A 57,671-nucleotide genomic window follows, 5' to 3' on the forward strand; every position below is an offset into this window, starting at 1 on the left:
TGTGTAAACCAGCAACTGAACTGCGGCCAGGAAATCCGCATTCATAAGCACATAGAGCACTGCAACACCCGAAAAGGAAAGTGCCAAATAGAATGCACTATGCACAATGTTCTTCGATGTGACAACACCCCAAGCCGCGGCAATGGCCATGATGGCGAAGATAAAGAAAACGATAGTGCCCACCTTTACCCCTCCTTTCCTTTCCGCTCAGCCCGTGCGATCATATCCCATTTCATGTCGTTAGGTTCAAACACTGCATTTTCGTAATCTTGTGTGACTGTCAAAGCTTTCGTTGGGCAGGCCTCTGTGCACATACCACAGAATAAGCAGCGTCCAAGGTCCATCTGATAAGTTTTCAGGACTTTTTTGTTGTTTTCATCCTTTTCGCTGGTTAATTTAATAACTCCGTTGGGACAAGCCATAGCACACATATTACAGGAAATGCATTTTTCCTTCTGCAAAGCCATAGAACTTCTGACTTTAAGAGGAAGCTCAGGTTTTTGCTCGGGATAAAACTCAGTGATATTGGGACCGACCATGCGTTTGAACGTGATGCCTAACCCTTGAAAAAGACCTTTACCAAACACTCCGTCACCCTCCTATCACGAGCCGGTAAATATAAATTCCCAGACCCGTTAAGAAAATATTCAAAACCGAAAGCGGCAATAATACCTTCCACGCTAAATGCATCAGATGATCGACTCTGATTCTGGGGAACGTCCAGCGCACCCACATCATAAAGAAGATAATAATTCCGACCTTCGTCCAAAACCAAACATAGCCAGGCAAAAAGCCCGGGCCCTGCCAGCCGCCAAGAAATACTGTCGCGGCCAGGGCCGATACAGCCGTCATATTTCCGTATTCACCCAGGAAAAATAAGCCCCAGCGGAGCCCGGTATACTCCGTAAACGGTCCGGCAACAACCTCTTGATCCGCTTCAACTAAGTCAAAAGGCGCGCGATTGACCTCGGCGATTCCAGCAATAATATAAATAACAAAGGCCAAGGGCTGAAGGACGATAAACGGTACCGTGTGTTGAGCTTTAACTATGTCACCCAAGTTGAAAGACTGAGTGATCATAATTACACCCAAAAGTGAGAATAATAACGGAATTTCATAACTGATCATTTGAGCGACTGCACGCATACCCCCTAATAAGGAGTATTTATTGTTGGAACCCCACCCGGCCATTAAAAAAGCCAGGGTTGAAACGGCAGAAACCGCCAGGAAATAAAATATACCCAAATCAAGATCAATGGGCGCCATACGATTTCCGTAAGGAATCACCGCCAAGGTCATCATTGGCAACGAGAAAATAATCATCGGTGCAATTTTAAAAAGGAATCTGTCGGCACCGGCGGGAGTAACATCTTCTTTTCCCATTAATTTCAAAGCATCGGCAATTGTCTGAAACCACCCGCGCGGACCGAGACGATTGGGCCCTGTTCTTTGTGAGGTCCAGCCTGCAATTTTACGTTCAAGTAAAATCAGAACTAAAGCGGCCAGCACAATAATGACAACCACGATGATAAAATCAATGACATCCATGGTTAAGTCAGCCCAAACTGAGTGGGGGTCCGCAAAAAGATTACGGATAAAAGCCGCAATAATCAAAAACAGATTATTTAAAGTCTGCATCTTATTCTCCCCTCATTGGATTTTCTACTTGTCCACTTCACCCAGTACTGCATCCAAGGTCGCAAAAATAGCGACAACGTCTTGGATTTTCCATCCCTTGGCAACTATAGGAAGCATTTGCAGATTTATGAACGTGCCTGGACGAATACGAACTCGTGACGGTTTTGTCGATCCATCACTGACGATGTAGAATCCTAATTCTCCTTTAGGGTTCTCCACGCGGTGATAAACTTCGCCAACCGGAGGCTTAATAACTTTAGGCACCTTGGCCATGATAGGACCCTGAGGGATATCACGTACAGCCTGCTTGATGATCTTTACACTTTCCTTAATCTCATCGAGCCGGATTATGGTTCGATCATAGCTGTCACAACCCGTTCGAACAGGAATGTCAAAGTCAAAACGATCGTAAATGCTATACGGCTCCGCTTTACGTAAATCATATTTAACTCCGGATGCCCGCAAAACCGGACCTGTAATCGAGAGGTTTTCCGCCAGTTCCTTAGTCAAGATCCCTACGTTTTTCAAGCGGCCTTGAGCAATTTCATTGCCAAAAAAGAGTCCGTAGTATTCTTCCAACATTTCAGGCGTATCATCCAGGAAGGATTGCAAGGCAGGCCAGAATTCAGCAGGAGGCTCGGAAGCCATTCCGCCGATACGCATAATGTTGACCGTTAAACGGCTTCCCGCGGTCATTTCATACATATCCAAAATGCGCTCGCGATCTCGGAAAGCATAGGACCAAGCTGTCCATCCCGCCATATCCAAAGCGGTACTGGCGATCATAACTTGATGGCTGGCAATCCGGGCAAGTTCGCCGAAGATGACGCGAAGGTATTCGGCTCTTTCCGGAATTTCAACCCCCATCAGCTTCTCAACCGTCTGAACATACCCCCAGTTATTATGTGGAGAAGCCAAATAATCTAACCGGTCTGTGTACGGAATAAATTGCGAGTAGGTTCGGCTTTCTGCTAGTTTCTCAATTCCTCGATGCAAATATCCAAGTTTAGGATCAATGTTCGTAACTGTTTCGCCTTCTAAATGGACCACCATCCGGAATAAGCCGTGCATACTCGGGTGCTGGGGGCCCATGTTTAAAATAAGTTCTTCGGTTTGTTCAATACTCATGGTTTTTCCCCCTATTCCCCTTCTTGACGCTGGCGGACCAGATTGCGAATCTCAACAGGTTCGGTCACATAGTCCTTGCGCAACGGATAGCCTTCAAAGTCATCCCACATGTAAATTCGTTTAAGGTTGGGATGCCCTTTGAATTGAATGCCAAACATATCATAAGCTTCACGTTCTAAAAAGTCTGCTCCTTGCCAGATTCGCGTTACAGAATCAAGCACCGGCTTTTCCCTTTCAACGACAGCTTTCACCCGCAGACGCTGTGGACCGCGCAAACTTGTCAATTGATAAACGACTTCCAAATGATCCACTAAATCTAACCCACACAGATCGTGGAGAAAGTCACATGGAACATCGGAGAAGCTTTTGGCGGCAGTAAGAGTTTCCAAAATATAAGGGGCTTGAACTTTGAGAATAAGTGCTCCTAAGCTCTCTTCTACCTCACCATTAACCCTGCCGGCAAGCTCTTCCACTCGTTGTTTTAATACTTCTTTATTTTCCATGTCGCATTAACCTCACCTTAGCGGGATTTGAAACTTTAAATTGAAGTTGCAAAAGCCCATAGATCAAGGATTCCGGCCGCGGAGGGCAACCTGGGATGTAGACGTCTACAGGAACAATCTTATCGACACCTGCCAACATCGAATAAGAATCCACAAAAGGTCCTCCGGCATTGGCACAGCTCCCCATGGCGATTACCCATTTGGGCTCAGGCATTTGGTCGTAAATGCGGCGTAAAAGCGGAGCCATTTTGCGCGTGCAGGTTCCCGCCACAATCATAACATCCGCTTGACGCGGTGACGCCCGAAACACCTCGTAGCCAAAGCGGGAAATATCATAGCGCGGTCCGCCCGTCGCCATCATCTCAATAGCACAACAAGCTAAGCCAAGAGTAACCGGCCAAAAAGAATGCCCTCGGGCCCAGTTAAGAAGCTTATCAATATTGGTTACTAAAATGTTCTTTTCCAGCAGCGTTTCTTCCTCACGCAGCCGTTTTTCTAAAGTTACATCCACTCTAAAGCACCTTCTTTCCAAGCATACCAGAAACCAACCAAAAGAATCACGATAAAGATGAACATTTCCACGAAAGCGAATGTTCCCAGCTTCTGGAATGTGAGCGCCCAAGGATATAAGAAGACAGTTTCAACATCAAAGGCAGTAAACACAAGAGCATACATAAAATAATTACTCTTAAATCCGAGCCAGGTCCGTCCAATCGTTTCGTTTCCACACTCATAGGTTGTCAGCTTTTCCTTATGTGGTTTGTTGGGAGCCAACAACTTGGGCATGAGCATCATAATGATGGATACGGCAATAGCTCCAACCAGAAACACCCCTACAGCAGCAAAATTGTAGTTTGACATCTTCCTAACCTCCTTCCTCAAGAAATTAGATTATTTATAGCCGATTTATTCCCTACCCATGGGTATTCGAATAAATCCGGCCTAAAGCGGCGCCATAACCTCAATCAATTATTAAAGAGCGGACGACCCTTGTTTTACCGGGGCAAAACTCCTTCGATGAAGAGGACATGGCCCTAAACGCCGCAAAACTTTCATATGTTCATTGGTCCCATACCCTTTATTCTTGGAAAAAGTGTATTCAGGATAAAGTCTGTCAAGCTCAACCATTAAGCGATCACGAGTTACCTTAGCTAAAATCGAAGCTGCGGCAATCGAAGCACTGAGCCGATCTCCTCCCACTAGGGGAAGCTGAGGCAAATTCACTGCCGGTAAGGTGAGTGCATCAATCAATAAGTAATGGGGACGGGCCGTCAAGCCTTCAACCGCTCGCTTCATAGCTAATTTCGTGGCTTGCAATATGTTCAGGGCATCAATCTCGGCAGGTTCAGCGCTGCCAACCGCATAATCGATTGCCTGGGACTGGATTTGAAAAAATAGCTTTTCCCGCTTGCTTTCTGTTAACATTTTTGAATCATTAAGTCCAGGCAGCTCAAAGCGCGTCGGAAGAATACAGGCGGCGGCAACGACAGGTCCGGCCAAAGGGCCCCGGCCTGCTTCATCGATACCGGCCAAGAGCAGATAGCCTTTCTGCCATAATTTCTTTTCTTCCAAAAGCAGTTCCTGAACACGTGCTTCTTCCAGTGCTTGGGCTTGCTGTTGCCTAATCAGACGCTCGGCAAGCCGACGAACTCCCTGCCGCGAATCATTCTGACAGGCGGCAAGCATTCGCGGAGAAGGGTCCTTATATAAGGCAATTTCAACTTCCCGCACATTCATCTGAGATAACGGTTCCACCCTATTCTCCTCTTTCTCAGTTCGACATCAAAAGTCTATTTCCTTTATTAGAGGTATCCGAAATAATTCCAAATTTTGGAGTTTAATCAAGATTATAATCCATCGTTATGGGTCCAAGTTGCCCCATCCTAAGTTCGCGCAGGAAGATCTGCGCCGCTTTCAACGTATCCACCCGTCCGCCATGAATCAAGCAGCCCCGCTTGCGGCCCAAGGTCTCCAACGTCACATCCTCTTCTGAATCCTGATAACGGCTTAAAGACTTGGGAGAATTTGTTTTGAGCCAGTCAATAATCCAAATTGCCAAATCTTCGGGATCAAAGACCTCATCTTTAATGGCCCCCAAAGCTGCAAGCTTGCGGCCGACTTCCGGATCTTCAAACTTAGGCCACAACATTCCCGGTGTGTCCAGGAGTTCCACCCGTTCGTGAATTCGCACCCATTGGTTTCCCCGGGTCACGCCGGGCTTATTGCCAACTTTAGCCTGAGAACCACCTGTCAACTGATTAATTAACGAAGATTTGCCGATATTGGGTATCCCAACAATCATAACTTTGATCATCTGAGGGCGAATTCCTTTTTCCGCAAGCCTCGCTTGCTTCGGCTTCACTATCGCCTCCAGGGCCGGTACAATTTGCTTAATTCCCGCTCCGGTGACCGCACTAAGGGCATAGGCCGGACTCGCGGCTCTCAGTCTTTCCAGCCATTTTGCCGTCCAGACAGGGTCCGCTAAATCCGCCTTATTCAACAAGACAAGCCTTGGTTTAGCGCCAAGCAACTGATGCAGCATTGGGTTACGGCTGCTAACCGGAATTCTGGCATCGGCAAGCTCTATGACAACGTCAACCCATTTCAACTGATCCGTCAGAAGACGTCTGGCTTTGGCCATATGGCCGGGAAACCACTGTATACTCATCAAAATCCATCCTTACTAACTCGAACCCGGACCAATCCGATTAAAAAAGTTTTATCCGTTGAAAAGGGTAATAAACCAACCACGCTTTTCCCAGGAGATAGGTTTTAGGAAGCAATCCCCATTCTCGTGAATCTTCGCTTTCACGGCGATTGTCCCCCAATACAAACACTTTGTCCGCAGGGACAATCTCCGGTCCATAAGGAGGATAAGCTCCCGGTTTGACATAAGGCTCCTGAATAGCTTTCCCATTGACAAAGACTTGATTGTCACGCAATTCAACCTTTTCACCTTCTACAGCAATAACCCGTTTTACAAAGGTGCGCTTGGTGTCTTTCGGAAAGGCAAAAACAATGATATCCCCGCGGGTAGGAGCCCAAAGCCTATAGGCCAGCCGGTTGACAAGAATACGATCACCAGGGACTATACCCGGTTCCATGGATGGCGATGGTATTAAGTAAGGTTGTAATACTCCCCAACGTAAAATTCCGCCACACACTAAAATGACGGCAAAAAAAACAATGACCCATTTTTTCTTCGACTTTAATTGTTCCATTGTCTAGCTCCCCTCTTGCACTACTCTTAGTATGGGCAAGATTCTTGGGAGCATACGTCAAATTAATAATTTATGGATATAACCAATTCAAATCTGATAACTCAAAATATTTATAATTGGTTGGTAAAAAAAAAGAGCCAGATCGCTCCAGCCCATTTTTAACCTTAGATCGAACGGCGATCGCGAATCCGCGCTGCCTTTCCTGAAAGAGACCGCAAATAATAGAGTTTAGCCCGGCGCACAACGCCCCGGCGCACCACCTCGATTTTATCTAAACGAGGGGAATGCAAAGGAAATGTACGTTCTACTCCTACACCGGCAAAAACACGTCGAACTGTAAAGGTCTCTCTGATACCGCCACCTTTCATGGCGATAACAAGTCCTTCAAAAATCTGAACACGTTCACGAGTACCCTCGACAATACGCACATGTACGCGTACTGTATCACCAGGGCGGAAGTGAGGAAGATCTTTTTTCATTTGCTCTTCTTCAATCATTCGAATATAATCCATTATTAAATTACCCCCCTTCCTTGCCTAGATGTTCATACACTGTTTTCAGCGAGCGGACCATCCCTTATAAGACCAACTTATATTATCATAACCTGAATGGTTATGCAACTTCCATTATAAAATGTAATTATTCGGTTTTTTTCCTATGATTAAATAATTAAATGTCAATGTCCTCTTAAACGGTCTAGGATAATTGCCACTGCCGAACGCACGGAGAGGTGATTATACTCCGTGGGGCCATAAATAGGTTCAAGAATTTGATCCATAGTTTCCATATCTTCTTTCAGTAATCCCCACCCCGTACCAAACAACAACAAAATTGGCGTGTCCGAAGTCTCTATGTCCTGGCGGAGCTGGGCGTAGGAAACTGTATTGGGATATTTCCGGGCATCAGTGGCTACTCGCAGCGGAGTCCTGCCCTGCTCGGCTTGGATTTCAGAATATACTTCAGCCAAATTCTCGGCAATCCTTACTCGGGAAAAGGCTTCCTGCCGATCGGGATTATATTCCGCCCCGTATCCTTCCTGCCAAAACCTCATAATTCGTTTTGCCAACTGACGCTGAGCTTCGGCAGGATGTACCACATAGTAGCGTTTTATTCCATAAGTTGTCGAACTGCGCGCGATGTCATGCAAGTCTAAATTGGTGATTGAGGTCGCTACCGTTTCCATATTTTTATTGTAAACCGGTGCGTGGATTAAAGCCAGGTATATATCCGCCACGACGTTTCCTCCTGATTTCGTATGTACTCATTAATAAATTAAGCTTTGCGGGAACTCCTCCGACGCTTCGGCGGAGGACAGAGATGCTCCCATTTTAGGCGCCAAGCTGCCATTTCAGGATATTCAAGAATAAGCTCTTCCAATATGGCATAATCATCAGATTCAAAACTAACCGTCGCAAATAAATCCGGCCGCCGCAAAAATGTACGGCAAATCGATTCCTTTCTGCGCCACCGCTTAATCATAGCATGATGACCGGAAAGCAACACTTCGGGAACCTGTCTTCCTTCAAAATCTGCCGGACGGGTATATTGAGGATACTCTAACAGCGTCGCGCTATGGGATTCCTCGGCAACGGAAGTCTCTTCCCCAAGCACCCCGGGGACCAAGCGGGCCACGGCATCCATCATAACCATCGCTGCCAGCTCACCTCCGGTCAGGACATAATCTCCCAGTGAAGCCTCTTCGTCAACCAGCTCGCGAATCCGTTCATCAAAGCCCTCATAATGCCCGCAAAGAAATATTAATTCATCATATTCCGACCACAGCTTTGCCGTTTCCTGACGAAAAACCCGCCCCTGAGGGGACATAAGAATTACCCGCCTTCGGCCCTGAGCTGGGGGTAAATTCCGCATAGCCGCATAGATTGGTTCCGGCTTCAAGACCATGCCGGCCCCGCCGCCATAGGGAACATCATCCACGTTTTTATGCTTGCTGGTGGCGTAGTCCCTGAAATCCACGAAATCAATTTTCAGAAGCCCCGCTTCTTGAGCGCGCTTAAGAATACTTTCGCGGACAGGCGCAAACATCTCCGGAAATAAGGTTAAAACGGTCATTTTCATAGACATGTCAATCCTCCAACAGCCCTGGAGGAAGAATAACATCCATGCGCTTAGCTTGGACATCTACCTTCTTTACAACACTTTTCAGTGCCGGTATGCATACTTCCCCTTTACTCCCTTTGACAATATAAACATCGTTAGCACCCGTCTCCAAAACTTCAGTTAAAACACCCAAACAGACCTCTCCTTCGTAAACATTCATCCCCTCAAGCTCGAAATAATACCAGCCGTCTTCCAGAGGCGGAACTTCCGAACGATCAATCCTGACTTCCCAGCCGCGAAACTTCTCTGCCAATTCAATGCTCTCAATTCCTTCCAGAGAGAGTAAGACTTGATCCGTCTGAACCCGGGCGGCAGAGATAACTTTAAAGCGTTGATCTATCTCACCTTTGTGCAAGATTACTTCCTGAAGCTTAGAAAACCGCTCCGGGTCAGCAGTAAGCGGGTAAACTTTCAGCGTTCCGCCAACCCCGTGAGGCCGCAAAACTTCTCCAATCAGCACTTCATTCATTCTCTTTGCCCCTTTCAATAGAGTTTAAAACGTTAAGAAGGGCACTAAGCCCTTCTTATCATCATTGATCAATGTCCATATGAACTCGGCGACCATCTTTGACGGCAGCAGCTTTTACCAGCGTACGAATAGCATTGGCGATCTTTCCCTGTTTGCCGATCACCTTTCCCATGTCCTCGGGAGCGACAGTGAGCTGCAAATGCACGGTTTTATCTGTCTCAGACTGGGCAACAAAAACCTGGTCAGAATGATCGACCAACGCTTTCGCGAGGATTTCAACAAGTTCCTTCACAGGAACCACCCCCTACACACTACTCTTAGTTCTTGGACTCGTGGAATTTCGTCAGGATACCTGCTTGGCTTAACAAAGACTTAGCAGTATTTGAAGGCTGTGCCCCTGTTGAGAGCCATTTCAAAGCCTTATCCTCGTCGATGTTTAAAATAACTGGGCTTTTCGTCGGATCGTAATAACCGATTTGTTCAATAAATCGTCCATCACGAGGAGCTTTAGCCTCAGCAATTACCATGCGATAGAAAGGATTCTTTTTTGCACCGATACGGCACAAACGAATTTTCGTAGCCATCTTTTCACCTCCTTTACAGAATACCCAAATTTACGCAATAAAAGACCCTAACTTACACTTTTACTCCCGCAGCGCAGAGACGGTGCACATCTATGTGCCGTCCACCCCCATCACCGTCGCTAGCCCCCGTCGTTCCCCGTCCCAAGCTCGGGACGCAGCATGACGCAAGCGCGACGTCTTTACGCAAGCAGCTTAGCAAACTCCGTGAAAGCGACCCCAGACACGGGGCGGTGAACACGGATGTTCACCGCCGCCATTGCGCCAGGGACGGCGCATATGGCGGGAACCCCGCTCCCCAAAGAAAAAGCTTGAACGGTAGTTTGCTCTGCGAGCGTATGACAGAGCGCTGCGTCATGCAAGTCCCCTCATGCAAGTCCTCACCTAAATCCCGCTTTCTTACCCTTCTTGCCTTTTTTGCCCATCCCGAACATTCCCATACCGCCGGAGCTGAACTGCTTCACCATTTTTTGCATCTGTTCAAACTGCTTCAGCAGCCGCCCGACTTCCTGAACACTCGTTCCGCTCCCTTTGGCAATTCTCCTCTTCCGGGAGTCTTTGATGAGAGCAGGCTTTCGGCGCTCTTCAAAGGTCATAGAGCGGATAATCGCTTCAATATGATCTGTGTCTTTTTCATCAATTTTTACGTCTTTTAACTGTTTCCCAACTCCCGGAATCATTTCCAGGAGAGAAGATAGCGGGCCCATTTTCTTCATCTGCTGCATTTGCTCAAGAAAATCATCAAGGTTGAATTCCTGTTTGCGCAGCTTCTGTTCCATTTCCCTCGTTTTTTTCTGATCAAAGGACTCCTGCGCTTTTTCGATCAGAGTGAGGACATCCCCCATCCCCAGAATACGGGATGCCATACGGTCGGGATGGAAAGGTTCCAAGGCATCCATCTTCTCGCCGGTACCGGCGAACTTGATAGTGCAACCAGTCACCGCTTTAATTGATAAGGCCGCCCCACCGCGGGTATCCCCATCAAGCTTCGTCAGAATAACTCCGTCAAGTCCCAGTTCCTTATGAAATGACTCAGCCACGTTTACAGCGTCTTGACCTGTCATGGCATCTACAACTAAAAGGATCTCGTGGGGCTTGACAGCGGCTTTGATACTCTTCAGCTCATCCATCAATTCTTCATTAATATGCAGGCGGCCCGCAGTATCTATGATAACGACATCATGTCCATTTTGATAAGCGTGCTTGACACTGGCAACCGCAATGTCGGCCGGAGGCTCTTGTCCCATAGAAAACACCGGCACATTCAGCTGTTCGCCTAAAACCTGCAATTGCTTAATTGCCGCCGGGCGATAAATATCACACGCTACCATTAAGGGACGTTTCCCTTGCTTTTTAAGCATGTTGGCCAGCTTTGCCGCGTGGGTTGTTTTTCCGGCTCCTTGCAGCCCCAGCAGCAAAATAACCGTGGGGGGTTTGGAAGCAACCAGGATTTTTCCTGTTGCCCCTCCCATTAGTTCAATCATTTCTTCATGAACAATTTTTATAACCTGCTGCGCAGGAGAAAGAGATTCCAGAACATCTTGTCCGATACACCGTTCTTTGACTTTAGCGACAAAATCTTTGACGACTTTAAAGTTAACGTCGGCTTCGAGCAGGGCAACACGCACTTCTCTCATCGCTTCATTAACATCGGCTTCTTTCAATATACCTTTACCCTTGAGTCTCTTAAATGTTTCTTGGAGCTTGTCACTCAATCCTTGAAACATAGTCTTGACCACCTCCGTGCCGTCGCCTCGCAGATCTTTAGTTCTCTAGACAACTTATCCTCAAATATCAAAGACATCTTCAATCATGGCGCCTATGCGGCAATGCCGCTCCCAGGCAGCCTGACTGGAAAAATCCTGCTCATTTAACCCCTGCATTAAAGCTTTCACTTCAGTAAGCTTCTCCCGTTCCGTCCAGAATCTCTGGACAAGTCCCAGCTTATCTTCATATTCTTTAAGTATTCTTTCAGTCCGTTTCAGCAAATCATGAATGGCTTGGCGGCTGATATGCTCCAGCTCGGCAATCTCAGCAAGGGAAAGGTCCTGCTGGTAGTGCAAATCCCAGACATTTCGTTGCTTTTCAGTAAGCAGAGGACCATAGAAATCTGCGAAAAGAGCCATAGTGGCCAGTTTCTCCATATCAATCCTCCTGTAAAGCATTTTTACTTTACAACCGAATATTAGACTAAAACTTTTAGTTTGTCAAGAACCTAGATTATCCATTCAATTCAAAGGCAATCCGCTTAGCTCTGGTTTCCGCTTCCTGACATACTTTGTTTACATCTAACGTTAGAATTTTCCGTTCCTCCATAAGTATCTTGCCATCTACCATCACCGTTCGTACGTCTCCCGCGTGAGCGACATAAGCTAAATGGGCAGGTATGGAAAACCGGGGATAAAAATGAGGCTGATCAAGATCCACCGTAATCAAATCGGCTTTAAACCCGGGAGCCAGCATCCCCACGTCTTCGAAGCCCAAAGTTTGAGCGCCGCTAACAGTGGCCATTTCCAACACTTCATAAGCGCTGAGAGCCGTAGAATTAACCCGAAGCTTTTGTTGGAAGGCTGCCGAACGCATTTCTCCGAAGAGATCGAGATTATTATTACTTGAGGCCCCATCGGTTCCCAAGCCTACGACAATACCTTGAGCGCGCAGTTCGGTGATGGGGGCGGTTCCGCTGTTCAGCTTCATATTGCTTTCGGGGTTATGGGCAACACAGACATGCCTGCGAGCCAGAATTTCCATATCAGCGGGAGTCAAATGTACGCAATGTGCGGCTACCACATGTCCGCCAAAAAGTCCCAGTTCGTCCAGCCACTCCACCGGAGTTTTGCCATATTGCTTATTGATCATTGTAATCTCGTCGAGTGTTTCGGCCACATGAATATGAATTCCCACGCCTAAGCGGTCTGCCTCAGCCTTAACACGCCGCAGAAAGTCGCCTGAACAAGTGTACGGAGCGTGAGGGCCAAGCATAACCTTCAGTCTCCCCTCTCCGGCACCCTGATAGCGTTGAATCAGATCAATACCTTCCTGCAGGGCACGCTCACCATTTGGCGCATTTCCAATCATTCCCCGGGAAAGAACCGCACGTGTGCCTGCCTGCAGGACCGCTTCTGCGACCTGGTCCATGGAGGCATACATATCCAGCATCGTCGTAGTTCCGGAACGAATCATCTCGCAAAGCGCCAAAGCCGTCCCCCAGTAGATATCCTGATCCGTCATTTTATCTTCGAAGGGCCACACTTTATCCTGCAGCCAAGGCATAAGCGGAAGATCGTCGGCATAGCTCCTAAGCAGCGTCATAGCCGCATGAGTATGAGTATTAATTAAGCCTGGCATCACAACATCATTAGGCAAGTTGAGGATGCGGTCAGGCACAAAGTCTTGGGGGGCGGAGCCTTCTTCCCCTACGGATAAAATGCGCCCCTCTTCTATACAGATTTCTCCTCGCGAATAGAAGGCATCAGGTCCAGTCATCGGTAATACCATAGCCCGAATTAGTATCTTCGACAATTCTCTATCACTCCTTATAAATGCCAAGCGGCCTAGGAACGAACCATCAATTTAAGGAGGTTGACAGAATACGGTGCGGTGACAATCCCCTTCTCAGTGATGATGCCCGTAATATATTTTGCCGGGGTGACATCAAAAGCCGGATTATAGACATTAACGCCTTCCGGCGCCATCGGTACCCCGAAACACTCCCTCATTTCTTTAGCGGGCCGCTCTTCGATGGGAATTTCCTGTCCCGTCGGAACTTTTAAGTCAATTGTGGAAGTTGGAGCTGCGACATAAAAAGGAACCTCGTGGGCTTGAGCCAAGACCGCCAAAGAGTAGGTCCCAATTTTATTGGCCGTATCGCCGTTAGCGGCAATACGGTCCGCTCCGACGATCACCAGGTCGATCTTGCCTTGTTGCATTAAAAAACCCGCCATACTATCAGCAATCAGCGTCACCGGTATTTTATCATTCATCAGTTCTAAAGCCGTTAGCCTTGCCCCTTGCAACAGAGGCCTGGTTTCGTCAGCATAGACATGAACCGCTTTGCCGGATGTGTGAGCCACTCGTATCACACTTAGGGCTGTGCCATATTCCACCGTGGCGAGAGCACCGGCATTGCAGTGAGTCAGAATATTGACCTTTTCCGGAACAATTTCATTTCCCAGTTCACCAATCAGGCGATTCATGCGGCGGTCATCTTCCGCAATACGGTCCGCCTCTTCGATTAAGGCCTTGCGCACCGTGTCCAAATCCTCAATTTCCCAGCACTCACGCAAGCGGTCTTCCATGCGGCGCAGGGCCCAAAACAAGTTGACGGCTGTAGGGCGTGTTTGCGCCAGCCGGGCCTGCACCACTTCCATAAAACTCGTCAAACCCTCTCTATTGCCCTTGTACTCAAGTGCTCCGAGCGCATAGCCATAGGCCACCGCCGCTCCTATAGCAGGCGCGCCACGAACTTCCATAGTTTCAATAGCCTCCGCTACTTCCTCATAAGACACAGCATCTCGGTAGGCCGTTTCTTTAGGTAGCTTGGTCTGATCTAATATCCTCAAGACATTTCCCAGCCATTCAATTGATTTCATCATCCCACCGCCTTTCTAAAATTTACCAACTTCCTGATTTGCTGAAGGACACCAGCAATTCTGAGTTGGGGGTAAAACTTCAAAGGTTGCTTGAAGAAGGTGCGCTATTTTTAAATTTAAATCTTTTAAGCTCTCCAGTACTTCGGCATGGCTCAACAAATGAGCGGAGATTCCCGCCGCCTCATTCGTGACCATTCCAATAGAAGCATAACACATTCCAAGCTCCCGAGCCAAAACCACTTCCGGTACACTCGTCATGCCGACAAGATCCGCTCCAAGTTTTTGAAACATCCGTATCTCCGCGGGCGTTTCAAACCTGGGCCCTTCTGTACAAACATAACATGCTCCATCCTTAACCACAATCCCGATTTTCCGAGCTACATCTAAGATAACCTTTTGTACCGAAGTGCAATAAGGTTCCGTCATATCCACGTGGAGGACTCCCCGTTCCCCGCCTTCATAAAATGTTTGCGGACGGCTCTTGGTAAAATCCAGAAACTGATCTAAGAGGACCAGTTCACCTAAATGATACTCAGAGGAGAGGGAACCGACAGCCGCCGTCGCCAACACCTTGCGAACTCCCAGAGCGTGCAGAGCCCAAATATTCGCTCTGTAATTCACCAGATGCGGAGGAGTAGCATGATTACGGCCATGACGGCTTAAAAAAGCAATTTCCTGTCCGGAGAGTTTTCCAACCATCGGCTCGACCGTACCAAAAGGAGTATCCACCGTAAGCACACGTTGTTCCGCTAACTTAAAGTTCTCAACACCCGTACCGCCAATTAGAGCAAACTGAATCAGAAATCTCCCCCCTCTGCTCCGCCAAAGAGCGCCTCAGCAAAATCCTTAGGAACAAATGGGCGCAAATCTTCCATGCCTTCACCAATCCCAATCCATTTCACCGGAATCCGCGTTTCCCCTTGAATTCCCAGCACAACGCCTCCTTTAGCCGTCCCGTCTAACTTCGTCAGTACAATCCCCGTAACCCCGGCAACTTCCTGAAACAGCTTAGCCTGCTGCAGGGCATTTTGGCCTGTCGTGGCATCTAAGACCAGAAGCACTTCCTGGGGTGCTCCAGGGATTTCTCGTTCAATGACTCGCTTAACCTTACGCAATTCTTCCATAAGATTAACTTTATTGTGAAGACGACCCGCGGTATCCACAAGTACAACATCAACATTGCGGGACTTTGCCGCCTGAACGGCATCGTAGGCGACAGCCGCCGGATCGGCGCCCTCTCTCTGCTTAATCACTTCAACACCGGACCGCTCTCCCCAAATTTCCAGCTGATCAATCGCTGCCGCCCGAAAAGTATCTCCCGCGGCCAAAAGCACACGCTTTCCATCGTTGCGAAACCGCCGGGCAAGCTTGCCAATGGTAGTAGTCTTCCCGACTCCATTAACTCCCACTACCAGGATAATACTTGGCCCTCGTTCAGCAAAAGACATCGCCACTTCTTCTCCCAATAATTCCACAATTAACTCTTGCAGAACTTTAGTCAGCTCTTGAGGATCAGAAATCTTACGCTCTTTAACCTCTTTGCGCAAACGCTCAACCAATTCCATAGACGTGTTAACCCCAACGTCCGAGCGAATTAAGACCTCTTCCAATTCTTCAAATAAATCTTCATCAATTTTTTTGTAGCCGGTAAAGATCTGCTCAACCTTTTCCACAAAATTTTGACGTGTTTTTGTCAGGCCAGCTTTGAGCTGGGCAAAAAATCCTGCCATACTTTTCTTCTATCCCTCCGTTAATCTATGTGCGAAGTTTGGCTTCGAGATTTGAACCCAAGACTAGAATATCACACAAAGACCTTTTGTGTTGTATATTTTTTAGTCAAACCCAAACGAAGTATGACACATAAACTACATCTTTATGTAAATCAGCAAGGAAAACTCCGATATTGGCTGAGCTTTCAGACGCAAAAACGTTCTTTTACCTCTTTTAGATAAAGAACCGTCTCCCGCCTCTGAGCTATTCACGTCTTTCTCTTAAGTAAGTCCGGCACCCATTTTATGTATTCACACTCAGTTGATTAAATCCAGCGTTTGCTGCCTAATCTCATTTCGGTGCAGTTTGCCATTTTCATAGGTAATGGTTTGGTAATTCTCCGCAAGCAAACGACTCTATCCGATAACTATGTTTATCAAAAAACTCGCTTCTTACACTCCTACAAAGCAGACGGCGCACATTTATGTGCTGTCCCTGAACAATTTCCCAACTCTAATTGTCACCTTCCATTCCCTAATCCGAGCTTAGGATACAAACAAGACACAGGCGTGATGCCTTTCGTAAGCAGCCAGCAAAGTTCGGAAAACAACCAGTTCCATTCGACAGAAGGCTCTCTCAATTCACGCTCTATCATAAAAGTCGCTTCTTACACTCCTACAAAGCGGACGGCGCACATTTATGTGCCGTCTCCGAACAACTTCCCAACTCTAACTGTCACCTTCCGTTCCCTGATCCGAGCTTAAGATACAAACAGGAAACACGCGATGTCTCTAGGTAAGCAGCCAGCAAAGTTCGGAAAACAACCAGTTTCATTCGACAGAAGGGTCTCTCTCAACTCACGCTCTATCATAAAAGTCGTTCTTACACTCCTGCAGAACAGACGGCGCACATTTATGTGCCGTCTCCCTGACCTCTCCCCGACCCAAGCCCGGGACGCAGCATGACACAAGCGCGACGTCTATACGTAAGCAGCTAGCAAACTCCGTGAAAGCGACCCCAGATACGGGGCGGTGAACACGGATGTTCACCGCCGCCATTGCGCCAAGGACGGCGCATATGGCGGGAACCCCGCTCCCCAAAGAAAGAGCTTGAACGGCTAGTTTGCTCTGCGTCGTATGACTGAGCGCTGTGTCATGCAAGTCCCCTCATGCAAGTCCCTCTTCCCGCTCATGCAACCGCACCGAAAGCAGCTTGGAAACTCCGCTCTCCTCCATGGTAATGCCATATAAGACATCAGCGGATTCCATGGTCCCTTTGCGGTGGGAGATAACCACAAACTGAGTTGAACCTGATAAGCGGTGCAAATATTGAGCAAACCTCTGCACATTGGCGTCGTCCAAAGAAGCCTCAATCTCATCTAAAATGCAAAAGGGGCTTGGCTTAATACGTAAGAGGGCAAACAAGAGAGCAATAGCCGTAAGAGCCCGTTCTCCCCCGGACAAAAGCGAAAGGAGCTGAGGTTTTTTGCCCGGCGGCTGAGCAACAATTTCTACCCCGGTTTCCAACAACTGATCGGGTTCAACTAAAGACAGTTCCGCATTGCCGCCATTGAAAAGCTCTTTAAACACTTCCTTAAACGCCGCATTCACGGCATTAAAGCTTTCCAGGAACCGTTCACTCATGGTCTGGTCCAACTCGTCAATCAATTGCCGCAGAGTCTGGTCAGCCTCCACTAAATCTTTCTGCTGAGCCAGCATAAATTCATGCCTCTCACACAGTTTGGGATATTCTTCAATAGCCGCTTGATTTATAGGGCCAAAGGCCTCAATCTGGCGCTTTAAATCCTGAGCCCTTTTCCCGATGACGGATCGCTCCTCCTGGGTAAGATAAGTTAGAGCATCTCCCCATTCCAGAGAAAATTCCTCAGCCAGACGGACCAATCCTGTTTGAGATTCGGTTTCCCAGCGGACAATCCGCAGGTCGTTGGCATGAAGACGCTGCTCCAGACCATGCACTTTCTGAGTTTGTACCTGGATCTCCTGTTCCAGTTCCTGAATCTTAGCGGATAAATCCTCCCGCTCCTGCCTCCGCGTCATAAGAGAATACTGCGACGCTTCTTGAAGCTTGGTATGTTCCTCTAGGTTCTGCCTCAATTTTAGCTGTTCTTCATCAACAGTCTGACGATTTTTTTGGAGGTTCACTAAGTTTTGTCTTTTTTGTTTAAGGCTTAGCTCATAATCCCGGCGGACCGCCGTGTCCTGCTCCAGCTGTTCCGCACATTGCGTAAGCTCTTGCTCCCACTTGGCCAGACTTACCTTTTCTTTCGTCAGTTGCTCCCGGCACAGCTCTATTTCTTCTGCCGTCGTTTTGGCCTCTTGTTCTCTGCGATTGAACTCTTCGCGCAATTCACGGGATGTCTTTTCCGCCGCTTCAAATTGTTTCACGCTGTTTTTTAAAGCCAGAGTGATTTCGTCGATTTCTCCAACGGTACCTTGGTTTCGTTGCCCCAAGCCCCGCAAATCGCCTTCCAAGCGCCGAGTCTGATTTAAAGAGTTATCATAGGCTGCTTTAAGCATAACTTGGCGGTTTTTGGCCTCATGTTGCCTCTGCATCAGTATTTCCAGGTTTTGCCGAAGGTCACGTTCCAGCTTCTCCAATTCCAAAGCTTCCCGTTCTTGCTCCTGGAAATCCGTTTCCAAGCGGGCTAATTCTGAGCGCAGGGTTTCGATTTCGCGCGCCCTTGCCAGCAGATTTCCGCCTTTGCGCTGAATGCTCCCTCCGCTCAAAGACCCTCCCGGATGAACCTGATCTCCTTCCAGGGTAACAATCCGCAACTTGTACCCCGACGCACGGGCAATCCTCGTTGCGGCATCCATATCCGTGACAACCACAATCCGTCCCAAAAGAAATTCCATGGCCGCTTGGTATTGGCGTTCATATTCTACCAAATCGACGGCAATTCCCATAAATCCCGGATCGCTGGCCACAACCTTGGAAACGGTCATCTTGTTTCCCTGAATCACATCCAAGGGAAGAAATGTAACTCTGCCAAACTGGTGAGCTTTTAAATACGAAATTGCAGCTTTGGCTGAAAGTTCATTTTCAGCCACAACATTTTGCAGCCCGGCTCCCAAAGCAGTTTCTATAGCAATCTCATAGTTTTCCGGCACGGAAATCAGGTCCGCCACTGTCCCGCAAAGCCCTGAACCCTCACGAATTCCTTTTTTCTTCGCCAGCATCACTTCACGAACCCCACGCTGATATCCTTCCAGGGAGTCTTCCAGGGTTTGCAGCGCTTGCAGCCGTGCCCGGGTTTGATCTGTTTTTCTTCTCTGCTGCTGCAATTGTGCAGATTTTTCCTGGCGAAGTCCTTTGAGCTTGTCCAGTTCCGGACGGAGTCTATCCCCTTCATCTTGCAAAACTTGCGCCTGGTCCTGAAGCTCAGCTAAATCCCGTTCCTGTGTTTCCTGGGCTTCTCGCATCATTTGCAGCTCACGCTGTTTTTTTTCCTGCTCCTGCTGAACCTGAAGCAATTGCTGTTCCAATGAAGCTAAAGAATGACGCTTTCCCGTGAGCTCATTCGAACAATTCGCCTGTACCGACATAGCTTGGAAAAGATCAGCCTTTAAACGCTCAATATCTTCAGCTAACTTATTGTCGCGTGCGTCCGCTAATTTTAATTCCTGTTCGGCAACTTTTTGCCGGGATTCCTCCACAGTCAAAGTTAAAACCGCTTGTTTTGCCGCTAAAGTTTTCAGACGCTGCTCCAGTTGATGGAGCTTTTCTTCACCCTCGCTAATTTCCTGGACAAGACGCTCAATTTGCTCCTGAAAGTACTTAGAGCGTTCCAGACGAAGACTTTGTTCATGTTTTAGGGCATTGCAGGCTTGTTCGGCCTGAAAGGCCTCTCCCTGTTTGGATTGAATCTCTTCATCTAACGTTTTTAATTCAACTTTAAGCTTCTGGTCCCGGCTTTCTATTTGCCTCAAAATCGTTTGAGCCTCAATTAAATCCAATTGTGCAGTTTCCGATTCTTGAGTTGCCGCCGCCAGTTTCTGCTTGACCTCCGAGACATCCAGAACAATAGTCTGAATCTCCAAAGACTTTTGCTCAGCCATGAGAGCGAGACTTCGTTCGGCCGCTTGGGCTTGGGCAGCCAGAGGAACCAATTGTCCCTCGATCTCTTGGATAATATCTCCAAGACGTTGAAGATTCGTGTTCGTAGCATCAAGGCGCTTTAAAGCTTCGCGCTTCCTGTAGCGATATTTCGTGATCCCAGCCGTCTCTTCAATCAACGAACGACGTTCTTCCGATTTAAGATTTAAAATTTCCTCAACCCGCCCCTGCCCAATGATCGAAAATCCTTCCTTGCCGGCGCCGGTATCCATGAATAGTTCCTGAATATCCTTCAGGCGGCAAGAAGCTTTGTTAATCAAATATTGCCCTTCTCCATCGCGATAAACGCGCCGGGTTATGGTCACTTCACGGAAATCCAAAGGAAAGATTCCCGATTCGTTGTCAAAAATCAAAGAAACTTCAGCCATACCAACCTGTCGGCGCTGAGTACTTCCTGCGAAAATTACGTCTTCCATTTTCGAGCCCCGGAGACTTTTAGCGCTCTGCTCTCCTAAGACCCAACGCACAGCATCGGCAACATTGCTTTTTCCGCTTCCGTTGGGCCCCACGATAACGCTTAAACCATGACCTAATTCCAGCTTGACGCGATCGGCAAACGATTTAAATCCTTGAATCTGAATTTCCTTCAAGAACACGGGGAAATTCTCAGGACTCATCGTTTTCTCTCCCCCAGTTCTCCAGGACCTGCTGGGCGGCATGCTGTTCCGCTTCCTTTTTGGTGCGGCCTATCCCTTTGCCCATTAAATTTCCCTGCAGAAAAACTCCAGCTGTAAACGATTTATTGTGATCAGGTCCTTCTTCAACTAAAATCTGATAACTCACTTCAATTTCTTCACGTTGAGCTTTTTCCTGCAGCATTGTCTTATAGTCACCGTAATTACCCTGGGCAACCTCCTCAATAGATGACTTTAACATTTCCAGAATGACACGGCGCGCTTCCTGGAATCCATACTGTAAATAAATCGCCCCGATGACGGCCTCCCAAGCATCTGCTAAAATGGAAGGCCTTTCCCGCCCTCCGGAAACCTGTTCTCCTTTGCCCAGCAAAAGCTCCTGACCCAAGCTAATATCATGGGCCTTGTGGGCCAAGGTTGTTTCATTGACAACGGCGGCCCGCATCTTAGTGAGTTCTCCTTCCGGGCGATCCGGATAATTAAGATACAGATACTCCGCGATCACAAAATCCAAAATCGCATCACCTAAAAACTCCAGCCGCTGGTTATTTTCCCGGCCAAATTGAGGGTTTTCAAAAAGATAGGAAGGGTGCGTCAGGGCAGTAATAAAGAGTCGATTGGGAGGAGTATCCAGTCCCAATCGTTTTGCCAGATTAAGTCCTAATTCTTTCTTACTGGGAGAAAACCCATACTTTCTTCGTCCCGCTTTTCCCTCGGACTTCATAGAATTATGGTTCTTTTGCACCATTTATATAGATCTCCTTACCTTCTCATTAGGCAAATTTCTTTAGGACAATGGTAGCGTTATGTCCCCCGAACCCTAAGGAATTGGACAGCGACGCCTTAACCTCTTGTTGGCGTGAAGTATTGGGGACATAATCCAAATCACACTCCGGATCGGGTTCTGCGTAATTTATCGTGGGCGGAATTGCCCCGCGCTGAATGGCCAGAGCACAAATGATAGCTTCAATGGCTCCTGCAGCCCCCATTAAATGCCCGGTCATGGACTTCGTCGAACTTATGGCCAGCTTGGAAGCCGCGCCGCCGAAAACTGACTTAATAGCTGCTGTCTCAGCCGAATCGTTAGGGCCGGTTCCGGTCCCATGAGCATTGATATAATCAATCTCCCGGACATTCAGGCCGGCATCGTCGATCGCCATTTGCATTGCGCGAACTGCACCTGTGCCTCCCGGAGCCGGAGAAGTAATATGAAAGGCATCCGACGTACTGCCATACCCCGCCAGTTCGGCATAAACCCGGGCGCCCCGCGCCTCGGCGTGCTGCAAAGATTCTAAAACCAGAATACCCGCACCTTCGCCCATGACAAAACCGCTGCGCCGCTTGTCAAAGGGCCTGCAGGCCTGTTCCGGATTTTCCTTTTCTGTCGACATGGCCTTCATGGAGCAGAATCCGGCAAAGGCTAAGCTGGTGAGCGGGGCCTCGGTGCCTCCGCATAAGACAACGTCAGCCTCTCCCCGCTGAATAATCCGCAGCGCTTCTCCAATGGCATTGGTCGCTGAGGCGCAAGCTGTAACAATCGTCATGCTCGAGCCTTGCAGGCCAAACTCAATGGACAAATGACCGGCTGCCATATTGCTGATCAACATAGGAACAAAAAACGGGCTGACCCGACCGCTTCCCTTACTCATAAGGACCTCTTTTTGCTCCTCAAAGGTTATAACTCCTCCAATCCCGCACCCCAACACAGCTCCGGCCCGTTCCTTATTCACCTGCTCGAAATCAAGTCCGGCATCTTGAATAGCAAGTTTAGCGGCGGCAATGGCAAATTGGGCGAAGCGGTCCATATGCCGGCTCTCTTTTTTGTCGATCCAATCCGTGGGTTCGAAGTTTTTCACTTCTGCCGCCACTTTTGTCGATAAACTTGACGTATCAAAACGCGTTAACGGCCCGATTCCCGATTTGCCCTGTATTAGATTATCCCAAAATTCTTCAAGATTATTGCCCACGGGAGAGATAACCCCCATGCCCGTAATAACTGCGCGCTGTTTCATAGCCCTTCCTCCTTTATGCCTGCTCAATACCTTCTCTAATATCTTCAAAAATGTCGTGAACCGAACGAACATCCTTAATTTTGTGAATCTTAGCGCCGGAAAAAATCAGACCCTCTTGCACATCGCCCTCTTGGGCTTTGACTAAACGATTCATAATGCAAAAATTCCCTTCACAATGTTTGAGACAAAGATTGCATACTTTCGGCTTCAGATTCTCGTGAGCTTCAAGTGCTTTAGTAAAAGGATTTCTGATTCCTCTGCCCGGCAAACCCACCGGACTGTGAATGATGACAATGTCCTCTTCCGTTGCCTTCAGCATTTCCTCTTTCCATTCTTGGGCTGCGCCGCTCTCCTCACTGAGGGCGAAACGAGTTCCCATTTGCACACCATCAGCACCAAGTTTGAGCATTTCTGCCACTCCCCGGCCGTCAATGACTCCACCTGCGCCTATTACGGGGATATCCACAGCCGAAATAACTTCAGGCAGAATGTCGTGGATGGAACGATCCGTTCCCAGATGCCCGCCGGCTTCCGTTCCTTCCACAATCACGGCGGCCGCTCCAAGCTTTTCAGACAGCTTCGCGAGCTTAGCTGTGGAGACAATCGGAATGACGGGAATGCCCTTTTCCTTTCCCCACGTAAACATATCTCTGGAGAACCCCGCTCCTGAAACTAAAAGATCAATTTTTTCTTCAAAAGCGGCATGGACTAACTGAGCAAATTCACGAACTGCAAACATGATGTTGACTCCAATAATCCCTTTGGTTCGCCGTCGGGCTTCGCGAATTTCAGCGATCAATTCTTCCACCGACAAGCCGCTTCCGGCAATAAGACCAATTCCGCCCTCTTCAGCCACTGCCGCAGCAAGTGGAGCCATAGATATTCGAATAGCCATCCCGCCTTGAATGATCGGAAATTTGGCTACTAAATCGGCAATACGAAGTTCGGGTATTTTCACAACGTTTCCTCCCGTCAGGGTTATCCCCCTCTACCTTACATGAGCTAATCTATTTAAATTTTCTCCAAAGTTACGTTGCTTTGGGGAAAAGTGATTCCTTAATAGAAAGTCCCGCAACTGTGTACGGGACCTTTTGAGATTTAAGATTATTTGTTTTCTTTGATGTAGTTTACCGCATCCCCGACTGTCCGGATTTTTTCTGCTTCTTCATCCGGAATATCCATATCGAATGCCTCTTCCAGAGCCATAATCAATTCAACGATATCCAAAGAATCCGCATTCAGCTCTTCAAAGGAGGTCTCCTGGGTAACGGTTGCTTCGTCTACCCCAAGCTGTTCGACGACGATGGCTTTCACTTGCTCGAAAACTCCCATAGTGCTTCTTCACCTCCTCTCACAGATTAACTCATGACTTACATTTCCATACCACCATCAACACATACGACTTGCCCCGTTATGTAAGCTGATTCTGGAGATACTAAGAATCGGACAACTTTGGCGACATCTTCCGGTCTGCCTAACCGGCTTAAGGGAATTCTTTGAGAAATCTCATGTTGCACCCCTTCAGGTAATGTTTCCGTCATATCCGTACAAATATACCCCGGCGCGACGACATTGACTCGAATTCCCCGAGAGGCTAACTCTTTGGCTGTCGATTTAGAGAAGCCAATGATTCCGGCTTTGGCCGCCGCATAATTGGCTTGACCCGCATTGCCGGACAAACCCACGACGGAAGAGATGTTGACGATAGCTCCTGACCGTTGTTTGAGCATTCCCTTGCTGACCGCCTTGGTACAGAGAAAAACTCCTTTGAGATTGGTTGACAACACGGCATCCCAATCCGCTTCTTTCATGCGCAGCAGCAAGCCATCCCTGGTTATACCGGCATTATTGACGAGAATATCAATTTTCCCAAAATGATCAAGGGCAGTCTGCACTAAACGGTCCACTTCTGCCGCTTGACTGACATCAGCTTGAACGGCAATGCCTTCCCCTCCGGCTTCACGAATCATGGAAACGGTTTCCTCCGCTTTTTCGGAGCGGCCCGCATAATTGACAACGACCTTTACGCCCGCCGCAGCTAACTCCAAAGCGATAGCGCGCCCGATTCCTCGACCACTCCCCGTTACGATAGCCACGCTCTCATTCAGCACCATTTTAACGACTCTCCTTCAAATATGCAAGTGACTTTTCCAAGCTCTCCGCATTCTCGACACGAAGAAGATTGACATTCGGAGCAATTTTTTTCACTAGCCCCGTCAAAACTTTACCCGGGCCACATTCTACAAACGTATCGACACCCAAATCAAGCAGATGGCGAATAGACTGTTCCCAGCGCACAGGTCCGCTGACTTGTGCGACCAAGGACGGCACAATGCGCTCAGAAGCAACAACCTCACGAGCATCAACATTGGCAATCACCGGACAGCGCAGGGGGTTCCACCGCACATCCGCCAACACTTGAAGAAGCTCTTCTCCCGCCTTTTTCATGAGAGCCGAATGAAAGGGGCCACTTACGACAAGCGGCACGGCCCGTTTAGCTCCCAGTTCCTTAGCCGCCTCCATAGCTGCCGTCACTGCCGGCATTTCGCCCGAAATAACCACTTGACCGGGACAGTTAAAGTTTGCCGGAGCGACGACACCCAACTTTGAAGCGCGCTGACAAGCCTCCTCCACTTTTTCCGCGGAAAGACCTAAAATCGCCGCCATGCCGCCTCCTGTCGGAACCGCCTTCTGCATAAGCTCCCCGCGGCGTCTCACAATACGAAGCGCCTCAGCTAAGCTTAAGCTGCCCGCAGCAACATGGGCGGAATACTCTCCGAGACTATGTCCCACGACATAGTCGGGCTCAACACCGGCTTCCTGAAGTTGCAGCCAAGCTGTGACACTGACGAGCAATATCGCCGGCTGAGTATTTGCCGTCTGTTGAAGTTCTTCTTCAGGCCCATTCTCGATAAGTTCCAGGAAAGGCCTCCCGAGAACCTCGCCCGCCAGGTCAAAAGCCTTTTGGCCGCTGGAAGTCAGGAATAAGTCCTTGCCCATCCCCACATATTGAGAACCCTGTCCGGGAAACATCAAAGCCAGTTTACCCACTCAGCCTCACCTCTTTCCGAAGAAGGCCGTAAGACGGCAGTATTCTCTTTCTGCGGACTGCATGACATCCTGAACGATCTGAGCGGCGGGTTCAATCTTTTTAACCGCCCCGGCGATTTGCCCGGCCATAAGCGAACCGTTTTCCAAATCTCCGTCCACCATAGCTAAACGCAGTCTTCCCTGGCCCATTCTTTCGAGTTCCGCAGCATCCATGCCTTCTTTTTCATGTTGTTCGAATTCCCGGGTAAAATGGTTATCGATGCAGCGAACCGGGTGTCCTGTCGAGCGTCCCGTTATAACCGTAGAACGATCTTTGGCTTTAATAATCTTGTCCTTGACCAGAGGCGAAATCATACATTCTTCGGCACACATAAAGCGAGTACCCATTTGTACTCCTTCCGCGCCAAGAGCCAAAGCAGCGACCAGCCCCCGGCCATCCACAATCCCGCCGGCAGCAATCACCGGGATTTTCACGGCATCAACAACCTGAGGAATTAAGGGCATGGTGCTTATTTCCCCAATATGTCCGCCGGATTCCATCCCTTCGGCAATGAGCGCATCCACCCCCACCTTCTCGAGACGTTTAGCCAAAGCAACCGAAGCAACTACGGGAATTACTTTCGTGCCGATTTCTTTAAGACCCGGCACATATTTTCCAGGATTTCCCGCACCAGTGGTAATCACAGGAACCTGCTCCTCCAAGATTACCTGCATCACCTCGTCTACAAAAGGAGACATCAGCATAACATTTACACCAAAAGGCTTTTGCGTAGTTGCCTTTACTTTGCTGATTTCCCGGCGCAGCCAGTCCGCCGGAGCTTGCCCTGAACCAATAATCCCCAAAGCGCCGGCTTCTGAAACCGCGGCCGCTAATTCTCCGGTGGCCACCCAGGCCATCCCTCCTTGGAAAATAGGGTATTCAATTCCCAACAACTCACAAATTCTTGTTTTTTTAATCATGCATTTTTCCCACTTTCGTCCATTTCAAAACACAGGCTCCCCATGTCAGGCCTGCCCCGAAGCCAACCATGACAATAATGTCCCCTTCGCGAAGACGTCCTGCTCTAACGGCTTCATCCAAAGCCACAGGAATAGAAGCGGCGGACATATTCCCATACCTGTCCAGATTAACAACCACCCTCTCAGGGGAAATTCCTAAACGTTTAACCGAAGCTTCGACAATTCGGATATTTGCTTGATGGGGAATCAGCAAATCGACCTTCTCTTTGGTCAATCCCGCCTTTTCCAAAACATTTACGGATACGTCGCCCATAATCCGAACGGCAAATTTATAGACTTCTTTGCCTTCCATCTGAATGGTGTGCAGATTCTTCTCGACCGTTTCCCGGCTGGCCGGGTATCTGGACCCTCCGGCCGGTTGAGTTAACAGTTTTCCGCCTGAACCGTCGGAACCCAATTCAAAACTAAGAAAACCGTATCCTTCCTCCACGGGCCGCAAAACCGCCGCTCCCGCTCCATCACCGAAAAGAATACAAGTTGAGCGATCCTCCCAGTTGATAATTTTACTCAATGTTTCCCCGCCAATTACGAGAGCTGTTTTATATAGCCCTGTGGAGATAAACTGGCTTGCGGCCGTCACTCCGTAGATAAAGCCTGTACAACCCGCCTGCAAATCAAAAGCGGCGGCATTTTTAGCGCCCAGGCGGTCCGCAATGATACAGGATGTTGAGGGAAAAGCGTGATCTCCGGTAACGGTTGCGACAATCACAAGATCAAGCTCTTCAGGCTCGATTTTGGCATCTGCCAAAGCTTTTAACGCCGCTTGATAACACAATTCCGACACCGGCATGCCTTCGGGAGCGATATGCCGTTCTTTGATCCCTGTCCGAGTGACAATCCACTCATCGTTCGTGTCCACAAGTTTCTCCATATCGGCATTCGTTAATACTTTGTCAGGTACATACGACCCGGTCCCTACAATTCCTACACTTCTCATTGCCTCATGTCCCCTCTGTTTATTATTTAACCTTTTCTTCACTATGGCAAATTTCCTTGAATCTGTTCGATCAAGCGAATTTGCACACATTCCCGGGCTACTCGAATGGCATTAAAAATCGCTTTGTTTTTCGAGCTGCCATGACAGATAATGCTTATCCCGTTAACCCCCAGCAAGGGGGCGCCGCCATATTCGGCATAATCCATCATTTGGGCAATTTCCTTCAGACCCGGCTTTACGGCCAGAGCGCCCAGTTTGCGAACCGCTGTTGAAGTGATCTTCTCCTTAATCTGCTCGAACAAGACTCCGGCCAACCCTTCCGCCGTTTTGAGCAAAACATTGCCCACAAATCCTTCACAAACTACCACATCGGCGCGGCCATAAGGAACGTCCCGTCCTTCAACATTGCCCAAGAAATTGAGAGGGGCTTTTTTCAGCAGGTCGTAGGCCTTTTGGGTTAAGTCATTGCCCTTGCCTTCTTCACTGCCGATATTTAACAAACCCACCTTTGGCTTCGGAATCCCTAAGATTTTTTCTGCGTAAACACTGCCCATTAACCCATACTGGCAAAGTTGCTCCGGCGAGGCGTCCAGATTAGCTCCCACATCAAGAATTAACTTTCCGCCCCCGGCTGTGGGCAAAACCGTGGCGATAGCAGGCCGCTCTATCCCTTTAATCCTTCCCAGACCTAACAGGGCCGCGGCCATTTGCGCTCCGGTACTCCCGGCACTGACAACGGCGTCAGCCTCCCCCTGTCTGACTAAGCGGGTAGCCACCACGATCGACGAATCTTTCTTTTTTCGCACAGCATTGGCCGGATGTTCATCCATTTCCACGATTTCGGAAGCCTCAACCAACGACAGATTTGAGGGCAAAGAATTTGGCAGGAAGGGCTGAATCCGCGTTTTTTGCCCAACCAGCTTAAGGTCTACCTCAGGGCTTGCTGCCGCCGCCTTCAGAACCCCTTTAACGATTTCTTCAGGGGCATAATCCCCACCCATGGCATCCACGGCAATTCTCATCTACTCCATCTCCGTTTCCCGTACATCCTCTCGATCCTTGGCAAACAGGACCCAATTTCCTCGCAGTATAGCCTCGGTGTTAACCATCAACACGACATCAACCCAATATTTGTCTCCTTTTCGTTTGGCAACCCTGCCTTCGGCAACAACAAGCTCGCCTAACTGAACCGGCCGGATAAACTTAAGTTCCACACTCCCCGTCAAGGCCATGGGAGCATCCACTAAAGCGATGGCTAAAGAGTTGGCTTGCGCAAATAAATAATGCCCTCTGGCAACCCTTGCTTTGGACAAAACCATAGTCTCTTCGATAACCATTGTCGAACAGGCTCTCTCCCCGATCACCAGTTCCTGAAGTTCTCCGATCACTTCCTGATCATCCAAGGACTTCAAGGTGGAGTAGGCTTCCTGAGCAAAAACCTTCGTGCGTTCCCTCACTTCGGGAATTCCCAACACGCCGCGGTCCAAACGAATGGTCGAAACACTCACCTTAAATCGCCGGGCAAGTTCTTCATCCGTAAAAAAAGGATGCCTGGTTAATTCTTCCTCCAGAATTCTGCGCCGCTCATCTTTACCATATCGAACCATCTATAATCACCATATCTTTTTACCTCGAAATTATTGTCACCCGCTAAAAATCAGTTGAGGTTCGTCTATAGATTCTTAAACATCACTCAAATGAATTGTGACCTGGTCACAATTATAAACTATCTCTTGCTCTATTACAAGAAATTACCCTGTCGAAATAAAAAGCTTAACTCCTAAAAAATTAGCCGGCGCGGGCCGGAGCCTAAGAAAACAAAAAAACAAAGAATCCTAACTTAGAATTCTTTGTTTTCTGCTAAACCTTAAGCTTCTTGCGAGATCACGACTTTGGAATTATAATATCCGCAGTTCGGGCATATATAGTGAGGCATTTTCGGTTTATGGCATTGGGGGCATTCAATGTGGTTTGGTGCAGTGATTTTCCACATAGCCCGACGTTTACGTACTCTGGATTTTGATTGGCGATGTTGCGGAACACCCATAATTACACCCCCTTTAGGTTCTCGAAAATTGATTAGTCCTGAGAATGCCAATTAGCCAAGGCAGCAAATCGAGGATCAACGACATCCTCTTTGCACGAACACGAGGTTAAATTTAGATTTGCGCCGCAGGTCAGGCATAACCCCCGACAGTCATCCGAACAAACAAACTTCATTGGTAACGCTAACACAATTTGCTCAAAAATGCGCTGACTGATATCAACGTCATCCTTTTCTAAAAGAAGTGCAGACTCCAGCAATTCCTCCGTTGCTTGCGCCGGAAAAATCCATTCATCCTGGTAGGGCAACTTAAGAGGATATTTGAACGGTTCCAAGCACCGTCCGCATATTACGTTCAGTTCCGTCTCAATTGTTCCGCTGACCATTACCGCTTTATTGGTGTTGGTTACCTGAAGTTGTACGTGTACAGGCGCTGAGAAAGAGAGTGCTTCTGCTCCTAAATCAAACGAGGAAAAATCTTCCATTAAGTCAAAACGGACACTTTCACCAGATCTGTAACGGACCTGAGTGACATTCACTTTCATCTTAACCACCTCAATACACATACATCATTATAGTTGGCACATTTTTCTTTGTCAAGGAAAACTCTTTACAAGCAAAATCACTTCGCTGTCAGTTCCTGTGCCTCCAAAGCAATCATGAGTTCTTCATTGGTCGGAATAACTAAGACCCGGCAGCGGGCATCGGTTTTGGCAACGTCAACTTCTTCGCCGCGAACCTTGTTTTTCTCCAAATCAAGTTTAATTCCGAAATATTCCATATTGGCACAGATCGCAGCCCGCGTGCTGGCGGAATTTTCTCCTACCCCTGCTGTAAAGATAATCGCGTCGACCCCGCCTAACACTGCCGCATAAGCTCCAATAAATTCCTTGACATCATGGGCAAAAATATCCAAAGCTAATTTAGCGCGGAAATTTCCATGTCCTGCCGCAACTTCGATGTCTCTGAAATCACTGCTCACCCCTGATACTCCTAAAGCGCCGCATTTAGTGTTTAAAAAGTCATTCATTTGGTCGATAGTAAAATTCTCTTTACACATAATATAAGTAACAATAGCCGGATCTAAAGCGCCGGAGCGAGTTCCCATCAGCAAGCCATCAAGGGGAGTAAAACCCATGGAAGTTTGAATAGACTTTCCACCCTTAATCGCGGCAATCGACGCCCCGTTGCCTAAGTGGCAGCTAATCAATTTCAAATCCTTGAGAGGTTTTTGCAGAAGAATAGCCGCCCGCTGACTGACATATTTGTGGGACGTCCCATGAAAACCGTATTTCCGAATGCCGTATTTTTCATAAAATTCGTAAGGCAATCCATAAATATAACTATCTGGTTTCATCGATTGATGAAAAGCAGTATCGAAAACAGCTACTTGAGGAACTCCAGGCATTAGTTTCTGGCAAGCTTTGATACCTGCGATATTCGGCGGATTGTGTAAAGGCGCCAGTTCTATACATTCTTTAAGGGCCTTCATAACAGCCTCGTCAATAACTACCGAATTGGCAAACTTTTCTCCTCCATGAACGACCCGATGGCCGACAGCATAGATTTCACTTAAGTCTTTGAGAGCACCATATTCTGGTGATACTAATGCCTTAAGGACAAGTTCAATGGCTACCGTATGGTTCGGAATGCTCGCTTTGATAACTTCTTTTTTTCCAGAACCTGTATTATGCGTAAGGACTGATCCCTGCAGGCCGATTCGTTCAACAAGTCCTTTCGCAATGGGGTTTTTCGTATTCATATCAATAGCCTGATACTTTAGAGATGAGCTCCCACAGTTGATTACCAGAATTTTCATTTCTTATCCCCTTTGTGTTTTCCAGTCCCCTTGATTCTCTTTTTCAGATACTCATAGTTTGCCCAGAAAACTTTTATTTTTTTCTGAATTTATAACTCCATATCTTTCCACCCAACTAAAATTTGTTTTTCACTAAGTGAGTGTACACAGTTTTTTAGGAGATTTCAACCCCTATCTCCATTATTCTTCTAATTTCAGAAGATTGCGCTAAAGCTTCACTGCGGCCTAACTGAATCGCTTCTTCTGCTCGATCAAACTGAAAGCTTCCAATATGTCCAATATCCGGTTGAATTAATAAGTCGGAATCTGCGCAATGGAGGCGAAATACTTCATCTTCGAGAATCTCCACCGACTGAAGCAAGATATCCATAGCACTGGTCAGTTTCGAAGCAAATCCTCTTCTTACGTCAACTGCCAGAATTTTCTCCGCGCCCATGCTGCGGGCTATATGTACCGGTAAGCGGCTTTTTACGGCACCGTCAACCAGAAGCCGGCCCTGGTAATGATAAGGTTTAAAAAAGCCTGGGATGGAAATACTCGCCCGGACCGCCTGGGCAACACTTCCCTCGTTTAAAACAACCAGTTCTCCATTCTCAAGGTCTGTGGCTACGACCGCTAAAGGTATTTTTAAATCAACAAATTCCATATCCCTGGTTAGCAAGCGCAGAACTTCAAGTATCCTGTCTCCCTTGACCAATCCTTCTTTCGAGACTGTCGGATCCAGAAGCTTTTTCGAAAAGCCGGGATAGGTTAAAAGCCGTTCGATTCTGTAAAGATCTAACCCGGCGCACCACAAAGAGCCGAATATCGCACCGGCGCTGCATCCGACGACCATATCAATCTTCATTTTAAGCTCCTCAAGGACTTGCAGAAATCCCAAATGAGCAAATCCTCGCGCCCCGCCGGCCCCTAACACCAGCCCTCTCTTAGGACTCATTACATTTCCTCCCTATTTTAGACTTCTAGAGCCTGGCATTCTTCCATATAAATTATGAAAGAGGATGGAGGAAGGTGCTTGTATCATGTCCATTATCATCCGTGTCTTAGGCTTAAGTCTCCTTGCCTTCGGTATGTTTCTCTTTCCCCAGGAAGTGTTAAGTTCTGCCAGTGCCAGTCTAAGTTTATGGTGGCGTTTTGTCCTGCCTGCTTTACTTCCCTTTTTTATTCTTTCAGAACTTTTAATGGCTTCAGGATTTGTCCATTTCCTTGGAGTTTTTCTGGAATCCTTCATGCGACCGGTTTTTCGTCTTCCGGGTCAAGCGGCCTTTGTCGTCGCCATGGGCTACACCTCGGGATTTCCTATGGGAGCGGTACTTACCGCACGCCTGCGCAAATCCGGTGAAATAAGCCGAATCGAAGGAGAACGGCTCCTGACGTTTACGAATAACCCCAGCCCGGGATTTATGTTTGGAGCCGTTGCTTCCGGTATGTTGGGAAAACCGACCCTCGGAATCATTCTTGCCGGCTCGGTTTATCTGGCCAATCTTCTAGTCGGGTTCCTCTTCCGTTTTTACCGCATCACCGCATCCCCCGCCCAACCGATCAAGCTGCCTTCCTTTAAGCGCGCCTGGCAAGAGCTGAAAGCCGCCCAGCTTCAAGACAAACGAACAATCGGCCAAATCTTAACGGACTCCATCAAGCAAAGCTTTACAACCGTCATTATGGTGGGCGGCTTTATGGCCTTTTTTTCAGTAATCCTGCGGCTTTTGAATTTGTGGCACGTCACTTTATTGCTAGCGACCCTAAGCCATTCCCTAATAAGAATCGTTCCACTGACGATTCAACAAGCCTTTTTTAACGGCCTTCTGGAAATGACCATAGGCTGTCAGCAGACAATTCAAGCTGTTCCGGTTCTCAGCCAGCAGATCGCTTTGCTCACTCTCTTGATGGGATGGAGTGGTCTATCTGTATTTGCTCAGGTCATCGGTTTCATCAGTGGTACGGATTTGCGGCTGGCTCCTTTTGTTTTCGCGAGAATACTCCACGGAATTTTCGCTTTAGGGTTAAGCCAACTCTTTTTGACCTTTGCTAAAGTTCCGACAACATCTTTTCCCCTTCAAACTGCAAGCCCGTCTCTTCAGTTTTGGAATACCTGGCACCTTAGCTTGCTTATGTTCCTTGGACTTTCTGCCCTTCTTATTTTCCTGGCTTTAGGGCAACGTTTCCTCGCTAAAACCTAATCTCATGGCGGAGAAGAAGCCGGCACAAACGCCTCGTCGCCTTATGCTCAGAAAGCATATAACGTAAGTTTAAACTTTCTGGCAACACCAGAAAAAGGATGAGTATCATCCTACTCATCCCGGACTGTTGCCAAAAGCAAAAACCCCCCTAGCCAGTGGTATTAATATACTATACGGATAGGGGTATTTAATTACCTTTTGTGAATGTCAGGCCATCTGCCGGCCTTTTTGGCGTGCTGGAGCTCAATCTGTTTAAACAACCCGAACCTGACCCGTTTGCGGATTCATAACTAAACCGTGTACTTGAATTGTCTTCGGTAAAAGAGGAGACGTTTGAATCTGACGGCAAACCCATTTCACATTGTCTTCTATCGTCTTAAAATGACCAAGCCAGGCCCGCAGCTTATCTTCAATGCCTTTGACGGCATCAGGCGCAATCCCCCGGCTCTGCATTTTGCCGCAGAGCTCTTCTGTTTTAAGCTTCGCTATGCCGCAGTCATCATGACCAACAACCAATATTTCTTCAATTCCCATCTCAAAAACAGCAGCCACCAGGGAAAATATAACCGGGTCCTGAGTATTGTCCAGCAAGGAATTGCCGGCAGTCTTAATAACCTTGGCATCTCCCCGCTTTAAGCCTAAAGCAGGAAGAATGAACCCGGCCAGTCTTGTATCCATGCAAGTGAGCACCGCCGCTTTGCGTTGGGGTTTGCCATCTACCGGAAAGAATTCCTGCCACTGCTTATTCTGAACAAACTTTTGATTCGCCGAAATGATCTCGCTTAACAACTCTGTCACAAAACGGCCTCCCTCCGGAATACTTGTTTGTGATGTTCATCGGCAACTTTTTAACCGGGCTGCTTAAAAAGCTTGTTGGGGCCCAGATTTTCGAGCTTCTCAGCAATCCGGCCCACCAGTTCTCTCAAGTCCTGGCTATCTGCAGCGTCCGTCCACTTGATCTGGAGGCGTTCCTTCTCCATTCCCAGGTTTCCTATAAATTCTCTCATCAGCTCTAAACGAAGCTTGGCCTCTTGGTCACCGCCCGGGTAACGGCATTTACCGGGCGGACAGCCTGTCAATAAAACAGCATCGGCTCCTTGCTGAAAAGCTCTCAAAACGTATTGCGGATTTATTCTTCCGGCACAAGGGACCCGCAGAAAGCGAAAATCCGGATAAGCGGCTCCGTCCGCTTCAGCCGGAGACATTACAGACAATGGACTGTTTTCACAAACAATGCCGATGATTAAGGGCGACCAGCCGGATAAATTCTGCGCTTGAGGATTCATCTGTTCCACTCCAATCGTCATACAACTCCCCTGCCCAAGTCTATTCTTTCAAGGGATTAGGTCCTAAATTGCCTATTGTTCCGGCATAAGCGTTGATTTGCTGCTGGAAGAGGCTCTCTTCACCATCTTCCGGCGCCCGGACACCGCTTTGACCCGGTGACAAAGCGGACAAACCCGCCAGCACATCCTGCAGCCCTAGCTCTGCAGCCCTGTTGCGATCCGCAGGAGAAACCATGGCCTTCTCCCATAAGTCTGTACAAGACCATTGTTCAGGCTCCAAGCCAACATCGCGCTGGTACTTCTGCATACGCCAGCCAAAAAAGTCCTTGGCGCAGGCGGCGACAACTCCCCGGGAAGGATTGGCCTTTAACCCGGCTTTGACTTCCTGCCAGGCCTGTGCGCTGCAAAGCTGCGGCAAAACCAGCACCTGGCCGAAGCCCTGCCGGTACAGAGCCTTTTCTAATTCCTGAAAATCGATATATTGCTCAAGCTTACCGGCGCAGCTGCACAAGATCGCCGTATCCGAGGAAAACGTTACCGCCGTCTTTGAACACAGGGAATCGAGGGCAGCCAGGAACTGTGAATCATTAAAACGAACCGTCTGGCAGGCTCCCGACGGACAGTTGGCCGCACAGATTCCGCAAGAACGGCAGGCCGCTTCATCCCGCCCGGAAACCAGCCGCTCTTCACCTCTAACCGACTTTCTCTCGGGAACGACGGCATTAAAGGGGCACACTTTTTGGCAAATCAGGCAGCCGGTGCATAACTCGGGATTGACATATATCCCCGCTTTTTTCTTCTCCTGCCAGCCTAAATATTGGACGCGCTCCTTTTCGATCATCATTCTGGTCAAGGTTTCTTTCAGATTGTCCAAACGCTGCTTGGCCAGGATATTGCCTTGCCGGATTTTACAGGAGCCTTGCTCACAGCCCAAGAGCAGCACGCCGTCAATGCCTGAGGATAAAGCGTCATTGATTAAAGCCGCGTTTACCGCACCCATGCAAGGTACTTTAATAATTCGCATATTCGCAGGCAAAGCAGTGCCCCAGGCAATTTCTTTCAGCAAAGCCGGGTAAGTGAGGGGTTCACAGCAAAAGGCCAGCAGCGTAGGCTCTGCGCTGCCGTCCCCTTTGAGAGCACGGATTTCGGCGCTGAGTTCTTCAATCCGCAAATTAGGCAAGGAAATACACTGGATTGGGCAGCTGCCGACACAAATACCGCAGCGCTGGCACAAATCCTGATTAGCTTGCGGATAGCCCTCGGAATTCAAGGAGTAAGCCCCGACAGGACATTCTTCCATACAACGCTTGCATTTATCGCATTTCAGATAGTTAATTGCGGCGCCTCCAGCGTCCGCATTTCCCTTATCCGCACTTTTTCTAACTTTGCTGACCGCCATTTTTATTAAATCCCTGGCCGACTGGAGGGTATCCTGACCACAATAAGACCATAGGACCAGCTCGCGCAAAGGAACTGTAACCAGAGCCGTCTTCCCGCTGTCTGCTTTCTTAAGACAGGAAGAGAGACGCTGATACAGCGTTTCCGCGGCACAAGCGCCGACGACCAGGCCGCCGGGCCGGCTGCTTCGGACTAATTCGGCAAATTTCTCCGTTCCGGCAATAGAGCAGAGCTGTTCCACAATGTGAATCCGGGAAATTTTTTTGTTCTTGGCCAGCTTTTCGCTTAAGCGCTCCAGCTCCAATTGAGAGTACGGGTTTTCCGGACAGCGGCAAAGTACGACGTCAACGGAGTTTGGCATAAGTTCTCCTCCCGATTAAATATATAAATTAATAAAACCCCATTTGTTCAAATGTCAGCTGTACCGCGATAGCACAGCTGACATAAATTAAGCGTTTCCTTTTATTTTTTTATGCCGCTTTAGGCGTTCCCAAGCAATCCTGAGCTGACTTTGACACTAATCAGGCGCTGATCGGGCGCTGATTAATCGTCGTCATCCTCGTCATCGTCGTCATCGGCATCATTGTGATTTTTAACCACAAAGCGTTCGACATTGCCGTCAATATCAATGCAGGTCCAATTGACGCGGTTGGTACCCATCATAGGAATCAGTTTCGCTTCATGATAGCCGAGCTGATAAGGAATTCTCGTTTCGATGGCACTTTGCGGACAAATTTTGGTGCAGGACATGCAATCCCAGCAATCTCTGGGATCGCGGCAGATCGCTTTGCCGTTATCCCCTAAAGTCATGAGATCGCCCGGACAGATCTGTTCACAAAGAGGCTCTTTTTCGGCTTTACAGCCGTCGCATTTATTTAATAATACTTTTGGTGCCAACTTTAGGACTCTCCTTCCACATTACCTGAGCGGTAGTTTTATTTGCTAATGGCATCTGACTTTTACAGGGTGGGTTTGAAACGGTCGCCGGAAACAATTTGTTCGTAAGGTCTTGTGAAGAGCTCTACTTCCCCTGTTGCGCAGTTCAATTTGGAATTTACGAAGCAATCCAGATCGGGATTCTTTTCCGGATAGTCCATCCGGGTTTGCCAGCCGGGCCAGCGGGTTTCTTTGCGGTATTTCAGGTGATAAATAAGAACCTCCGCCACATCCAGACGGTCAACAACTTCATGAGCCAGCATCAGTTCGTGCAGGTCTTTGGCATAGAGAAATTTAACCTGGTCTTTCATCTTTCTGATGTGACGCAAAGCATTGTCCAGGCGTTCTTCGTTCATGCGGTAAAACTGATGCACTCCTCCGGCATATTCGTCCATAATGCGCTGCATTTTTTCTTCCATCCAGCGGGGAAGAACACCCTCGGCATCGGCAAAAAGCGGGTTGAAAACTCTGGCTTTTTCGGCGGCTATCTGAGCCGTTAAGTCAGAGTTAAGTTCACCGAGACTTGCAATGTAGTTGAGTGCACCGCGGGCGGACAGCAATCCTTCGGCGCCGCATCCTCCAACAAATTTATTGGGAACGCCGCCGGCCACATCTCCGCAGGCAAACAAACCGGGCAGCGTAGTCTGGAAGTTGTTGTCCAGCCAGTAACCGCTGGCCGTATGCCCGCCGACAATATAAGGATCGCTGCCGTAGACTTCAATCGGCTCTTTGCCGATATCGTGTCCGTTAGCAGCCAGATGCAGCACAAAAGAGGGACGCTCATTGAGGTAATCCGTCTTCAGTTCTTTAATTTGCTCGGGAGTCATTTCCCTGGTATCGACATAGATCGGTCCGCGCCCGGCCAATATTTCCTCCATAGGAGCGCTGGCCCGGATATAACGGGGCGCCTTATCCCCGCCGAACTCACTGTAGCGCTCGGCTAAAAACTTTTCGCCTTTGGCATTGATCATCGGCGTTTTATAACAAACGGAAATCGTGTCAATAGGACCATTGAAATCCTTGGTGCGTACTGCCGACCAGCGCATTTCAAAGGTCGTCATTTCCGCTCCGCCGCGAATCCCCATGGCATAGCCGGCGCCGGTATCAAAAGGACAGTACCAGATTTGATGGTGGGAGTCATTGCCGTCGTTTGTGTAAGGCTTATAAAGTCCGCCGGCCCCGCCGGTAGCTACGATGGTGGCTTTGGCTTTGATCGCGTAGAACTTGCCGTCTCTGACTCCGAAGCCCATGGCTCCGGCAACCTTTTCTCCGTCATAAAGAAGATTCGTGGCTACGACTCTGTTAACTACCTCAACGCCCATTTCCCGGGTTTTTTCCGCCAGAATGGGTTTCATTTCCGAACCTTGAATAGAGATATCCCATTGACCGCGATACTTGGCATCTCCTTCGTCATTCTTTTTAATCGGAAGTCCCCAGCGCTCCCATTCTTCGATGGGCTCATTCAGACATTTGGAAATTTCCAGAGCCAGATCTTCCCGCAGAATACCGCCGGCTTGCGCACGGCTCCAGCGGACTAAATCTTCCGGAGTTTTATCTTTTGGAAGATAGGTATTAATGGCATCCATCCCACCGGCCAGACAACCGCTGCGGTCGATATGAGCCTTTTCCATGATCGTTACTTTTGCTTGGGGATTTAACTTTTTCGCCTCGATAGCTGCAAAACAGCCCGCATTCCCTCCCCCGATAATCAAGATGTCGGTCTCTAAATGTTCTTCCTGAACATCATCTAAAGTCTTTGGCAAAGATTGAGTCATTGGTAAGCCTCCTTATTAGTTTCAAAATAAGCATAGCTGAAAGAACTCCCGTGAAAGTGTGTTCTTGAACGAATGTACCATGAGCCCAAGATACTGTAAGTCGTTTGTTAGACATTGAAAAAATTACCGTCCCAAGGGGTAACCCATTAAACTCCACCAGGGAACCATAACCGCAAGCACATAAATAATTGCCAGCAAAGTGGCAGGAGCGCCGACTTTAAAGAAATCGCCAAAGCTAAAATCATCGGAACCGTAAGCAATAACACAGGAAGCTAATTCTACCGGAATTAAAAAGGTAAATGGGTCAAGGATAGCGACGCTCAACACGAAGGGAACCGGATTGAGGTGCAGCATCGGCGCTAAAGCGGCGAGAATAGGGGCTATCAAAGACACCGCCGCAACACTGCTGGCGATTCCCAGACGAAAGACTTGAATAACAACCATAACCATAAAGAGCACTAAAATTCCATTGACATCGGGAATTACTTTAAACACGCTTGAAGCAATGAGTTTGGCCACACCTGTTGAGGATAAAGCCGTAGCTAAGGATGTAGCGCCGGCCAGCATCAGCCAGGTTCCCCACATGGTCTTTCCTTGCAGTGTTTTCCAGCCTATTGGCAGCAGACCCGGAATAAACAGGACCAACAGGGCCAATAAGGTAACCATGCCGGTGGGAATGTTGTGCAGCGGCTGAGTAATCCAGAGTAAGACAGCTAAAGCAAAGCAGCCTAAAATGATCATTTCGATGGGCTGGATTTTTCCCAAGGAAGCTTTTTCCTGAGTTATAGCTTCTGCTCCGCCCTTGATTTCAATTTTATTAACTTTATAAAAAAATTTTTGCCAGAGGTAGATTAAAACGCCCAGACCAGCCATAGGCCACATCATTAAAAACCATTTGATGAACGTGAGATTAATGGCACCCATTTTGGCCAGCGTTGTGGCAACTACGACATTCGGCATATGGGAGGTAAGAAAAATCGGCGCTCCCAGGGAGGCTGAAAAACCGACCGCTACTATGGCAAGTGCCTTTCTGACTTTTGCCTCCTCCGCATGTCCTTTAAAAAGATCTTTCAAACCTTCAACGACAGGAAAATACGTCGAAGCACGGGCTACAGTGGCCGGAATAAACAAGGCTGAAATAAAGTTGGCCAATAAAATACCCTTGATAATTGAACCCACCTGCGATGTTTTACCCACCAGAGCAAGGGCGATACGGCGGTCAAGTCCTGTGCAGCTCATCGCCGCGGCAAAGATAAAAGTTCCTATCACCAGAAACGAGGTGTCATTTGTAAAACCGGAAAACGCTTGCGGCATCTGGGTGAAGGCTCCGCTGACAATCAGCAGCAGCGGAATAGCCAAACCGGAGATAGCCTTGGGAGTAGAATCGGTTAACCAGGTTATGATTGCCCATATGGTGACTGCCAAGGTGGCGCGTCCGGCGACGGTTAGCTCTTTACTGACAGGAACGAGCAGAAGTATTAAAGCGAACGCAATCCACGACAAGAGAAACCCCGCGATGGCAATTCGCCCATTGACACCTGCCGACCGAGCGTTTCTGAACAAAGAAAAACCCGAGGTTTTTTCATCACAATATTCCAAGGATACATTTGCCATAGATTTACACACCAATCCTTTCTGTGATTACGATTATGAGCCTAACGCAGCCTGCCCGGGCTTCAGGTCAGAGCTTAACTTCACCGTGATTGTAGCATGTGCCCACAAGTACGTAAGTCGTTTATTCGACATTGGCCATAAAAAATAAGGAAAACTAATACTAAGTATTAGTAATCCTAATTTATTAATTTAAGAGCTGCCCGGGAAGGTCATTAAGACTCTTACGACGGCCGGATTAAACAAAAAATAACTGCTTAGTCCAGGGACAAAGCAGTTATTTTTGAGGTTCTCAAAGCTCAGCAAACGTTTTTAAACTTTCCAGATCAATAATCTCTATATTTTTCTTGCTGGAGTAGATAAGTTTTTGGTCCCTGAACTTATGCAGCGTTGTTGTAACCGTTTGGCGACAAGTGCCGATCATAGTGGCCAGTTCGTCTTGCGTAAGTTTGACATTCAGCTTTAGCCCCTTTTCCCCTTGGGTAACGCCCTTTTCCGCCAGGAAAAGGATCAATCTGGCCAACCTTCTGTCTACTTCAAAGGTCATAAGATTAAGTATCGTCGTCTCTGCTTCTCTGAGACGGTTGCTCAAAGCAGCGGCTATTTTTAAAGCAAGCTGGGGGTGGCGGTAAAGCAGGTCCTTAAAGGTATTTCCATCCATCTTCCACAAAACAGACTCTTCGATCGTTTTGGCAAAGCAGCATCGTTCCATTTCCCGAAGCACTTCGGCAATACCGATAACATCGCCGCTTTTGCGGATACCGACGGTCACAATCGTTCCTAAAGGAGAAATTCGAAAAATTTTTATATGGCCTGTTTCAATCAAGTAGACGAATCGAGCAGAGTTTTCTTCTTCAAAAACCGTTTCGCCGGCTTTAAAAGTCACTCTTTGGGCGCGCTCCCTAAAGCTCGCGCTTTCTCCTGTACTGAGAGTCACTGCCGGATTTTCCAAAGCACTATTAAAATCCAAAAGGATCCCCCCTATGCTTGAAATTTTGAAAAAGAATTTACAAAACCAGTCTCTAAAACTGCTTTACTCTGCATGATACAATGTCAGGCAATATTTGTCCAATTCAAAATATGGGAAAAAACCCAAGGCTTAAGCAAGGTTTTGGGCAAACAAATCGTTTAATTCACTTAAGGATTTTTGAATTTCGTACTTTTCGCCATCGACCTTTTGCCGGGCCTCAACCATCCGGTTGCTGTCGGATTCAACAACTTTAACCGCCCGGTAAGAGCTGCTCATCTGCTTGGCAAGTTCAGCGATCGTGTCCTTTATCTCGCCGAAAATTAAATTGGTTTGTTCGGTTGAGCTTTTAGCCGTGTTAATTCCTTGATGCTCCAGTTCAATAGCCTGTCGGACCCGCTCAATATTTTTTTGGATTAAGGAAGTCAATTGAGTGATTGACGTTGTTGCCTTGGCCGATTCTTCCGCCAGCTTTCGCACCTCATCGGCAACAATACTAAACCCTCTGCCCTGGTCGCCGGCGCGTGCCGCCTCAATGGCCGCGTTCAGAGCCAGTAAATTGGTCTGGGAGGCAATAGCGTCGATGCTCTTGGCAATGTTGACGATTTCACCGGAGCTTTGTTGCAGGGCATCTATAGTCTCTACCGTTTGCTCAACGGTATCTTGCACGTTTTGCATACTAACCGTGACTTTTTTTACAGAGTTGGAGCCGGTTTCAATTAAAGGATTTATTTCCAAGGCCTGCTTATGTACCGTTTCCAGTCCGGGAACAATGTTTTGCACTCCGGCAATTATTTCTGAGGTTATCCTAGCTACTTCTTGCCGGGAGAACGCTTGTCTTGATAATTGTTCTTCTATTTCGCTCGAGACTTGTCGGGCCAGTTGCCACCCGTACCTATTCTCATACTCTCCCCCGCCGGTTGAGAAGCAGACCTCAGGTGATTCAGGGGCTTCGTCTGAAGATTGCCTTCCGGCCTCGTATTCTTCTATGTTCATTGCGTCGAAGCTTTGCTTGTCACAAGAATACTTTGCGGCCTTTGCCTTTTTAAAAAAGAGCATGAATCTCATCCTTTCTATACCTACTCGGCTGAAATAAGACCAATATTAGCTACATTAGTCATCTATTATGCTGTATTATACCTGAGCAATTCAAATAGCCACGTCGTCTGGGCGACACGGTTCTTCCCAAGGCACAAAAGCAGAGACCCGGCGTTCACCACCGGGTCTCTCAGCAGAAAGAAAGGACGATATGAATGATTCAATGCTGCTATAAGGGATTGTTCCGAAATGACAAAGCAATAAATCAAAGCTCGAACCTCTAAGTTTTCATCAACTGACACAACAATCATGCCGTTCTTATTTTTCCAGTTCTTCAGCTATGGTTTTTAAACTTTCCATAATATCAAGATGCTGCGGACAAACCTGCTCACAGTTTCCGCAGGCAAGACAGTCCGAAGCTTTACCGGTCATTCTGGTTTCCAGTCCATAGCGGCTCTTTGCACCGGCCAGATCATTATAAATCATCTTGCGGTTATAGGTCGCGAAAACGTTGGGAATAAGTATATTCTGCGGGCAGCCTTCTATGCAATATTGGCATCCTGTACAGGGAATACTGGGAATTTCACTGATTGCTTGACGGGCCTTTTCAATAACAGCAAGTTCATCTTGATCAAGCGGTTTGAAGTTTTCCATAAAAGCCACGTTGTCCTGTACCTGATCCAGGGTCGACATTCCGCTCAGCACCGTAATAATGTTGTCCAGGGAGGCCGCATAGCGTATAGCCCATGACGCCAGCGAAACATTGGGATTGGCGTCTGCGAATATTTTGCGGATGCTTTCAGCCGGGTTGGCCAAGAGACCGCCCTTAACCGGTTCCATCACCACAATGGGTTTATGATGCTTCAACGCCACTTCATAGCATTTTCGAGCCTGAATAGTGGGACTCTCCCAGTCGTCGTAATTCAGCTGGAACTGGACAAACTCCATCTCCGGGTGCTCGGTCAGAAGTTTATCCAGCGCGTCCGCATTGTCATGCATGGAAAAACCGATATGCCGCACCAGGCCCTTTTCCTTAAGTTCACGGACATAATCCCACATTCCGAAGTCATCAAAATACTTGGTGCGGTTATTTCCCAAATTATGAAGCAGGTAGTAATCAATATATCCCGCACCGGTGCGCTCTAATGAGGTCCAGATCATATTCCTGGCCTCTTCTTCAGTTTTGACAATCCAAACGGGGCATTTGGTTGCGATTTGAAAACTTTCCCGAGGGTAGCGGTCAACGATTGCAGCTTTCATCGCCTCTTCCGACTTGCCGCCGTTATAGGCCCAGGAGGAATCAAAATAAGTAAAGCCTTTGGACATAAAGAGATCGACCATTTCCTTGGTCTGTTCAATGTCAATTTCTTCCCCTATCATCGGCAGCCGCATAAACCCAAAACCGAGCTTAGGAATATTTTCACCTAAATATGCCATACCCTACCTCCAAATCAAATAAAGATTTTCTAACTTGGATTATTCCGTATATTAATACTCTGCTCTATTGTTTTGATGTGAGGCCTGTGCAGCGCAACATCAGGTTGACACATCAACTTATATCTACTGTAACACATTGCGGTTGATACGTCAACCATGCTATAATGCTCCTATGGATACAAACGAGCTAACTGTAGAGGAAATGCGAATATGGCATCTCTGGAAATGCTCCTTTAAGAGCATTTTCGGCCGCGTCATGAAAGACATGTCCGAGCACACAGGACTGTCGGACGGTGATTTCGGAGTATTGGATCGCTTAGTCCATTTAGGGAACGGCAAGCTTCGCCAGCAGGAATTAGTCGATTCGATGGAGTGGACTAAGAGCCGCTTGTCCCATCATCTGACGCGGATGGAACAACGCGGGCTTATTCTGAGAAAACCCCTGGACACGGGCCGCGGAGTTCAAATCATCATCACTTCCGCCGGAAAATCGGCATTGGACAGTTCCCGTCCCGTACTCTCGAAGGCAATACGCAAACACTTCCTTGAGCAATTAAGCGCACAAGACATTGAGTCGATTACTAAGTTGGCTGAAAGAATCAATAAGTAGTCCTCAGCTGATCAATACTCATAAAAGCAAGAACTCTCTCCGGACCCGGATTATTCTTACTGCAGACAAAAGCAGAGCACCCCTAGCCAATGGTATTATTCATACTATACGGATAGGGGTGTTTTAGTCACCATTTGAGACTAAGCAATGGAGCAATTGACTTTCATTACATCTGGGGGATTTTAAGCCATTATAACGATTCATTCTAAAACAAAAGGAGTGTTACGCTTTGCGTAACCTCCTTTTTGCTTACGGTCCGGGATGAGTATCGTACTACTCATCCTTCTCTCTTTCATAGTTGACCGGTTGTTCCCGGTCTTCCTGAGCTAAACTTTTTAATTCTTCCCGGTTCTTGCGCAAAGACTGAAGCGTTTCGTACAAGCCCTGTTCGACATGTTGCAGCATCTCATCGGCGTATTGAACTGCCCCCATCTTCACATTATGAGCAAAGGACTGAGCTTGCCGGACAATATCTTCTCCGTAAGTCTGCGCCTGCTTGACAATTTCATCTTCCACAGCCATTTTGTCAACATAAGCCTTGCCACGTTCCATGAGCTTCTGGGCTTCCACTTGCGCCTCATCCAAAATGCGCTGCCGCTCTTTCAAAACCCATTTGGCATTTGTCAACTCTTCCGGCAAAGCGGCACGTATACGATCAAGTATTTCAAAAACAACAGCATCATCGACAAGAACCTTTCCGGTCATCGGAATTTTCGGTCCATGGTCGATAATCTCCTCCACCTCATTGAGTAAACTCAAAACATCGTTCTCCACGTTAATCCTCCCCCTCGTCATACATCCATGCTCTGTAAATACCATACTTTTGTATCTCCGTAGAGACTCACTTTACGAATTTCCAAAGAAAACATCGCCGCATTGAGCTGATCGTCTTTTGCCGTTTCAGCGATAATAACACCGTTAGGTCCTAAGAACAAGCGTTCGCTCAGGATCGTTAGGGACTTGGACACTAATTCTTGATGATAAGGGGGATCTAAGAAAATAAGGTTAAAGACTTCGTCATGATAATTGTCTAAAAACTTAAAAGCATCCATCAATACGACCTTAGCCTTATGTTCTAAACCTAGACGCCGAATATTTTCTCGAACGACCTTAAACGCACTGTGACCCTTCTCAACCAATACGGCCTCACGAGCTCCGCGGGAAAGAGCCTCAAGTGCTAAATTACCGGTACCGGTAAACAGATCCAAAATACGAGCGTCCTTAACTCTATCTCCTAAGACATTAAATATTGCACCCTTTACTTTATCCGAGGTTGGACGTGTCTGAATTCCTGCAACAGTTTTTAAAATCCGTCCGCGCATCTCACCAGCTATGATTCGCATAAACCCTCCGTGTCCATTATAGCAGAGCTTATTAAGCTTTTCAGCCACAATTATTAGATTATTAACTAAGTTTTATGTTAAGTATAACACACAAGCGGAAAACTCTTGCTTAATTCCTGCATATGATTTTTGTTTTTGCCAATACTATGTTTGGTATTCGGTGACGTTAATCATGATCATTGAATACTCTTCCCCCATCCAGCTCTTCCTTTCGTTTTTCCTCTCTGTTCACTGGGAGCTTCCAAAGCCCCAGTGACTTTTTTCAATGTTGCCGAATTACATAGGTGCAAATGAAAACTAAAGGAGCCAAGACCATGAAAAAATCCCAACTTTATCGCCAACTTAACGTTCAGCTTGACCTAGCGGTTGAAGCCCATCAGCTCCTGCGCGGGGAAAGCGGCGAAGAAATTCCCGGCGTGATCATGAATGAGCAAAATCTCGAACATGCCACAGTCACAATTATTACTGTGGAAACCGACGAAGGAGTCGAAGCGATTGGAAAGCCCAAAGGGCAATATGTCACCATCGATGCCCCGGAAATCCGAAATAATGATTACACGGTTCATGATAGTATTACCCAGATCTTAGCGGACCGCTTAATTGACCTTATGAAATTAAAAGAAGATGCCAGTATCCTGATTATCGGTTTGGGAAACTGGAACGCCACCCCGGATGCGCTGGGTCCTCAAGTAATCAGCAAAACTTTGGTAACCCGTCACCTTTTTCAGCTTTCCCCCGAAAATTTGCAAGGCAAAATGCGCAAGGTAAGTGCCATTTCACCGGGAGTGCTTGGCATCACAGGCATCGAAACGGCGGAAATCATCCGCGGCATTGTCGACCACGTCAAGCCTGATTTGGTTATTGCTATCGATGCCCTGGCCGCCGGCTCCTTAGAACGCATTGGCACAAGTATTCAGCTCGCAGACACAGGCATTCATCCGGGCTCCGGAGTTGGAAACCCAAGGTCCGGAATTAATGAAGAAACCGTAGGCTGCAAAGTAATCGCCATTGGTCTCCCAACCGTGCTCAATGCCGCCGTTATAGCGCATGACGCCGTGGAAGGGATTTTTAAAGAATTTGTGACCAGCCCTTCTCTATATAAACTATATAAAGGGATTAAGCCTGAAGCTTTAAGCAAAATTATCGACGAAGTTCTTTCACCCTTCCAGGGAAATCTCATGGTTACTCCTAAAGAAATTGATTCCCTTATCCAGACATCTGCCAAGATTATTGCCGGAGCATTAGCCATCAGCCTTCACCCGGGGATTGATCGCGAAGATTATGAACGGTATCTGCAATAATATAGAAAAGGGTCAGGCTAGTAAATTAACCTGACCCTTCTCTCAGTTATTGCGGCGTATTAGGAAAACTCTTGTGTTTGCGATTAGCTATCCCAATTTCCTGAGCAACCTCATACTTGAATTTCTCTAATTCCGGTGTGAGTTGGACCATAGGTTTTGTTGACTTAGTCAAAGCTTACACCTCCATAGATTTATTCAGTAAGGCAGCAGACCTGCATCGCTGCTGCTTCGCCTCAACTCTTTTGTTTCTTTCTGATTCTATTATTCGTTGGAACAGGGAAATTCATACTCGGCAATTCTTGGCAAAGAGTTCATGTTTCTTTAAAAATAAAAGCGGTATCCAAATCAATGTGCTTAGCAAACAACTTCTTTTTTCTAATGTACGCCAATCTTTTCCGGCGGAAACAACCGCTCAACTTCTTGAAAAAGCAAGCGATATTTTTTTTGATCCTTTATGGCTTTCTGGACCAGTTGATAAGCCTTTTCCACCAGTTGACCGTCTCGGGAAAGATCCGCAAGGTGCAATTGCCCAAGCCCATGCTGCCGGGTTCCCAGCAGTTCACCAGTCCCGCGCAGCCGCATATCTTCTTCAGCAATTTTAAAGCCATCTTCCGTTTGACACAGAATATCCAACCGGCGGCTATAACTTTGCCCCGACAATAAAAAGCAATAGGATTGGTCGCTCCCCCGTCCAACCCGTCCTCTCAATTGATGTAATTGAGCCAGACCAAATCGCTCCGCAGATTCGATGACCATAACGGTGGCATTGGGAATATTCACACCAACTTCGACCACCGTAGTGGCTACCAGAATATCAATGTTTCCGGCTTGGAACTCAGACATTATCTCTTCCTTTTCCGAACCTTTCATCTTGCCATGCAGCAAAGCCACACAATAGTTGGGATAACGCTTGCCAAGCTCGCCGGCTCGCTGCGTCGCTGAAATGAGGTCAAGGGTTTCCGATTCTTCCACAAGGGGGCAGACAACATAAATCTGTCTGCCCAATTCTACTTGCTCTTCAAGAAATTTTTCTAGTTTCGGACGGCTGCGTTCCGTTAATTTCCTGGTAATGATCGGTTTGCGGCCTACAGGCATCTCATCAAGGACAGAAAGCTGTAAATCGCCATAGAGCGTCAAGGCCAACGTCCTGGGAATAGGTGTGGCCGTGAGCACCAAGACATGGGGACTCTCGCCTTTATTCTGAAGCAGTGATCTCTGGCGGACTCCGAAGCGATGCTGTTCATCCGTAATGGCCAGGCCCAAAGCCTTAAACACCACAGTATCTTGAATTAAGGCATGAGTTCCCACAACAACCTGGGCCCTGCCATCCTCGATCTTTGCCAAAATCTCTTCTCTTTCAGCTTTACCGTGACTGCCTAATAAGCAAACAACTGTGATTCCCAAAGGCGTGAACACTTTCTCAAGTGCTTGAAAATGCTGCAGAGCCAGGATCTCGGTAGGAGCCATCATAGCCCCCTGATATCCTGAGCCCACCGCCCGCAGCAATGCCGCCATGGCCACCGCCGTTTTGCCCGAACCTACATCTCCTTGCACTAAACGAGCCATCCCTTGAGGCCTGGCCATATCCTCAAATATCTCCTGGATCACCCGCTGCTGGGCTCCTGTCAGCCGGAAAGGCAGGCCCTGGTAGAAGCTTTGCACCTCTTCCTCCCCACCCGTCAGCTGCGGACTTCCAAGACGTACTAACCCCTGGCGCAAGCTGGCAAAGGCCAATTGCAAAAGAAGGACCTCTTCCCAGACCAAGCGATCTCTTGCTCTGGCTAAGCTGTCATAGTCTGTCGGCGCATGGATCTCCCGGTGCGCCTGTGCTCGGGCCATCCAGTTTTTCAATTCCTCATCCGGGATTATCTCGGGAAAGTTAATCTCAACTTCCGGCAACACATTTTGCATAATACTGCGAATGGCTTTTGAGGATAAACGGGCAGTTTCGGAGTATACGGGCAAAATTGCCGGTGAACCAGTCCCCCGCTCCATCTCAATATCTGTCACTAATAGTTCCGGAACCTGTTGCTGCCAGCGAACCTTTCCCGTCACAACGACTTGAGAACCAACGGGATATTGTTTAAGAATAAACGTTTGATTAAACCAAGTTGCCTGGATTAAGCGCCCTTGCTGCTCTATGCTCAGCTTAACCACCTTAAGCTTGCCTTTAATAACTTGTCCCGCTACGACCTGCCCTGCTAAGGTAGCTGTTTCTCCATCCTTTAACTCTGCAATCAGCCTTTTACGGCGATCTTCATACCTGCGAGGATAATAAAGAAGCAAGTCGACGACCTTATGAATTCCCAGTTTTTCAAGCTGCTTTGCTCTTTCCGGGCCCACTCCTTTGAGATACTGCAACGGTTTGTCTCCGCCGCCGGACTTCTTGACAGAGCCTGCCGTCTCTCCGGGGATTTTTTCTTGCTTATGTATTTGAATTTTGGAGTCGGTTTGGGTTTCCCCACAGACAGGTTTTCCCGAGTCACCAAAGTGTTCGTGATCTTGCTCTTTCTCAATGACCGGATGAACATTGGCGATCTGAGGTCCTATATTTTCCCTGTTCGGAAGCTCTGTCTCTTGACTTTGAGCGTTTTTTAAAACTTCAGCTGCTCCCGCTTCCCCTCCGGATACCTCACATTGACTATAGCGGTTTTGAGCCTCTAATAACATCTCTAACATAAAACGTCGTAATTCCGCAAAAGCATCACGCCGGCGCATAGGGCTCCAGGCCGGATAATTTTGAGCTAAGGTTCGCAACAATTCCATATCATACCCAGGGAACAATTGTTCGAGTCTGGGCAGGATTCCCCGTAAGAAACTATTAAATCCTCCCAAAACCCCTGTGTTCATGAAGCCTTGTTTTTCTTCAGCCAAAAGCGCTTTTTGAAAATTGTTCAGAACGAGCTGTATCTGGTTTAATTTCATAGAAAATCAGTCCGTATTTTTCGTCCCGTTGGAGTTATAGCCAGGCCGCCCTGGGCAGTTTCTTTTAAAGAACAAGACATTTGACGGCCAATATCCGCCATCGCATCGATCACCTCATCAAGCGGAATTGCACTTTTCACCCCTGCCAGAGCCATTTCCGCCGCCGTCAAAGCAATCATCGCTCCGGTAGCGTTGCGTTTGACACAAGGTACCTCTACCAGTCCGGCGACGGGATCACAAACTAACCCCAGCATAGACTTTAAGGCGATGGCCGCCCCATGTGCCGTCTGTCTTGGCGATCCCCCCGCCAATTCCACGGCCGCGGCCGCGGCCATAGCCGCCGCTGATCCGATTTCAGCCTGACACCCGCCTTCAGCGCCCGAAACATTGGCCCGCTCCGTAATAATAATTCCTAAACCCGCCGCAGTGAAAAGGGCGCCTATCAGTTCCTTTTCATCAGGGTGCATAATCTCTTCCACCGTCAGAAGAACTGCAGGCAAAACCCCGCAAGAGCCGGCCGTGGGGGCTGCGACAATTTTCCCCATGGAAGCGTTGACTTCAGCTACGGCTAAAGCCCTAGCTATTGCCCCGCTCATTCGCTCACCGATCAAAGTTGTTCCGGTTCTCCGACGTTCTTCGACTTTTGCGGCATCTCCCCCAACCAAGCCAGATACCGAACGGCGCTTGCCACTCAAACCGGCGTTGACGGACTCTCTCATGACCTTAAGATTTTTAGCCATGCGTTCCCGAAGAGCCTGCTCGGTTTGCTCCAAGTCATCGACTTGATTTTGCAGAACGACATCGCAAATTTTCAGCCCTTTGTTCTCGGCCTCAACAACCCAATCTTCATAAGCGCGCATCTTGCTACCCCTCCTATTCCAGTGGTTCAATCGCCAAGGCTTGCTTAATACTCGGAAGTCTCCGGGTTAGACCAAGCACGGCTTCGTCGATCTTTTGATCCGTCTCTAAAACCATAAGGGCCTGTGCTCCCTTCTTCTCCCTGGACACCCGCATGCGGGCTATATTTATCTGGGCGGTTGTCAAGAGCAAGGTCACTTGCGCCACAACCCCCGGTAAATCCTGATGTAAAATTACCAGGGTTGGGTAATCTCCCCGAATTTCTACGGGAAAATTATCGATTTGCCGAATCAGGATGGTTCCTCCCCCGATGGAGGACCCTACAACTTGAATCCTTCCTTCCCGTCCCAGTAAATCAAACTTTACTGTGTTGGGATGGACATCCCCAAGGTCGGCCGTTTCAAATCGGACTTTGAAACCACGTTCCCGGGCTATTTCAGGCGCCTCCGGAATTCGCTCATCATCCGGAGCCAGGCCCAGAAGGCCGGCGATTAAGGCTAAATTGGTTCCATGACCCTTTCCCGTTTGGGCAAAGGAGCCGTGGAGAGTTATAATTCCTTCAAGCGGCTCTTCGCCGAGAATCTTTCTGGCCATCGCGCCTAAGCGGACGGCACCGGCGGTATGGGAACTTGATGGCCCTACCATAATAGGACCAAGAAGATCAAAAACATTACTCTTACTCACTATTCCATCTCCCCAATATAACTCAGCTCTCTGACCAAGGTAAACAGCTTTTTATCCGACGACTAATCCCCCATAAGCCTCCCGCTTCTGCAAGCGGTGAGTTAAGAGCGGCTAAGTCCCTGGATAAGGGCGACTAAGAATCAGATGGAGTTAAACCTTCACCTGAATCAAGTCTTCTTTATAATCCTGAGGTAAAGAAAACCTCCGGAAAATCCGGAGGTTAACCTATTCCACACCAAAAATATAATAGTAGAGTGGTTGTTTACCGGGGTGGACCTCAACCTCCACATTCGAATCTTCTTCCTGCAGCCAGGTTTTAAGCCGTTCTACCTCTTGAGGCTCCGTATCTTCACCATAGAATATGGTAACCAAATCGTGCTCTTTCCAATCCATTTTTTCCAGGGTCCTTTTGGCAACTTCCAAAAGAGTTTGACCTGTTTCTACAATTGTATCCTCAACTAAGCCTAAGATATCTCCGGCGGCAATCGCTAAATCTCCAAATTGTGAATCCCGAACTGCATAAGTCACTTCACCGGAACGAACTTTCTCCAAGGAACGTTCCATATTCTGAAGGTTATCAGCGGCTTCTCCTTCAGGGTTTAAATTCAGAAGCGCTGAAATTCCCTGTGGTATGGACTTAGTGGGAATTACGTGGACCTTGCGGTCCGTGACCAGATCCTTCACCTGACGTGCCGCTAAAATAATATTTCCATTGTTAGGGAGTATAAATACCTGACGGGCCTGAACTTTGCGGACCGCACTCACTATATCCTCCGTACTCGGGTTCATCGTTTGTCCGCCAAAGACGACCTCATCAACACCTAAACTAAGAAAAACATCCGCAATTCCCTTTCCCATAGCAACTGCAACCACGCCAAACTCTTTTAAAGGCTGATCTGCCGGGGCAACCTTATCATTCAAGTCCTCCACAGATTCGGCTGTCTCCGACTTCAGAGCATGAGCCATAGCTTCATTTTGTTCTAACATATTGTGAATTTGAACTTGGTGCAGTGAACCCCACTGAATTGCGTAGTCTAGGATTTTACCGGGATTTTTGACATGAATATGGATCTTTACCACTTCAGGAGTTCCGACTACAAGCAAACAATCCCCACGGTTATATAAATCCTGACGTATCTGATCTACCTGCAAATCCGTTCCCTTAACCAAAAATTCCGTGCAGTACGGAAACTCTAAATTCTCAACCTGGATAAAGTCCTGTTTTGATCCGCTAGATCCAGAGTGTTCCAGAACGGGCTTTTGTTCCTGTCGGAATCCTTCCGCCATTACCGCTTCTCCGCTCAAAGCCCCTATCCATCCCTCAAAGATGATGAGAAATCCTTGTCCCCCTGCATCTACCACGCCCGCTTGTTTTAAAACCGGTAACATCTCCGGAGTTTTGGCGAGACATTCCAACCCCTTTTTGTGAGCCTCTTGCAGAGTTTCTAAAAGCGACCCGCCCGTTTTGGCTTTATTTACCGCTGCTCGCGCCGTCTCCCGGGAAACCGTAAGAATCGTCCCTTCAACAGGTCTCATAACCGCCTTATAAGCAGTATCTACCCCTGCCTGTAAGGCCTGCGCCAGTTGAAGAGAATTGGCGGAAACAAGCCCTTCCAGCCCCTTGGCAATCCCTCTCAGAAGCTGGGAAAGAATAACCCCCGAATTTCCGCGCGCACCCATTAAAGAGCCCATTGAGGCAGCTGTGGCGATATCACTAATCGAAGCTCCCGCCACCTTATCTGCGTCTCTGGCCGCGGATTGAATCGTTAAGAACATGTTCGTTCCCGTATCCCCATCCGGCACTGGGAAAACATTCAAGGCATCGACTTCCTGCTTCTTAAGTTCCAGTGCCTGTGCGCCGGCTGTCATCATTTGTTTCCATTCTTGCGCACTCAAAACGCTCTTTATATTTGAACCTGGTCTCAAAACAGTATCCCCCTACTCTTCTGCACTACTCTAAAACGCGAACACCCTGAACGTTCACATTCACATGGGACACGTTTAATCCCGTAAGTTTCTCCGTGGTATAACGGACGCGTTCCATAACATTAGCGGCAACTTGGGAAATTCTCACGCCATACCCTACAACAATATGGAGGTCGATCATAACTTCATTGTCTTTGATGGATACTACGACCCCTCTGGCCAAATTCTCACGCCCCAGTAAATCTACAAATCCATCGGTGATTTTACGTGAAGCCATACCCACCAAGCCATAGCATTCCACTGCCGTGGCACCGGCAATTGTCGCGATTACCTCTTCCGAAATCTCGATTTTCCCTAAGCTATTTATTATTTCCTTTCCCATAAAGGACCCTCCTCCATCAGCTTAGTTTACACAGATCACATTTTACCAAGTAAATGCCAAATGAGCAAAGAAAAATTTAGATATTTAGCCAAAAACAAAGAAAATAGTTTGAGATTCTGGCATTCGGCAAAATTAAATGGGAAAACCTTGCCAATCTCTCAGACTTTTGATAAAATACATAAGTGTCATTTCGGCTGCAAAGGAGGATTTAGAACATGGCCAATGTTTGTGCAGTATGCGGCAAAGGGGTTGTCACCGGATTTCAAGTCAGCCACTCCCATATAAGATCAAAGCGCACTTGGAAACCTAACTTGCAGAGCGTTCATGCTATTGTGAACGGTACTCCTGTTCGGATTAAAGTTTGTACCAGATGCTTACGTTCCGGCAAAGTCCAACGCGCTAGCTAATTAAAGGAGAACTTGGCCGCTGGCAAGCCATTAACGCAGCCTGCCGCCCAGTTGTACTTTTGCTGTAGAAAGTATTCAATGAAGTTATACTCTCTTGCAGTAGAATCAAAGCCCGACATTGTCGGGCTTTTTTCATTTCCCCCACTAGTTCTCCACGCTCTCCTTCAGAGCCTCTAATTCTTCTTTAGCGAATAAATACCGTTCGTTACAGAAATGACAAACTATTTCCGCCCTGCCATCAGCAATCAAGCTTTCAATCTCCTGTTTCCCTAAAGAGATCAGAGATTCACTTAAACGTGCTTTAGAACAGGTGCAGGAAAAGCCGACCGAACGGCGTTCCAAGACTTGATAGGGATGCCTCCCCACTAAGTTATCAAGCAATTGCTCCATGCTTTGACTCTCAGCCACTAATTCGCTAATCCCAACCTTTAACTGTCCGAGCAAACCTTCCAGGATTTGAATATCCTCTTCCGTTGCCCCCGGCAGAGGCTGGAGCAAAAATCCGCCGGCTCCGGCCACATGATAGTCTTTTTCCACAAGCACTCCAAGCAGCAGCGCCGATGGAATCTGTTCCGACGTCAATAAATAGTGGACAAGGTCTTCCGCAATTTCCCCGCTCACCAGCGGAACCATCCCCGTATAAATTTCTCCATTTTGTAAACTTCGGCTGACAGCCAGTTCACCCGCTCCTACAGCAGCCGCAACATCAAGTTTACCGGAAGGCTTAAGCGGCAAATCCACCCACGGTTCCCGGACATACCCCCGGACTTCTCCCTGAGCATTGCCTACGCTTACAACCCCCTGCAGAGGACCGTCCCCCAACAAGCGCAGAGTAATGCTCTCCTCACCTTTCAAGGAGCTCGCTAAAATAAGCGTACCTGTCATTAAACGGCCTAAAGCCGCGGCGGCAACCGGCGACAAATTATGACGTTGCCGAGCCTCCTCCACCGTATCCGTCGTCCTCACCGCAACCCAACGTGCCTTACCTTCAAGCATTGTGCCAATCCAAAGTTCATCCTGTTGCATTCATCGTTCGTCCCTTTATTTAAAATATTATAATCCAACTTATATTCACGTCCCCAAGGCGCCCACAGCGCCCCAACGCCGTCCCTTTCGTTCCCGCTCCAAAGCCCATCCTGCCCGTCCCTACCCCCGTCGACCCCCTAACCGGGAGGGTGTGATTTGCAGAGCGAATCCATTCAGCAGAGTCGCGTCCGGTGCGCTTGGATTGTGAGGAGTCAGCGGGGCAATGGTTCACTTCAGTATTGCCCGGAGGTTTTGCCCCGCTCTCCTCGCAATCAAGTGTGCCAGCGATGGCGCTGTGGTGAGCGGCGCAAATCACACCCTCCCATCTTTAAGCAAAATTAATAAAACCCATCCTTCATGCACCTCGATCCCAACCTCCTCTCCGAGACAAACATTACTCACCCCACGAGGAATGTCCTGACGCAAAACCCCATGATCCAAAGGATAATACAATCCTCTGGTACTGACAACAGCCTTCTCGGAAAGCGCTATCAAAGATAACTCCTGTCCCTGAAATGTCCGGATTTTTTCATTCCCGTGAAAAACCCACATTTCATGCCAGGGATCAGCTAAACGAATGCGATATCCTTGGTGAGCATAAGCCAGCATAAGAGATAAATTGCCCAGGAAATGGTCAATTCGTTTACCGGTCCCACCGTAAAGCCAAATATCACGCTCGCCTTCAAGCATTGCTTTTTTTTGGGCCTGTAAAAGTGCCAGCTCCAAGTCGGTCTCGTCTTTTTCACGAGGATAGCGTTCAATCAGGCAGTCGGCCTCTTGGCACTGCAGCAAATACTCCGGTAAAATCGAATCCAGGTCCCCGATAAGCCGATCCGGCATAAACCCCAAGCTCAAAGCGTGATTCGCGCCGCCATCAGCACAGATCAAATAATCGGCTTTTTCCAAAGCCTGTTTTCCCCATTCCGAATCCCAAGCGCCATTTGCTAATACCGCTATGATCATTTTATTCACTCCGAGTTAAACTTGCCGCTTGGCGAAGCCTTTCTACGGCAAGTTTGGGGTCCGCCTGATCAAACACGGCAGATCCGGCGACCAAGATATCGGCTCCCGCTAAAACAACCTGTGCCGCTGTCTCCAGGTTAATTCCCCCATCCACCTCAATCTGGCAAGGGGATTGCTTATGCTCAATATGGTGATGCAGAACCTGGATTTTCGGCAAAACATTCGGGATGAATTTTTGTCCGCCGAAACCGGGATTAACGGTCATTAGCAGTACCATATCCAAATCTTCCAGGATGTACTTGAGGCCGTCCAATTGGGTTGCCGGATTAAGCGCGATCCCGGCCGTAAGGCCCAGTTCTTTAATTTGCTGCACCACACGGTGGACATGTTGCGACGCTTCCAGGTGGAACGTAATATGATCCGCACCGGCGGCGGCAAACTCAGAAATAAAGCGTTCCGGCTCTTCTACCATCAAATGCACATCAAAGCGCATTTTCGAGTGCGGCCTGAGGGCTTTAACCAGCGCAGGTCCAAAGGTAAGATTCGGAACAAAATGTCCGTCCATGACATCAATATGTAAAACCTCAGCACCGGCCTCCTCAATCAGGTGCACTTGTTCCCCTAAGCGGGAAAAATCGGCGGATAAAATGGATGGGGCAAGTTGAATCATTTTAATATCTCCTTTCAGCGGCTATCACTTCTTGCAAAAATACTCGGTAATGTTCATAGCGGGTGCCGGAGATCTCCCCCTTTTCCAGGGCAGCTTTAATGGCGCAATTAGGTTCTTTATCGTGCAAACAGCTGCTAAAGCGGCATTCTCCCCGGCGCTCGGCAAATTCCGGAAAGTAATCGGCCAAGTCCTCACGTTTCATTTTCGGCAGAAAGAGAGAGGAAAAACCCGGTGTATCTGCCACTAATCCTCCGGCACAGACCATCAGCTCAACATGACGAGTCGTATGACGCCCCCGCTTCGACTTCTGACTTATTTCACCTGTTTTTAATT

Annotated in this window: 62 protein-coding genes (1 of these 62 running past the window's edge); 4 read left to right on the plus strand and 58 right to left on the minus strand. The window is 48.0% G+C overall.

All coding sequences use genetic code 11. From position 1 onward, the window contains the following. The 37 genes from REC12_RS13760 to REC12_RS13940 form a co-directional block, all read right to left on the minus strand. Positions 1-150: NADH-quinone oxidoreductase subunit J (locus REC12_RS13760; protein ID WP_308893040.1), on the minus strand; the 150-nt coding region annotated here is incomplete at its 3' end. 35 nt (positions 151-185) lie between these two features. Further along, positions 186-587: a NuoI/complex I 23 kDa subunit family protein gene (locus REC12_RS13765; RefSeq protein ID WP_308895375.1), complete on the minus strand. Its 402-nt coding sequence runs from the start codon at positions 585-587 to the stop codon at positions 186-188. 4 nt (positions 588-591) lie between these two features. Then, a complete protein-coding gene (gene nuoH, locus REC12_RS13770; RefSeq protein WP_308895377.1) occupies positions 592-1,638 on the minus strand; it encodes an NADH-quinone oxidoreductase subunit NuoH in 1,047 nt (348 codons plus the stop codon). Between the two features lie 24 nt (positions 1,639-1,662). Beyond that, positions 1,663-2,766 carry an NADH-quinone oxidoreductase subunit D gene (locus tag REC12_RS13775; RefSeq protein ID WP_308895379.1) on the minus strand — a complete coding sequence of 368 codons (1,104 nt, stop codon included), beginning with the start codon at positions 2,764-2,766 and terminating at the stop codon, positions 1,663-1,665. An 11-nt stretch (positions 2,767-2,777) separates the two neighbouring features. Then, the gene (locus REC12_RS13780) at positions 2,778-3,269 is read right to left on the minus strand and encodes an NADH-quinone oxidoreductase subunit C (RefSeq protein ID WP_308895381.1); all 492 of its coding nucleotides are present in this window, start codon (positions 3,267-3,269) and stop codon (positions 2,778-2,780) included. Further along, on the minus strand, positions 3,259-3,780 hold the full coding sequence (locus tag REC12_RS13785) for an NADH-quinone oxidoreductase subunit B (protein WP_308895383.1): 522 nt from the start codon (positions 3,778-3,780) through the stop codon (positions 3,259-3,261). The genes REC12_RS13780 and REC12_RS13785 overlap by 11 nt, the downstream gene beginning before the upstream one ends. Continuing rightward, a complete protein-coding gene (locus REC12_RS13790) occupies positions 3,771-4,130 on the minus strand; it encodes an NADH-quinone oxidoreductase subunit A (protein ID WP_308895385.1) in 360 nt (119 codons plus the stop codon). The genes REC12_RS13785 and REC12_RS13790 overlap by 10 nt, the downstream gene beginning before the upstream one ends. 111 nt (positions 4,131-4,241) lie before the next feature. Further along, complete coding sequence (gene rnhB, locus REC12_RS13795) at positions 4,242-5,006, minus strand: ribonuclease HII (protein WP_374214211.1); 765 nt, start codon at positions 5,004-5,006, stop codon at positions 4,242-4,244. 100 nt (positions 5,007-5,106) lie between these two features. After that, on the minus strand, positions 5,107-5,937 hold the full coding sequence (ylqF, locus tag REC12_RS13800) for a ribosome biogenesis GTPase YlqF (RefSeq protein ID WP_308895389.1): 831 nt from the start codon (positions 5,935-5,937) through the stop codon (positions 5,107-5,109). A gap of 40 nt (positions 5,938-5,977) precedes the next feature. Then, positions 5,978-6,490, minus strand: a complete 513-nt coding sequence (gene lepB / locus REC12_RS13805; protein ID WP_308895391.1) for a signal peptidase I — start codon at positions 6,488-6,490, stop codon at positions 5,978-5,980. 164 nt (positions 6,491-6,654) lie between these two features. Next, a complete protein-coding gene (gene rplS, locus REC12_RS13810; RefSeq protein WP_308895392.1) occupies positions 6,655-7,002 on the minus strand; it encodes a 50S ribosomal protein L19 in 348 nt (115 codons plus the stop codon). 164 nt (positions 7,003-7,166) lie between these two features. Continuing rightward, positions 7,167-7,724: an RNA methyltransferase gene (locus REC12_RS13815; protein ID WP_308895394.1), complete on the minus strand. Its 558-nt coding sequence runs from the start codon at positions 7,722-7,724 to the stop codon at positions 7,167-7,169. Positions 7,725-7,762: 38 nt separating this feature from the next. Then, positions 7,763-8,566, minus strand: a complete 804-nt coding sequence (gene trmD, locus REC12_RS13820) for a tRNA (guanosine(37)-N1)-methyltransferase TrmD (RefSeq protein ID WP_308895539.1) — start codon at positions 8,564-8,566, stop codon at positions 7,763-7,765. Positions 8,567-8,573: 7 nt separating this feature from the next. Then, the gene (gene rimM, locus REC12_RS13825; RefSeq protein WP_308895397.1) at positions 8,574-9,077 is read right to left on the minus strand and encodes a ribosome maturation factor RimM; all 504 of its coding nucleotides are present in this window, start codon (positions 9,075-9,077) and stop codon (positions 8,574-8,576) included. A gap of 61 nt (positions 9,078-9,138) precedes the next feature. Next, positions 9,139-9,369 carry a KH domain-containing protein gene (locus REC12_RS13830; RefSeq protein ID WP_308895399.1) on the minus strand — a complete coding sequence of 77 codons (231 nt, stop codon included), beginning with the start codon at positions 9,367-9,369 and terminating at the stop codon, positions 9,139-9,141. A gap of 25 nt (positions 9,370-9,394) precedes the next feature. Further along, positions 9,395-9,661, minus strand: a complete 267-nt coding sequence (rpsP, locus tag REC12_RS13835) for a 30S ribosomal protein S16 (RefSeq protein WP_308895401.1) — start codon at positions 9,659-9,661, stop codon at positions 9,395-9,397. Between the two features lie 377 nt (positions 9,662-10,038). Further along, entirely contained in the window at positions 10,039-11,385 is a 1,347-nt protein-coding gene (gene ffh, locus REC12_RS13840) for a signal recognition particle protein (protein WP_308895402.1), read from the minus strand. 60 nt (positions 11,386-11,445) lie between these two features. Next, positions 11,446-11,802 carry a putative DNA-binding protein gene (locus tag REC12_RS13845; RefSeq protein WP_308895404.1) on the minus strand — a complete coding sequence of 119 codons (357 nt, stop codon included), beginning with the start codon at positions 11,800-11,802 and terminating at the stop codon, positions 11,446-11,448. Positions 11,803-11,878: 76 nt separating this feature from the next. Then, positions 11,879-13,180, minus strand: coding sequence for an amidohydrolase (locus tag REC12_RS13850; protein ID WP_308895406.1), 1,302 nt, complete (start codon positions 13,178-13,180; stop codon positions 11,879-11,881). A gap of 32 nt (positions 13,181-13,212) precedes the next feature. Next, complete coding sequence (gene mtnA, locus REC12_RS13855; RefSeq protein WP_308895540.1) at positions 13,213-14,250, minus strand: S-methyl-5-thioribose-1-phosphate isomerase; 1,038 nt, start codon at positions 14,248-14,250, stop codon at positions 13,213-13,215. Positions 14,251-14,265: 15 nt separating this feature from the next. After that, positions 14,266-15,048, minus strand: a complete 783-nt coding sequence (mtnP, locus tag REC12_RS13860; RefSeq protein WP_308895542.1) for an S-methyl-5'-thioadenosine phosphorylase — start codon at positions 15,046-15,048, stop codon at positions 14,266-14,268. After that, a complete protein-coding gene (ftsY, locus tag REC12_RS13865; protein WP_308895407.1) occupies positions 15,048-15,980 on the minus strand; it encodes a signal recognition particle-docking protein FtsY in 933 nt (310 codons plus the stop codon). Before ftsY ends, mtnP begins: the two co-directional genes overlap by 1 nt. 1,146 nt (positions 15,981-17,126) lie before the next feature. Continuing rightward, positions 17,127-20,714, minus strand: a complete 3,588-nt coding sequence (gene smc, locus REC12_RS13870) for a chromosome segregation protein SMC (RefSeq protein ID WP_308895409.1) — start codon at positions 20,712-20,714, stop codon at positions 17,127-17,129. Then, entirely contained in the window at positions 20,704-21,480 is a 777-nt protein-coding gene (rnc, locus tag REC12_RS13875; RefSeq protein WP_308895410.1) for a ribonuclease III, read from the minus strand. The genes smc and rnc overlap by 11 nt, the downstream gene beginning before the upstream one ends. 25 nt (positions 21,481-21,505) lie before the next feature. Next, positions 21,506-22,744 carry a beta-ketoacyl-ACP synthase II gene (gene fabF, locus REC12_RS13880; RefSeq protein WP_308895412.1) on the minus strand — a complete coding sequence of 413 codons (1,239 nt, stop codon included), beginning with the start codon at positions 22,742-22,744 and terminating at the stop codon, positions 21,506-21,508. Positions 22,745-22,757: 13 nt separating this feature from the next. Then, positions 22,758-23,702, minus strand: a complete 945-nt coding sequence (locus REC12_RS13885; protein WP_308895413.1) for an NAD(P)H-dependent flavin oxidoreductase — start codon at positions 23,700-23,702, stop codon at positions 22,758-22,760. A 146-nt stretch (positions 23,703-23,848) separates the two neighbouring features. Then, complete coding sequence (gene acpP / locus REC12_RS13890; protein WP_014828523.1) at positions 23,849-24,076, minus strand: acyl carrier protein; 228 nt, start codon at positions 24,074-24,076, stop codon at positions 23,849-23,851. Between the two features lie 38 nt (positions 24,077-24,114). Next, complete coding sequence (gene fabG, locus REC12_RS13895) at positions 24,115-24,858, minus strand: 3-oxoacyl-[acyl-carrier-protein] reductase (RefSeq protein ID WP_308895418.1); 744 nt, start codon at positions 24,856-24,858, stop codon at positions 24,115-24,117. Between the two features lies 1 nt (position 24,859). Beyond that, on the minus strand, positions 24,860-25,795 hold the full coding sequence (gene fabD, locus REC12_RS13900) for an ACP S-malonyltransferase (protein ID WP_308895421.1): 936 nt from the start codon (positions 25,793-25,795) through the stop codon (positions 24,860-24,862). A gap of 6 nt (positions 25,796-25,801) precedes the next feature. Further along, positions 25,802-26,752 carry an enoyl-[acyl-carrier-protein] reductase FabK gene (fabK, locus tag REC12_RS13905; protein ID WP_308895543.1) on the minus strand — a complete coding sequence of 317 codons (951 nt, stop codon included), beginning with the start codon at positions 26,750-26,752 and terminating at the stop codon, positions 25,802-25,804. Next, positions 26,748-27,752 (minus strand): beta-ketoacyl-ACP synthase III, encoded by a 1,005-nt coding sequence (locus REC12_RS13910; RefSeq protein WP_308895423.1) that lies wholly within the window; start codon positions 27,750-27,752, stop codon positions 26,748-26,750. The genes fabK and REC12_RS13910 overlap by 5 nt, the downstream gene beginning before the upstream one ends. Before the next feature lie 41 nt (positions 27,753-27,793). Further along, positions 27,794-28,774, minus strand: a complete 981-nt coding sequence (gene plsX, locus REC12_RS13915; RefSeq protein WP_308895425.1) for a phosphate acyltransferase PlsX — start codon at positions 28,772-28,774, stop codon at positions 27,794-27,796. Next, entirely contained in the window at positions 28,775-29,359 is a 585-nt protein-coding gene (gene fapR / locus REC12_RS13920; protein WP_308895427.1) for a transcription factor FapR, read from the minus strand. A 260-nt stretch (positions 29,360-29,619) separates the two neighbouring features. Continuing rightward, the gene (gene rpmF, locus REC12_RS13925) at positions 29,620-29,799 is read right to left on the minus strand and encodes a 50S ribosomal protein L32 (RefSeq protein WP_308895429.1); all 180 of its coding nucleotides are present in this window, start codon (positions 29,797-29,799) and stop codon (positions 29,620-29,622) included. A 32-nt stretch (positions 29,800-29,831) separates the two neighbouring features. Continuing rightward, positions 29,832-30,341, minus strand: a complete 510-nt coding sequence (locus REC12_RS13930; RefSeq protein ID WP_308895435.1) for a YceD family protein — start codon at positions 30,339-30,341, stop codon at positions 29,832-29,834. A 77-nt stretch (positions 30,342-30,418) separates the two neighbouring features. Beyond that, entirely contained in the window at positions 30,419-31,615 is a 1,197-nt protein-coding gene (locus REC12_RS13935) for an acetate/propionate family kinase (protein WP_308895437.1), read from the minus strand. Between the two features lie 154 nt (positions 31,616-31,769). Then, a complete protein-coding gene (locus REC12_RS13940; protein WP_308895439.1) occupies positions 31,770-32,552 on the minus strand; it encodes a patatin-like phospholipase family protein in 783 nt (260 codons plus the stop codon). Between the two features lie 85 nt (positions 32,553-32,637). On the opposite strand from REC12_RS13940, the gene REC12_RS13945 reads away from it, so the two are divergent. Further along, positions 32,638-33,795 carry a nucleoside recognition domain-containing protein gene (locus tag REC12_RS13945; RefSeq protein WP_308895441.1) on the plus strand — a complete coding sequence of 386 codons (1,158 nt, stop codon included), beginning with the start codon at positions 32,638-32,640 and terminating at the stop codon, positions 33,793-33,795. Between the two features lie 252 nt (positions 33,796-34,047). On the opposite strand, the gene REC12_RS13950 is transcribed toward REC12_RS13945, so the two are convergent. From REC12_RS13950 to REC12_RS13990, 9 genes are all read right to left on the minus strand, one after another. Further along, positions 34,048-34,593: a beta-class carbonic anhydrase gene (locus REC12_RS13950; RefSeq protein ID WP_308895444.1), complete on the minus strand. Its 546-nt coding sequence runs from the start codon at positions 34,591-34,593 to the stop codon at positions 34,048-34,050. Between the two features lie 50 nt (positions 34,594-34,643). Continuing rightward, positions 34,644-35,102, minus strand: coding sequence for a hydrogenase iron-sulfur subunit (locus REC12_RS13955; protein WP_308895446.1), 459 nt, complete (start codon positions 35,100-35,102; stop codon positions 34,644-34,646). A 19-nt stretch (positions 35,103-35,121) separates the two neighbouring features. Beyond that, positions 35,122-36,840: a hydrogenase iron-sulfur subunit gene (locus tag REC12_RS13960; RefSeq protein ID WP_308895448.1), complete on the minus strand. Its 1,719-nt coding sequence runs from the start codon at positions 36,838-36,840 to the stop codon at positions 35,122-35,124. Positions 36,841-37,022: 182 nt separating this feature from the next. Further along, positions 37,023-37,376, minus strand: coding sequence for a 4Fe-4S dicluster domain-containing protein (locus REC12_RS13965; protein WP_308895450.1), 354 nt, complete (start codon positions 37,374-37,376; stop codon positions 37,023-37,025). Between the two features lie 62 nt (positions 37,377-37,438). Beyond that, on the minus strand, positions 37,439-39,190 hold the full coding sequence (locus REC12_RS13970; protein ID WP_308895452.1) for an adenylyl-sulfate reductase subunit alpha: 1,752 nt from the start codon (positions 39,188-39,190) through the stop codon (positions 37,439-37,441). A gap of 123 nt (positions 39,191-39,313) precedes the next feature. Continuing rightward, positions 39,314-40,804, minus strand: a complete 1,491-nt coding sequence (locus tag REC12_RS13975) for an SLC13 family permease (RefSeq protein ID WP_308895454.1) — start codon at positions 40,802-40,804, stop codon at positions 39,314-39,316. 289 nt (positions 40,805-41,093) lie between these two features. Beyond that, entirely contained in the window at positions 41,094-41,771 is a 678-nt protein-coding gene (locus REC12_RS13980; protein ID WP_308895456.1) for a Crp/Fnr family transcriptional regulator, read from the minus strand. 129 nt (positions 41,772-41,900) lie between these two features. Continuing rightward, on the minus strand, positions 41,901-42,827 hold the full coding sequence (locus REC12_RS13985) for a methyl-accepting chemotaxis protein (protein WP_308895458.1): 927 nt from the start codon (positions 42,825-42,827) through the stop codon (positions 41,901-41,903). Between the two features lie 297 nt (positions 42,828-43,124). Continuing rightward, the gene (locus REC12_RS13990) at positions 43,125-44,243 is read right to left on the minus strand and encodes an aldo/keto reductase (RefSeq protein ID WP_308895460.1); all 1,119 of its coding nucleotides are present in this window, start codon (positions 44,241-44,243) and stop codon (positions 43,125-43,127) included. Between the two features lie 202 nt (positions 44,244-44,445). Here REC12_RS13990 and REC12_RS13995 point away from each other — a divergent pair, with 202 nt between their 5' ends. Continuing rightward, on the plus strand, positions 44,446-44,853 hold the full coding sequence (locus REC12_RS13995) for a MarR family winged helix-turn-helix transcriptional regulator (protein WP_308895461.1): 408 nt from the start codon (positions 44,446-44,448) through the stop codon (positions 44,851-44,853). 273 nt (positions 44,854-45,126) lie between these two features. On the opposite strand, the gene REC12_RS14000 is transcribed toward REC12_RS13995, so the two are convergent. Further along, positions 45,127-45,627, minus strand: a complete 501-nt coding sequence (locus REC12_RS14000; protein ID WP_308895463.1) for an ATPase — start codon at positions 45,625-45,627, stop codon at positions 45,127-45,129. Positions 45,628-45,644: 17 nt separating this feature from the next. Beyond that, positions 45,645-46,196: a 16S rRNA (guanine(966)-N(2))-methyltransferase RsmD gene (gene rsmD, locus REC12_RS14005; protein WP_308895465.1), complete on the minus strand. Its 552-nt coding sequence runs from the start codon at positions 46,194-46,196 to the stop codon at positions 45,645-45,647. Between the two features lie 314 nt (positions 46,197-46,510). On the opposite strand from rsmD, the gene gpr reads away from it, so the two are divergent. Then, the gene (gene gpr / locus REC12_RS14010) at positions 46,511-47,497 is read left to right on the plus strand and encodes a GPR endopeptidase (RefSeq protein ID WP_308895467.1); all 987 of its coding nucleotides are present in this window, start codon (positions 46,511-46,513) and stop codon (positions 47,495-47,497) included. Between the two features lie 46 nt (positions 47,498-47,543). Here the strand turns inward: gpr and REC12_RS14015 are convergent, their stop codons facing one another. The 6 genes from REC12_RS14015 to REC12_RS14040 form a co-directional block, all read right to left on the minus strand. Further along, on the minus strand, positions 47,544-47,669 hold the full coding sequence (locus REC12_RS14015) for a small, acid-soluble spore protein, alpha/beta type (protein WP_308895468.1): 126 nt from the start codon (positions 47,667-47,669) through the stop codon (positions 47,544-47,546). A 203-nt stretch (positions 47,670-47,872) separates the two neighbouring features. Beyond that, the gene (gene recG, locus REC12_RS14020) at positions 47,873-50,422 is read right to left on the minus strand and encodes an ATP-dependent DNA helicase RecG (RefSeq protein ID WP_308895474.1); all 2,550 of its coding nucleotides are present in this window, start codon (positions 50,420-50,422) and stop codon (positions 47,873-47,875) included. Next, positions 50,419-51,282: an L-serine ammonia-lyase, iron-sulfur-dependent, subunit alpha gene (gene sdaAA / locus REC12_RS14025; RefSeq protein WP_308895476.1), complete on the minus strand. Its 864-nt coding sequence runs from the start codon at positions 51,280-51,282 to the stop codon at positions 50,419-50,421. The genes recG and sdaAA overlap by 4 nt, the downstream gene beginning before the upstream one ends. A gap of 13 nt (positions 51,283-51,295) precedes the next feature. Continuing rightward, the gene (gene sdaAB / locus REC12_RS14030) at positions 51,296-51,964 is read right to left on the minus strand and encodes an L-serine ammonia-lyase, iron-sulfur-dependent subunit beta (protein ID WP_308895478.1); all 669 of its coding nucleotides are present in this window, start codon (positions 51,962-51,964) and stop codon (positions 51,296-51,298) included. Between the two features lie 225 nt (positions 51,965-52,189). Then, positions 52,190-53,836: a fatty acid kinase ATP-binding subunit FakA gene (gene fakA / locus REC12_RS14035; protein WP_308895545.1), complete on the minus strand. Its 1,647-nt coding sequence runs from the start codon at positions 53,834-53,836 to the stop codon at positions 52,190-52,192. 79 nt (positions 53,837-53,915) lie between these two features. Next, positions 53,916-54,272, minus strand: a complete 357-nt coding sequence (locus REC12_RS14040; RefSeq protein WP_308895481.1) for an Asp23/Gls24 family envelope stress response protein — start codon at positions 54,270-54,272, stop codon at positions 53,916-53,918. 215 nt (positions 54,273-54,487) lie between these two features. On the opposite strand from REC12_RS14040, the gene rpmB reads away from it, so the two are divergent. After that, positions 54,488-54,679, plus strand: a complete 192-nt coding sequence (rpmB, locus tag REC12_RS14045) for a 50S ribosomal protein L28 (RefSeq protein ID WP_308895482.1) — start codon at positions 54,488-54,490, stop codon at positions 54,677-54,679. Between the two features lie 144 nt (positions 54,680-54,823). Here rpmB and hslO read toward each other — a convergent pair whose 3' ends face one another. From hslO to rsgA, 4 genes are all read right to left on the minus strand, one after another. Then, positions 54,824-55,705, minus strand: coding sequence for an Hsp33 family molecular chaperone HslO (gene hslO / locus REC12_RS14050; RefSeq protein ID WP_308895484.1), 882 nt, complete (start codon positions 55,703-55,705; stop codon positions 54,824-54,826). Between the two features lie 312 nt (positions 55,706-56,017). Beyond that, a complete protein-coding gene (locus REC12_RS14055) occupies positions 56,018-56,668 on the minus strand; it encodes a thiamine diphosphokinase (protein WP_308895485.1) in 651 nt (216 codons plus the stop codon). Position 56,669: 1 nt separating this feature from the next. Continuing rightward, positions 56,670-57,338, minus strand: a complete 669-nt coding sequence (gene rpe / locus REC12_RS14060) for a ribulose-phosphate 3-epimerase (RefSeq protein ID WP_308895487.1) — start codon at positions 57,336-57,338, stop codon at positions 56,670-56,672. A gap of 1 nt (position 57,339) precedes the next feature. Then, positions 57,340-57,671, minus strand: partial view of a ribosome small subunit-dependent GTPase A gene (rsgA, locus tag REC12_RS14065; RefSeq protein WP_308895546.1) — the 3' end only. The gene runs 562 nt beyond the window's last position; the window shows 332 of its 894 coding nt (coding positions 563-894); the start codon falls outside the window, past its right edge; its stop codon occupies positions 57,340-57,342.

Source organism: Candidatus Desulfosporosinus nitrosoreducens, from assembly GCF_030954495.1.
Classification (GTDB): domain Bacteria; phylum Bacillota; class Desulfitobacteriia; order Desulfitobacteriales; family Desulfitobacteriaceae; genus Desulfosporosinus; species Desulfosporosinus nitrosoreducens.

Bases quoted from the DNA above. Each gene is read 5' to 3' on its own strand.
- nuoH (WP_308895377.1), bottom strand. From the start codon at position 1,638: ATGCAGACTTTAAATAATCTGTTTTTGATTATTGCGGCTTTTATCCGT.
- REC12_RS13775 (WP_308895379.1), bottom strand. From the start codon at position 2,766: ATGAGTATTGAACAAACCGAAGAACTTATTTTAAACATGGGCCCCCAG.
- REC12_RS13780 (WP_308895381.1), bottom strand. From the start codon at position 3,269: ATGGAAAATAAAGAAGTATTAAAACAACGAGTGGAAGAGCTTGCCGGC.
- REC12_RS13790 (WP_308895385.1), bottom strand. From the start codon at position 4,130: ATGTCAAACTACAATTTTGCTGCTGTAGGGGTGTTTCTGGTTGGAGCT.
- rnhB (WP_374214211.1), bottom strand. From the start codon at position 5,006: ATGAATGTGCGGGAAGTTGAAATTGCCTTATATAAGGACCCTTCTCCG.
- ylqF (WP_308895389.1), bottom strand. From the start codon at position 5,937: ATGAGTATACAGTGGTTTCCCGGCCATATGGCCAAAGCCAGACGTCTT.
- lepB (WP_308895391.1), bottom strand. From the start codon at position 6,490: ATGGAACAATTAAAGTCGAAGAAAAAATGGGTCATTGTTTTTTTTGCC.
- rplS (WP_308895392.1), bottom strand. From the start codon at position 7,002: ATGGATTATATTCGAATGATTGAAGAAGAGCAAATGAAAAAAGATCTT.
- trmD (WP_308895539.1), bottom strand. From the start codon at position 8,566: ATGAAAATGACCGTTTTAACCTTATTTCCGGAGATGTTTGCGCCTGTC.
- rimM (WP_308895397.1), bottom strand. From the start codon at position 9,077: ATGAATGAAGTGCTGATTGGAGAAGTTTTGCGGCCTCACGGGGTTGGC.
- rpsP (WP_308895401.1), bottom strand. From the start codon at position 9,661: ATGGCTACGAAAATTCGTTTGTGCCGTATCGGTGCAAAAAAGAATCCT.
- ffh (WP_308895402.1), bottom strand. From the start codon at position 11,385: ATGTTTCAAGGATTGAGTGACAAGCTCCAAGAAACATTTAAGAGACTC.
- REC12_RS13845 (WP_308895404.1), bottom strand. From the start codon at position 11,802: ATGGAGAAACTGGCCACTATGGCTCTTTTCGCAGATTTCTATGGTCCT.
- mtnA (WP_308895540.1), bottom strand. From the start codon at position 14,250: ATGAAATCAATTGAATGGCTGGGAAATGTCTTGAGGATATTAGATCAG.
- ftsY (WP_308895407.1), bottom strand. From the start codon at position 15,980: ATGGCAGGATTTTTTGCCCAGCTCAAAGCTGGCCTGACAAAAACACGT.
- smc (WP_308895409.1), bottom strand. From the start codon at position 20,714: ATGAGTCCTGAGAATTTCCCCGTGTTCTTGAAGGAAATTCAGATTCAA.
- rnc (WP_308895410.1), bottom strand. From the start codon at position 21,480: ATGGTGCAAAAGAACCATAATTCTATGAAGTCCGAGGGAAAAGCGGGA.
- fabF (WP_308895412.1), bottom strand. From the start codon at position 22,744: ATGAAACAGCGCGCAGTTATTACGGGCATGGGGGTTATCTCTCCCGTG.
- acpP (WP_014828523.1), bottom strand. From the start codon at position 24,076: ATGGGAGTTTTCGAGCAAGTGAAAGCCATCGTCGTCGAACAGCTTGGG.
- fabG (WP_308895418.1), bottom strand. From the start codon at position 24,858: ATGGTGCTGAATGAGAGCGTGGCTATCGTAACGGGGAGTGGTCGAGGA.
- REC12_RS13910 (WP_308895423.1), bottom strand. From the start codon at position 27,752: ATGAGAAGTGTAGGAATTGTAGGGACCGGGTCGTATGTACCTGACAAA.
- plsX (WP_308895425.1), bottom strand. From the start codon at position 28,774: ATGAGAATTGCCGTGGATGCCATGGGTGGGGATTATGCCCCTGAAGAA.
- fapR (WP_308895427.1), bottom strand. From the start codon at position 29,359: ATGGTTCGATATGGTAAAGATGAGCGGCGCAGAATTCTGGAGGAAGAA.
- rpmF (WP_308895429.1), bottom strand. From the start codon at position 29,799: ATGGGTGTTCCGCAACATCGCCAATCAAAATCCAGAGTACGTAAACGT.
- REC12_RS13930 (WP_308895435.1), bottom strand. From the start codon at position 30,341: ATGAAAGTGAATGTCACTCAGGTCCGTTACAGATCTGGTGAAAGTGTC.
- REC12_RS13935 (WP_308895437.1), bottom strand. From the start codon at position 31,615: ATGAAAATTCTGGTAATCAACTGTGGGAGCTCATCTCTAAAGTATCAG.
- REC12_RS13940 (WP_308895439.1), bottom strand. From the start codon at position 32,552: ATGAGTCCTAAGAGAGGGCTGGTGTTAGGGGCCGGCGGGGCGCGAGGA.
- REC12_RS13945 (WP_308895441.1), top strand. From the start codon at position 32,638: ATGTCCATTATCATCCGTGTCTTAGGCTTAAGTCTCCTTGCCTTCGGT.
- REC12_RS13955 (WP_308895446.1), bottom strand. From the start codon at position 35,102: ATGACGATTGGAGTGGAACAGATGAATCCTCAAGCGCAGAATTTATCC.
- REC12_RS13960 (WP_308895448.1), bottom strand. From the start codon at position 36,840: ATGCCAAACTCCGTTGACGTCGTACTTTGCCGCTGTCCGGAAAACCCG.
- REC12_RS13970 (WP_308895452.1), bottom strand. From the start codon at position 39,190: ATGACTCAATCTTTGCCAAAGACTTTAGATGATGTTCAGGAAGAACAT.
- REC12_RS13975 (WP_308895454.1), bottom strand. From the start codon at position 40,804: ATGGCAAATGTATCCTTGGAATATTGTGATGAAAAAACCTCGGGTTTT.
- REC12_RS13985 (WP_308895458.1), bottom strand. From the start codon at position 42,827: ATGCTCTTTTTTAAAAAGGCAAAGGCCGCAAAGTATTCTTGTGACAAG.
- REC12_RS13990 (WP_308895460.1), bottom strand. From the start codon at position 44,243: ATGGCATATTTAGGTGAAAATATTCCTAAGCTCGGTTTTGGGTTTATG.
- REC12_RS13995 (WP_308895461.1), top strand. From the start codon at position 44,446: ATGCGAATATGGCATCTCTGGAAATGCTCCTTTAAGAGCATTTTCGGC.
- rsmD (WP_308895465.1), bottom strand. From the start codon at position 46,196: ATGCGAATCATAGCTGGTGAGATGCGCGGACGGATTTTAAAAACTGTT.
- gpr (WP_308895467.1), top strand. From the start codon at position 46,511: ATGAAAAAATCCCAACTTTATCGCCAACTTAACGTTCAGCTTGACCTA.
- recG (WP_308895474.1), bottom strand. From the start codon at position 50,422: ATGAAATTAAACCAGATACAGCTCGTTCTGAACAATTTTCAAAAAGCG.
- sdaAA (WP_308895476.1), bottom strand. From the start codon at position 51,282: ATGCGCGCTTATGAAGATTGGGTTGTTGAGGCCGAGAACAAAGGGCTG.
- fakA (WP_308895545.1), bottom strand. From the start codon at position 53,836: ATGATGACAGCCGGCGCACAGGCACTGGAACTTAAGAAGCAGGAAGTC.
- REC12_RS14040 (WP_308895481.1), bottom strand. From the start codon at position 54,272: ATGGGAAAGGAAATAATAAATAGCTTAGGGAAAATCGAGATTTCGGAA.
- rpmB (WP_308895482.1), top strand. From the start codon at position 54,488: ATGGCCAATGTTTGTGCAGTATGCGGCAAAGGGGTTGTCACCGGATTT.
- hslO (WP_308895484.1), bottom strand. From the start codon at position 55,705: ATGCAACAGGATGAACTTTGGATTGGCACAATGCTTGAAGGTAAGGCA.
- REC12_RS14055 (WP_308895485.1), bottom strand. From the start codon at position 56,668: ATGATCATAGCGGTATTAGCAAATGGCGCTTGGGATTCGGAATGGGGA.
- rpe (WP_308895487.1), bottom strand. From the start codon at position 57,338: ATGATTCAACTTGCCCCATCCATTTTATCCGCCGATTTTTCCCGCTTA.